The following is a 57,671-nucleotide window of genomic DNA, read 5'->3' on the forward strand; positions in this document are numbered from 1 at the left end:
GAAGAAGAAACAGAAACACAAAAAGCAACAGCAACAGCAACAGCAACAGCAACAGCAACAGCAACAGCAACAGCAACAGCAACAGCAACAGCAACAGCAACAGCAACAGCAACAGCAACAGCAACAGCAACAGCAACAGCAACAGCAACAGCAACAGCAACAGCAACAGCAACAGCAACAGCAACAGCAACAGCAACAGCAACAAAAGTCTCAAAACGGTGAGAAGGAAGAGCAAGGACAACAGTCACAAAATCAGCAAGAATCTGAAAATAAAACAGAAAAGCAAAAAACAGAGCAACATCGACCGAAACGAGGTGAAAAGCAGGCTCAGGAACAAGGTGAACCAATGCAGGCTCAAGTGCAGCCAAAAAACACGCATCGGGATGATCCTGAATTCCGTCGTCTAGAAGCAGTCGAAAGCGCTCGCGATCCAAGCTTTTTGATTCGTGCACAAATGCAGCTTCAAGCTCAACAAAAACAACCTCCACAACAATCTCAAAAGGAGTGGTAAGCCCGTGATGAACAAAGGCGTACAACTGATCTTTATTCTTGTGGCCAGCCTATTATCCAGCTTCTCGGTGATGGCACAGACGCTTCAAGCAAGCGTCAATAAAACACAAGTTGCTAAGAATGAAGTGATCAACCTCAGAATCATGGCAGATACTGAGCTCAGCTCAGATGCAATTGACTTTAATGTACTTGAGAACGACTTTTTCTTGGGTCAACCTCGTTATGGGCGCTCCAGCAATAACATTAACGGAAGAAAATCTGTACGTACTGAGTGGAGTATCTCGATTGCGCCGATGAAAGAAGGTGTTCTGACTATTCCGAGTTTTTCCGCAGATGGTATGAGAACGGAGCCAATAAAGCTTCGCGTCACCGCAAGCCAAGCTGAACCCAATCTCGATGACCTATTTAGCTTTAATATCAGTGTCGACAACAGCACGCTGTACCCTCAGCAATCTGCGACATTACGTATGCAGCTTTTGATCAAAGCAGATACCCGCCGTCTTGATAACCCACAAATTGTGCCTCCACAGATTGAAGGCATGAAGCTTGAAGCTATTGGTGGCTTACAGCAGGGACAAAAGATCTTAAATGGATTAGAAGTAGCGGTCATTGAACAGTCGTTTCGCTTAACGGCGAATCAGCCGGGTACTTACACCTTGATAGGTCCTAGACTGACAGGCTCTTACATTTATGGCGACAGCTTGACGGGCTCTACCAAGATCATGCCAATCAACACCAAAGCTGAGCAAATGCCTATCGAGGTAAAATCAATCCCAAGTGAATTTGAAGGGGAATGGCTTCCAGCTTCAGCGTTAGAAATGACGCAGAGCTGGCAAGACGATCAAGGTAATCCACTGTCGGTTAATGCGCTCAACACTGTCAAACAGGGCTCTTCACTCACTCGAACCATTCAAATTAAAGCTCGCGGAACACAAGCCGAATACCTTCCACGAGTAAGTATTGATTATCCAAGTTCACTACGGGTCTACCCAGAACAGCCTCAATTCGACAGCGCGAGAGATGGCACCGTTATCATGACAGTGAAGCAAGTCATTATCCCCACTGAGGCTGGGTCATATACCTTGCCGGGATACCATTTGAACTGGTGGGACAGCCAAAATGATGAAGCGAAAAAAGCGACGTTACCAGAGCTACAATTAGAAATAGAGCAAAGTGACACCGGGCTTATCACATTGCCGGAATCGCCTCTGCCAACACCACCTGAGTCAGCCATCAGTCCCGAACCAAACGGTGGAGTGAGCAGTCTCTGGCAAACCCTGACCTTTGTTTTCGCTGGACTTTGGGTGGCGACGTTAGGAATCGCGATTTGGGCATGGAAGAAGCGTCCTATGACGGCGAGTAAAACGGTTTCGAATACCGAGCAACCTCTTTGCGTTGATGCGTTGAAAAAAGTCATCAATGAAGGGGACGCTGCTAAAATTGAACGCTCAGTAAACGAGTATCTAAACACTCACCGAGACAGGTTAAGCTCTGGTGATGTGCAGGCAGTAAAACAAGAGCTTGACGCCATGAACCAAGCGCGTTTTAGTGCCAATCAACAACCCTGGCATCCAGACTCGCTACTGGCAAAAATTCAAAACCTTGGCAAAGCAAACGTAACAAAAACCAACCACCAGCTAGAAAAACTATAAAGCAAAATGGCAGCTCACGAGAGCTGCCATTTTTCTTGAGCGGACCAAACTCACTTTAGCAGTTTTATCTAAAAATCAACCAAACTGTCTCAGTAACTTTGATGTTATGAGCATCACTTATTCAACAAAAGCTTGATGCTCGTACTCATATCGCCTTACGCAATTTCGACCATGACTCTTCGCTTGATAGAGAGCCTTATCCGACAACTGGTAAAGATGGTCGAAATTAAAGTCTTTGCCTTTCGTTTTGTAGCAAGAATAACCGACTGACACGGTGAGCAGCTCACCTTCTGGGTTGTGTTGGTGTTTGATGCCTTCATCTTCAATGCATTGACGAATACGCTCCGCTCTCTGCTTTACCGCCTCCTGATCGGAGCCGATCATTAGTAACACAAACTCTTCTCCACCAATGCGACAGAAAACCTCGTCTTCACCTTTGGTATGATGATCCAAGATATGACCCACGCGCATTAGTGCGATATCCCCTTCGAGATGGCCATAGTGATTGTTAAATAACCCAAAGTGATCAATATCAATCAGGATAAGACCAAAGGACATCGCTTCCTCACACTCTAGCGCGCAATATTTCTGCATCACATGTTCTAACATACGGCGATTGCCAAGACGTGTCAGAGGGTCAAGTTTAGAAAGCACCTCAAGCTGTCGGTTGGCTTCTTCCAACTCTTTGGTTCGGTTCTGTACTTCTAACTCCAGGTTTTCGTTTAATCCGCGAATCGCCTCTTGCGCTTGAGTGCGCTGCAAAACCTCCGCTAGACTGGAAGCGAACATACGAATCACTTCACGTAGCTGAGAAGTCAGCGGCGCGCGCGTCAATAAGTTATCAACAGCAATAAAGGCGATGGGCCCGCTGCTGTTCGAAGTCAAAACCGTCATCGCAGCCCAGCCAAAGCCGACAATATTACAGTCATGATAAATAGGAACGGATTCCTCAAATGCCACTTCACTAGGTACGGCGCGAGCTAAATTGATCAACGAAAAGTCTTGTGTCTCACCAAAGAAATAAGACTCATCCACCACATTGCCTTGAATATCAGTCCCCCAAGTGCCTTGCATGTATGAGCAATTTTCATCGGTCAAAAACACCGCCATCCGATCAATACCAAGATTTTTGATGGCAAAAGTGACGGCCGATTTACATACATCACTGACGGTTGTACAGCGTGATAGCTCAACCATGCTTGAATGCAACATACGCACGTTCTGCTCCTGGCGCTTTCGAATGTAAATTTGTGAGAAAAGGGAGCCAAACGAGTCCAACATCTGTTTTTGATACGCTGTTATCGGCTTGCGATGAATAAAGTTATCAAGCGCGAACCAACCAAATGGCTCATTGCCATCACGTAGGATCAACATCGCGTTCCACCCCTGCCCAACCACTTTACCAGCTGTGTATATCGGCGCATCTTCCACGATCACTAGGTTGCTCTCAAGGCTTGACAGCGCAGCGATGTATTCTTCGCTCAGTTGGTGTAAATCGTATTGCGTGTGGAACTCATCAATGGTGATGCCTGATTCATCCGTGCCGTATGTTCCACTGAAACTGCGCTTTTTCATATCTAGAAGCATCAGTGTGGAGCGATCAAACCCCAACCGTTGACGTAGCGCTTCGACGGCTTTGTAATACAAATCTTTTAAGGAATCAGGGTTGGAGATCTCGAGAGCAACTTGCTGAACTAACTTCATGTTCTCGATAAAGCGCTCGCGTTGGTTAATTTCATCGACATATTGCGCTTCACGAATATCTCTGTGTCTCATCTCTTGCGACGCATTTTTCTCGGCGCGAATGCACTGCCAACGCGCCGCTGCAAGCTGCATTGCATCATAGCTTTCTTCATAGATATTGTGTGCCGTGCGAGCATGAACAGATTGAATCAGTAGGTAGGTGCGTTTGATAGGCGTGTTATCGAGCATCATTATGTAACTATCTCCACCTAGATCTTGGGTGTGGTTCCAGTTACAAGTATTGATCGCCAGAGGAATGATGCTTTCAGAAGTGTCAAACTGACTCGCCCACTCCCAGAAGCTGTCAGGATAGCTTTGGATTGGGTAAAGCTCCCCGCGAGAGAAACTCACAGAATAACGGGGATTAATTGAAGGATCTTCAAAAATGGCTAAGGCTTGAGGGGAGAGCAAACTCTCTAAATGATCAAATATCGCCTCCGCTAATAAGCGATGATCCCTCGTTGAAGACACTTTTCTTGTAAAACTTCTTAAACTCACCCTACCAACCTAATCTACTTTTTTATTCTCGATAAAAAACTACTTAGGCCATCATATGCAATCAATACAATCAAATTTGAGCTGTTAAGTCATTCGCAAAATTATCAGACTTAGTTTCACATTCGAGAGCTCTTCAGCACTTTTATAACCGCATTTCACATAAGTTACATGTTCTATAAAAAAGGGAGGGATATTTGTGCTTCCTTGCAAGAATTATTGGTATAGGTTGGTGTTATAAATCCGCAGCTTGAAAAGAAAAAGGCCCCTCACAAAGAGGGGCAAAGTTACCATCGCTTATAGTTATTTAGTTATGCTTGTAAATATGGCGAATTAACCGAAATCACCATTTACGTAGCCTTGAGTTCGGTCGTCTTGAGGGTTGCTGAAGATCACTTGAGTATCGTTATGCTCAACCAGTTCACCCATTAGGAAAAACGCAGTGCGGTCAGAGATACGACGCGCTTGTTGCATTGAGTGAGTCACGATAACGATGGTGTAGTTCTTCTTCAGCTCTTCCATCAGTTCTTCGATTTTATGTGTCGCAATTGGGTCAAGTGCCGACGTTGGTTCATCCATCAGGATTACGTCCGGCTCCATCGCGATAGTACGCGCGATACACAGACGCTGTTGCTGACCACCCGATAGACCAAATGCGTGTGACTTCAGACGATCTTTCACTTCGTCCCAAAGTGCTGCGCCGCGTAGTGAACGCTCTACCACTTCGTCAATGTGTTTCTTGTCTTTGATACCTTGAGCACGTAGGCCGTAAGCCACGTTTTCGTAGATGCTCATCGGGAATGGGTTTGGCTTCTGGAACACCATGCCAACCTTGATGCGAAGATCCGCGACATCAATGTTGCCGTAAATATCTTCGCCATCCATCGCCAATTTACCCGTAATTTTCACGCCTTCGATTAGATCGTTCATGCGGTTCAAACAACGTAGAAGCGTTGATTTACCACAACCTGACGGGCCGATAAGCGCCGTTACTTGGCGAACTGGAATTGGTAGGTTGATCGATTTCAGTGCTTGGTTTTCACCGTAGAATAAGTCTAGGTTTTCAATATCAAATTTGTTCATTTTCTTAATCTCTTAAATCTTGAATTCGTGTCTTTTAACGTGCGTTCTTAATTAGTGTTGTTAGTAAGTTGCGGTGTTAAAACGTCTAGCAATCAGTTTCGTTACCATGTTGATCAGAAGAACAACCACGATAAGCACTGTTGCGGTACCGTAAGCCTGATTCCATTCTTCAACGGTAAACAGTTCGGTAGTCAGTTTGTATAGGTGAACGGTTAATGTACGACCGGAGTCCAACAGAGAATCTGGAATACGAGCAACCATGCCTGCTGTCAGAAATACAGGAGCAGACTCACCAATGACACGACCAATACTTAGAATGACCGAGGTTAAGATACCTGGCATTGCGCTCGGAAGAATCAAACGCCAGATAGTGTAAATTTTCGAAGCGCCAAGGCCGTATGAGCCTTCACGATACGTTTGAGGCACTGCCATTAGTGCTTCTTCCGTAGTACGGATGATCACTGGCAGAATAAGAATACTTAGAGTCAGTGCACCCGACAGAATCGAGAAGCCCAGGCCAAGAATTGCCACGAAGAACGTCATACCGAATAGACCGAAGATGATCGATGGGATACCCGCCAACGACTCAGTACAGAATCGGATAATCTTTACCAATCGGCTACCGACTTTCGCGTATTCGGTTAAGTAGATTGCCGTCATGATACCCAGTGGCGCCGCTACCGCGATGGATGCGATAACCATGTAGATGGTCGAGACGATCATCGGGAAGATACCGTGCTCTTCACCAGTACGTGTGTAGTTATCAGTAATGAAGTTCCAATCTACGTGTTGTAGACCATTTGATAGGATGTACCAGATAATCCAGAACAAAAAACCTACCGTTAGTGCTGCCGAAATCCAAACCAAAGCGTTAAAGACGTTATCTTTGAACTGGCGAGCTTGTTTTAGTTTTGCGCGATCCATAATAGTCACCTTTAACGAGCGATTACTTCGCTTTTTCTCGGTTTAGGTAAAGAAGTACAGCGTTCAACGACATGATGAAGACCAGAAGTACAACACCGGTGGCGTAAAGAGCGTTGGCGTGAATACCGCTTGCGTAAGACATTTCAATCGCGATGTTTGCGGTTAGCGTACGTGCCGAATCTAGGATGCCTTCTGGCATAGCAGGTGCATTACCCATCACCATGATGATCGCCATTGTCTCACCTAGAGCACGGCCAATACCCAAAATCACACCCGTCATGATCCCTGAACGAGCCGCTGGAACGAGCAATTTGAAGATTGTGTAGATTTTCGAAGCGCCAAGTGCCAAAGAGCCTTCTTTGTATGCACGAGGCACAGCTCGAATAGACGTTTCAGATACCGTGATTACGGTCGGTAGAATCATCACACCAAGCACGATGATACCTGCCAAAATCGTGTTACCCGCAGGGACATTAAAGATGTTTTGAATCAGCGGTACGATGATGACCAAACCAAAGAAACCATAAACCACAGACGGGATACCTGCCAAAAGCTCAACTGCAGGACGAATAATATCCGCAAGACGCTTTGGTGCAATTTCGGCAATAAAGATAGCCGTCAGCACACCAATTGGCACACCGACGATTACCGCACCTGCCGTCGATACAATAGATGCAACAATCATTGTCGCAACACCGTAAAGTGCAGGCGGCAGCCAGTTTTGTCCAAGAACGATGCCCGATACACCAGCTTCTTGGAATGCCGGGATACTTTCTCGAACAATAAAGTAAGCAATAACGGCTAATGAGACGATGCCGATAACGGCACTGGTTAGGAACAAGCCGTGGAAGATACGCTCTTTCCAGTCTACGCGACGTTTCTCGCGCAGGCCGGGCTTGCTGATAGCTTTAGCGTCAGTATTCATAAGCTTTTCACTATTTGTTGCGATGGTCATTTAAAAAATCTCACGGTTCTGGGCGTTTTGCCGGTGAACACTATGGATAGAAAAGGCTCAGCCCTAAATGGTGGGCTGAGCAAACTTAAGAGTCCCGATAGAATTAGTTAACTGAGATGTAACCGTTTTGGTCAACTAGCTTTTGCGCATCTTCAGTTAGCATCCAGTCTAGGAATTTTTGCGTTTCAGCTGATGGCTTGCCTTCTTTGTAAAGCACAAGGAATGGACGAGCTACTTTGTAAGAACCGTTTTTCACGTTAGCTACCGTTGCATCAACGCCGTCGATTGCTAGAGCATTAACAGTGTTGTCTACAGTACCAAGAGAAATGTAGCCGATTGCGTATGGGTTAGATGCAACCATTGTTTTGAGTGCGCCGTTACCGTTTGCAACTTGAGCACGTTGAGAGATAGCTGATACCTTCTTACCAGAAATCTTCATTTTAAGAGACATGATGTCTTCAAATGCGCCACGAGTACCTGAAGCCGTGTCACGAGTAATTGCTACGATTGGCTTGTCTGCACCACCGACTTCTTTCCAGTTTGATACTTCGCCTTTGTAGATTGCAGTCACTTGCTCTGCTGTTAGGCCAGGCAGTTTGTTTTGTGGGTTAACAACCACTGCGATACCATCACGAGCAACCACTTCTTCTATTAGTGTTGATTCTTTTTCAGAGTCTTTTAGATTACGAGAAGACATACCAAGGTCTGCTGAACCATTTTTTGCTGCTTTAACACCAGCTGAAGAACCAGGGCCTTGAACTTCGATAAATACGTTAGGGTTCTTCTTCATGTACGTTTCAGAGAAAACTTCCATCAGTGGAGTTACGCTGCTAGAACCCACTGCAGAGATAGTTTCTTTAGCAGAAACAGGAGTCACTGCCATTGCGCCTAGAAGTGCGATTGCACCGATTACTGTCTTTTTCATCACAATTTCCTTAAGTGGCTTTATTGCCGTTGTGTTTCACTTGAACGGTGCTCACTTTAGAATTTGAATATGACAGTTGTGTTTCACTTAGTTGAACCCTCTATGACACGTTGTCATTTCTGTATATTAATTCCGCGATTAATCCCTCTACCGTTTTTAGCTTAGCGCTTTTATAAATTGCCGCGCGCTCAAAATGATAACTCCATCGATTTTGGTACATTTCATAACAATTGGATATGAGTAAGTCATTGATTTGACGAATGTGGCAATTAAAATCGAGATGCTTATTTATAAAAAAGATAATAATTAAACCGATAGAGGGTCAATCATGCGTCAATTTCTTAGTACGCTTTCTATTAAACTTCAGGTCTTTTTGCCTGTTCTATTCACCGTTGTATTACTCATCATTGGATTGAGCGTCGGAATCGGCAAGCTCGACCAAGCATTCAATAAGGTTTCCACTTCCACCAACAAGCTGATCATTCATAAAGAGGAACTCAGCGCCATCGTAGACAACACCTACGCTATGCGCATCAAAGCCATTTACAGTCTATTTAGAGCCGAAGATGTCCAATCTCTCAACCAAGAACTGTCTGAACGACAAAACAAAAACCGCGATTTTCTGAATTCCATCGATAGCCTCCCAGGCGTTCAAACCGAAGTGAATACTATGCGCAAAGCCATGGATCACTATGTTGATTTCACGCGCGTCACCATGACACCTCTGCTCACCACCAAACACTCTTCTGGCTACACCACATCCGATTTCAATCAAAAGTACGAATCTGCGATGGCAGAATATCGATTGGCTGGCGAAGCAATGATCAACGCCATCGACAACCTGTCTAAACAATTGAATCAAATCGTCACCGATGAAGTGGAAGCGAATGGCGAACAGCATTCAACCACGCTCACTTACAGTGCGGTTTCACTTGCGGTGATCTTGAGTGCTGCTTCGCTTATTAGTTGGATACTAGCCAGCTATATCGTTGCACCGATTCGTAACCTTCAAGGAACCATGCAAGAAGTCGCGAAGGGAAATCTATTGGTTAAAGCCGAAGCCATCGGAAAAAACGAAGTGTCGCAACTGGCTCAGGATGTAAACCAAACCATCGACAAACTGCGTGAAACCGTGAGTGCATTAGTTCGAATTAGTGAAGATGTGGCATCAGCATCGACCGAGTTAGCGACTGTTATGACTCAAAGCAGCGTTAACTCAGATCAAGAAAAGCAAGAAGTTGAGCAAGTGGCTTCGGCAATCAACCAACTAGAATCGACTGCAGCTGAAGTGTCGACCAATGCACAAGAAGCCGATAGCGCATCAAATCAAGCACGCATGCTTACCTCACAAAGTCTGAGCATGTTTGAGGAAAGCACTCGCGCAAGCGAAAAAATGGCAGAACAACTCAACGAAGCCGCAGCCGTCGTGACATCGCTGAAAGATCAATCAGAACACATTGGTCGCGTGATCGAAGTGATTGAAGGCATTTCTGAGCAAACCAATTTGCTTGCACTGAATGCAGCGATCGAGGCTGCACGAGCGGGCGAAAGTGGCCGAGGCTTTGCGGTAGTCGCCGATGAAGTACGTATGTTAGCGGCGCGAACTCAGGAATCGACGAAAGAGATCCAAACCATCATCGAAGAGCTTCAGCAGCAATCTGGTCACGCGAATGAAAGCATGCACTCTAGCTTAGCCATGTTGTCAGACAACCAAGCTCTGGCACAAGAAGTTAGCCAATCACTTGCTAATATCAGTAATGCTATCGCCGCTCTGAACTCAATCAACACGCAAGTGGCGACCGCATCAGAAGAGCAGAAACAGGTCACGGCCGATATCAACAACAACTTAACGAACATCTATGAACTAGTGAGCCAGAACGTGACTGGCATTACGCAGTCCGCCTCTGCCGCTCAAGAGCTTTCAGACTTAGCGGAAAACCAAAAGCACCAACTTAAGCAGTTCCAAGTTTAAACATTCTGCTCAACACGATAAGTGCCAAAGGTTAGAAAAGAAAAAAGCTCCGCACTGGCGGAGCTTTTTATAAAGGCAAAGCTATCAATCTTTATTAACGTAATAAGTATTATTCATCTGTCACTAACAAGAGAGAGCTTTTGAAACTTGAGTCTAATGGATCTCTATTGAAAACCTCACCATTAGTCGTATCAAGAGTAGCAACATGCTTACCGTCACCATTAGGTGTGTTACTCCAGATATTACGTCCTAAAATATCGTCCTTGTCTGTCAGTGTATAACCGCTCGCAAAGCCTGTACCATTCATCGCTGGGCTATAGCAAGCTTGCTCCGTTAACGATACCAACTCTTTAATGTTTGCTAGTCGCCAATTCTTTTTGCCAGCAAAGTTGTGTAGAGGGTGGTTACCGGACGGATTACGAATTTGTTGGGCCGTAGACAGCGCGAATTGCCATGACATCGTAGCTCGCGTTCCGGTGCATTCTTCGTTTGCTGCATTCCATGTCATACCGACTGGACAGCGCATCCATGTAAGACCTGTTTTTAAGTCAGTTACAGTTCCCTTATCTGAATAAGTGTAACGTGTATTAGGTGCTGTTTTAGCAAACTCAGTCGAACACTCTTGTGCTGCCATTGCTACTTGAGAAGCCAACACAAGAGATAGCGCGGTCATTAGTTTCTTCATCTTATTGTCCCTTAACTGCTACTAGACGGATTGGGAATTGGTAGGAATCATAGGCATCTTCACTTGTACTGCTTGAGCGAATCTCAACGAATGAAGTGGCCCCTCTATCTGCGCCCCGAGAGACAATTGCGGGGAAATAAATCTCACCATCCATGAGCTGTGATGATGTTTCCGTAAACCTAAAACCATCATGCCAAAACGCACCTTTTTCTAAATAAGGGCTGCCTAAAGTTTGCTGTGGGAAGTATTTGACATTAAAACCATACACATTGTTCGGTTCATATTCTGTGCTCGGCGCAAATAGTGTCTTTTCACCGAAATCTAGTAAGTCATAAGTTTCACGGTAAGTAGGCAGGCGCCAACCAGTGATTCCACATAACGATTGTTTGTTTATGTACTCAACGTATTGGCTCGTAGTACAAATTTCATCGCCCACCTCTTTACAGCCCGCAAGATCTACATCTTTGCTAAATGGCTTAAATGTTTCAGACTCAAACGCAAATAGGCGGTCTTTAAATTGAATAGAGCTCGCATCCGCACTCTTGTTTTCCCAAACAAGACCAGTACGCTCATCCAAAGTGCAAGCCCACTCAGTGGCATCTGCAGCTAAAGCAGCGCCTTGTGAATCTAGCTTAACGAACTTAAAGCCCGCGCCTGTCGACGTTTGCTTGTCCTGTTTGTCGAAGCCGTATTCCGCATCTTGACCAGGGTAAGAAGCTTGAACCTCTGCAACGTCTGCAGCGCCATCAGCAAAGTGAAGAATGGCACCCGTATCGTTACTACCAACCGTTTGTTCAGCAACCGCTGCAATTTCTTCAGCAAATGCACTCACTTCCGCTTCAGACAGAAGATCAGAGGCTAGCGATTTACCTTGGAAGCTAAGACTTTGAGCAAGCAGCGCTACGCCTTTGGTCATTTGTTGTGGTTGCATCGCAGCTAATAGTGCAACCGTGTTTTGCTCTAGCTTGTCTAGCTCGCTGGCTTCTGCGTTAGACATTACCGTACCAGATAGAGAAACGCCGGCATCCGTGAGTTGCGCTTTAACAATATCTTCAGCTTGAGCAACGGTTTTACCGTCAACCACAAGACCTGCGAGCAATGTTGTTACACCATTTACTGTGTTACCCGTGGCTAAGTTTTGGCCTGGAGCCGCAAGACGCAACGTTTGGTTTGAGCCTTGATCAACTTGAGCAAGAATCGTGCTAGTCAAAATGTTCTTGTCGCTTGACGTAAGGGAGAACTTACCAGCATTATCCGTTTTAGCACTCGGTTCAGTAGTATCACAAACGTAGTTCTGGTTTAAATCGATACATACTGGCGTATCAAGAAGTGTACCTGCAGAAACGATGGTGCCAGCTACATTATAGGTCGGTGTTGACGTGTCACCACCAGAACCACCGCCACAACCAGCTAGGGCTAGTGACATAGCAACGAAAGAATATTGAAACTTCATAAATTTTGTCTTCTTTAGATTTTAATTAACGAGAACGAATCACTCTCACCATTGAAAGCAGGAAAAGTCCTACCAAGGTCCAAAGCGAACCACTGCCACCTGAACCACCACTGCTTTCTTTAGTGGTATCAGCACTACACTGATACTGAGCAAAGTGACTAACACCCCACTCTTTCAACACCCCAGAGTTCCCTGACACGCGGTCAGATACTTCGAGACGCCAAGTACCCCAACTCGGTTGACCGACAAGTGCTTGTAACTCCTCGTCATACTGAGCGGTGAAGTAACCTTTAAATCCATTGGTATTGCTTGATTGATGGCTAAGTAGCACAACCGATTTACCTTGTGGAGACACAAGCGTCACTTGCAGATCCTGCAGTGAGTCATGTTCGATGTTCAGGTAAACCGCAAACGAATCATCAATCGTGCGTGACTTGTCCGATAGCGTCTGAGAGAACAATCTGTCACCCTGCTCCGGCAAAGCGGAGTTCACTGGTTGAGGCTGGATATCGAGCTCTGGCATACCATTAACCAGCATCACCTTTTCACTCCACTGGTGAGTCTTTAAGCCTTCAGCAAATTGGTAATCCAATGAAATAGAGGAATCGAATTGCGTGCCACATGTCAGACCGCTTGGTAACGCCACCTTCATTGAGGTCGAGTCAGAAAGCGTTTCATTAAAGTCGAAAACGGATGCGTTATTTAGCTGCCATTGCCCTTTGATGCTCGCTTCGCGGCCAGTTTGGCTCAGGCTCACTCCCACGTCTTGACCTTGTGCGATGTATCGAGCGTCATAGCGAACACGAAGAGGCGCCTTAAGTAAGTTGTGTTTTTTGAAGCTGTCCGTCAGGAACTGGGCATAGTCTTTATTTGGGAACAAAGTGCTTGCGGCAAACACGGTGGATTCCGCAAGATCATGCATTTTCACGCCACGACCAATACCGTACATGCCTTCAAGTACAATGGCGTCAAACTCGCGGAACACGTTATCGGTATCATCACCATATCGTTCAACCGACGCTTTAAGTGCTTGGAACAGTGGCGTTGACCACAGCTCATCGCCTAGTTCACCGCCCACACTAACGTGCGCTGGATACTCTGAGCTCTCGAAGTAACGCGCTCTTTGGTTCCATAAGCTACGAGTTGTTTTGCGTGTTCCGAACATACCGTCCCAGTTGAACACCGTATCTAACTCGAATTCTTGGCCACGGCGAGCTGCGTCTAAATACTGTGTTCGGTAGCTCGCGCTGCCCGCCCAGTAATCACCAACACCTTCTCCAATCGCGCCAGTATGGCCATACGCCCAATCAGGAACGATTTGATAGTGAATCCCGTGTCCTAGCTCGTGCAAAATCACATCTGCATCTGCAGCATCTGGAGATACTCCGCCAACGCCTAACATCAGCGCACGCGAACCTGTGTAGTAAGAAGAGTTGTCGAGCGCCAAACCACGCCCATCAAAACGAAGCGGTTCTTCAAATAAGTCATAGCTCAAGCTCGATAAGTACTGCAGTGAGCTGTCAAGATGGTAAAACGCCATCAACTGCAAAAAGGCATTGTCGCCAAGTTGAGCGCTTTGCATCGCTTTTACATCCGCAAAAGATTGAACCCCCTCAGGCGGCAAAATACTGCTTGTATCACGCACAGGCTCCGCACCTACCGCAGGTGAAGACAGTAATGCAAGTGCATCCACCTGTTTAACGCGCTCGTTGGCTAGGTAGAACTTGCCACCGGACTGCAAAACTTGAATCTGCTTCTCAACATATTGAAGTGGCTGCGGATAATCCTCTAACGAATTCCAAGCAGAATCAGGCGCAGCTTGTTGCTGCATTGTACGTAAATCAGGATCAAAGAGTGAGACGGGAACAGTCACTAACTCACCAGAGCTCAATGCTGGCGGCTCGGTCACTTCCAAGCGAACAGGCAGTTCCAGTTCTCCGGCTGGCATCGCCTCACCATTACGAATCACCGTATCTTCAAGGCTTTTGAAAATACGCTCAACTTGACTGTCTTGGTTAGTCGACAGCACAATGGTGCGTTGCGGTTGATACTGCCCATCGACCCACACATCAAAGTTGTAATGATCTCCGAGCTGAGAACGAGTTTGATAGCGAAACTTAAGTTCGCCAGCGCTAGCGTAATTCGCTTGTAAATAGCGCAGCGCTTCAGCTTGGTTCGTAACCGTAATGGCAGCGCTAGGGTAATCCCACTCGGCAGCGTTCGTCACTTGAACGCCTGCTAACGTAAGAGAAAGCGCCAAAAGTTTAAGTTTCATGCAGGGCTCCTACTAAAAGATGTACTTCGCGTTAACCGTAAAGTAACGACCTGGTTCCGTTGAGTAGCGTTTGCTCTCATCTGCTATGCCAGCAACGTCTTGGTAGCGAATGTATTCTTTGTCGAACAGGTTGATGATGGTCGCACTCAAACGAAAATCTTTGGTGATTTGGTAACTTGCCCCCAAATCGAGCGTGTTCCATGAATCTGTTTGTGCGCACTCGGTCTTTTGTCCAAGTGACGTTTGGCAACTCGGCACACGATCCATCGAACCAGCCCAGTTCCACGTCGCGAACGCATTAAAGTCTTGCTGCTGATAGTTCAGCCCAACATTGCCCTCGAAAGGTGTGATGCTACGAACGTACTCGCCTTCGGCGTCCTTTCCGTCAACATAACCAAGCTTGGTACTTAGCCTCCAAGAGGAAGTGAGAGCGTACGCGGCAGAAAGCTCGGCGCCGTAGGTTTCAACGCCGTGTAAGTTTTGGTATTGCTTGATGTAGTTACCGAAGTTATCTTGCCCTGTGGTAACAACATCGATGAAGTTTTGGAACTTGTTGTAAAACGCAGAAACGTAAAGTTGCGCGTGGCCATTATCGAATTTGTTACCGATTTCAAACGAGTCCGAAGTTTCAGCCTCTAGGTCCATGTTCGGTGCAATGACAAACGGCGTTAGCGGCACAAAGTCATGGCTTACGAAGCCATACGCTTTGTCGTATTCCGGAGCACGATAACCGTGGTTATAAGATACATAAGCGATGTTATTGGCAAACACTTCACGAGAAATCGATAGGCTTGGAGATACCTCTGAGCTATCCATGTCTTTTAATGGGAAGCCGCCCACTTCACCCTCACCGTCCGGTGTTAGACGGTGCGCATCAAAGCGCAGGCCGCCTGTAATGGTCCATTTATCCAGCTCCACCATATCTCGAACGTACAGACCAATGTTATAAGCACGAGCAGGAGCGAAAGGTTGTTTGGTCGAAGGCGTTACCCCGTTCCAATCAATCTTGGAATCGCTATCTGTGCGTTCATAATAGTCAGTAGAAAGCTCGATACCGTAAGCCAATTGGTGCTCAGCATTTGCAGCATAAATCGTATTGGTGAAATCACCACGGAAGCCAATTGTTTCGTCAATGAAGGTTTTGTGTTCTAGCTCGCGACGTCTAACAGTCAAACCATTGTGGTCAACTTGTCTCATTAAACGATTCGTGTCTTCCACCACTTCGGTGTGGCGCCAGTAGACCTTTGTATCTAACTCTTCGAACCAAGTTGGATTAATCGGTGTAACCTCTGCACCAATATAAGCGCTGTACTCTTTTGTCGATTCATCTTCTGCGAAGTCTTCGATATGCCATTTGCCATCCTTCTGTATAGATGGCGACCCTTCCAGGCGTTGTTGGTCTTGCCGATAAAGTTCGGCACGCGCTTTGACCATCACTTCATCATTGAAGAAATGATTGATGGCGTATGACGCGCTGTAACCATCCAAATCGCGGTTGTACAAATCTTGGCTGAAGTTACGCGTCTCTTCACCTTGCCAATACGCCGCGTTGACTAAGCTTTCCGTGTCGCCAGAACGAAACGCCAGATTGCTCGCGCCTTTGTATTTATTGCTGATCCCCGTGTAAGTGCCCGTGGCATCAACATAAAAGTCACGATCTTTTAAAAACTCGCCCGGCTGTTTGGATTTTAGAATCACAGCGCCACCGATAGCACCAGAACCTAAGACTGAGGAGCTCGCCCCTTTCACTACTTCTAATGATTCAAGATTAGATAGATCGAACGTGTCGCGGCCCACTTTGTCATTGCTGTCATTCGCACCGAAACCGTCTGCTGAGCGAATACCGTCACGAATGATCATAATGCGGTTACCCGTCATGCCTCGAATCGTGATGTTTTGTGGACGACCAGCGCCACCTGACACACTTACCCCAGGCTCGTGACGCAGCGCATCATAAAGCTCTGTTTCGCCCTTTTGTTCAATCTCTTCGCTGGTGACAACCGCAACGCTGCCTGCTACTTCAGACACAGGTTGTTCAATCCGATTCGCCGTCACCACAACCTCTTCCATAGAGAAAACGTCAGATTTGGCGTGCACTTGGCTGGCAGCTAGTACCGAAAGTACTGCCGCTGACACTGGGGTAAGCTTCATTTACTGCTCCGCTTTAGATGTATTAATCAGTGATAAAAGAAAGGCGTATTCTTTTGCTTGTTGTTCTTGCGCTTGTCGTGGGTCCATTTGATGACCCGAGTTAAAATCGGTCTGTAACAAGTAAGGCCCGGTGTGCTCACTTAGCTCAGAAACCTTGGCGAGATACTTGGCACCTTCCCAGTAAGGCACGCGCTGGTCGATCAAACCGACTTGAACCAGCATCGGTGGGTAAGCGTCTTTGTGAATGTTGAGAATTGGATCGTACGCCTTCATTAGTGCCAGTTGCTCAGATTTGGTTGGGTTACCCCATTCGCCATACTGCTGTGTGGTCAGCGGAAGTGAGGTATCCGACATGCTGGCTACCACATCAACAAAAGGCACTTTAAGCACGACACCTGAAAACAACTTAGGATCTCGATTAACCGCTCCCGCGACCAACGTGCCACCAGCACTAGAACCAATGGCGAAAACCTCTCTATTACCGCGTTCAAACGTTTTCATCGTCTTAGCGGCTGCGACAAAGTCGCCAATAGAATTGGCTTTGCGCACACCACGGCCTTGCTCATGCCACTCATCGCCAAAGTACCCACCGCCACGAACATGGGCGATAGCGTAAATCACGCCTTGGTCGAGCAAGCTTATGACTTGAGGCATAAAGTACGGTTTCATCGTAAAACCGTATGCGCCATAACCGTAAATCATCACGGGTGATTTCGCGTGTAATTTGTCTTTGCGATACGCCAAAGAGACCGGGACAGAAACACCATCGTGCTTGATAAAAATGCGTTGGGAGACATAACGTTGACTATCAAAATCTTGGTAAGCATCTTGAGAATACAAGGTTTTAGTCAGCGTTTTTACATCGAACTCTTCCCACTGAGGAGGCGTAGTCATCGACATGCTTCGTATACGAATCTTGTTTGATTCAAAATCGCCCAACGTGCTCAACCAAGCGACATTGCCATCCTGTTCCAATGGCAGTATCACTTTTTCCTGACCTTGGTATGAATACACCGTCAATGTCGCTACGTTGTTCGGCTTACTGAGTGCCACAACTCCTGCATCATAAAGGTAGAACTGGTCAAGCGGTTCACGAGGGGTCGTAAAGCGTTGCCATGTTGCGCTAACAGGTGCTAGATCGGTTTGATAAAGTGCAAATGTACCTTCAAGGTTGCTGTTGATATAAACGCGCCCTTTCGCCACATCCGCGTAATATTCCACGCCCGCTTCCGACACTCTCAGTGAATCGCTTACGGTGCCCGTTTCTAGATCAACAAGCTTCTGCTCTGTGGTTGACTCGTTGTTACTTTGCAGCACCACGTAACGGCTATCTGCCGCACGGTAGAAAGAAAGTAACCAATCTGATTTGTATTCGTGCCATACAACGGTTTTAGCCAAAGATTCAGTGGAGATGCGTAGGATCTGATGAGGTCGCTGTGTACGCATTTCCTTCGAAACGAGGTAAGCCATCTTACCATCAGGTGAAAGCAATACACCGCTATCGACGTGCGTTGCCAGCTCCGTAGATTGGCCAGAGAGTAAATCAACAACCACGGCGCGATATTGCTCGCTGCCATCAATATCTTCAGTGAAAAGCAACGTGTCTCCGCTTACTTGCCACTGTCCTACTTGATAATACGGATATGCAGATTGACGTTCAGAGAAATCAAATACTGTGTTCTCTTGTGCATACTGGTTCGAACGTGATAGCAACACATAACCACCGTCACGACGCGTTAACGTCCATTCGCGTCCATTTACGATCGACCATGGTTTATCACCTTTATCTGCCACCATGGCTTCCCACTGCACGAGCAGATCTTGCGTCAACGTCTGATATTTTTTTTGATGCTGTTCAGTCTTACGGTTCTGCTCTGTTAGGTAGGTAAGAACTCGCTCATCTTTACGAGCGTCATCTCGCAACCAATTAAAATCATTAACGGCAAAGCAAGAACTAGAGGTAATTATGAGCCCTAAAAAAACATGAGTAAATTTCATATAGAGAGCAAATTCATTTATAAGATTAATACAATGGCGCGTATTCTGCCCTCAAATAAAAATGAGATCAATTATCATTTTCATAATCATGTGAAATTTTTATCTAGTATGTGAGGAAAAACGTTTGCTTGGACCGAGGTGATAAAACTTAATATCTCTCTAAATTAGCGATCTATGCTGTTTATATAAAACCAGACAAATATAAAAGCCTAGCAAACACGTTAGTATAGAAAGACATCATTTCGTCTGGAGATAAGCATAAAAAAACCCGAGTGCGAACACTCGGGTTTTGAAAAACTAAAATCAGTTGAAAACTGGAGCGACTTTTACTCTTCAGAGTTTGGTGCCGCTGGCTTTTTCTTCGGGATGAACACATCATCACCCACTGATACGTTTTTGTAGAAACTCTTGTCACGTTTAACAGGTTTCTTAGCCAACTTCTTCGCTTGAGGGCGTGATTTCTTCGCTGTCGTTTTCTTGTTACGGAAATCTGGCTTAGATGGCTTCAGGCCTTTGAACTTACCTTTCAGATCTTCGAATACTGAAAACTCAAGATCTTGTTGTAGGTAAGCTTCTACACGTTTAAAGCTATCCCAGTCTTTTGGACCAACAAGAGAAATCGCATCACCCTTGTTACCAGCACGGCCCGTACGGCCAACACGGTGTACATATTCTTCAGTATACTTTGGCATATCGAAGTTAATGACGTGTGTCACTGTCGCAATATCCAAGCCACGAGAAGCAACATCTGTTGTCACTAGGATCTTGAATACCGCTCGCTCAAACTGGCTCATGATCGTATTGCGTTGAGTCTGGTTCAAGTTACCACTCAATGCAACGGCCTTCAGTTTCTTCTCGTTTAGCTTCGCTGTTAGGCGCTCAGTATCATCGCGCGTCGCCGTAAAGATGATAACTTGGCGATATTCTGCTTCTGAAAGTACGCGATCTAGAATCGCCTCTTTATGATCAAGATGATCACACAGGTAGAATTTTTGCGTGATATCTTTGTGTTCTTCGTTAGAAACACCGATAGCAATACGTTTCGGAGCATTAAGCATTTCAGCCGCAATGTCATTTACGTCGGCGTGATCCAACGTTGCAGAGAACATTAATGTTTGACGGCGACGATGCTTAGCTGCTTTATGGATACGACGAAGCTCAGGTGCAAAGCCCAAATCCAGCATACGGTCTGCTTCATCAAGGATCAGCGTTTCCAAACCTTCAAGGTAAAGCGAGCGGTGCTCTAAGTGGTCAGCCAGACGTCCTGGTGTCGCCACGATGAATTTCGGGTAACGGCGCAGTGCTTTCACTTGATCATTAAAGTTCTCACCACCCAAAATCAATGCAGCTTCATAAGATAGGCCAGCAAGCATAGAGCGAAGCTCACCATACACTTGTTTCGCTAGCTCACGAGTGGGAGCAAGAATAACTGCGCGAGGGTCTTTGGCAGAAAACGATTTTGTCTTTAAAGACTTGTGAAGCATTGGTAATACAAACGCCAAAGTCTTGCCCGAACCCGTTTTCGAAGATGCCAATAAATCCTTGCCTGCAATCGCAACAGGAATAGCCTGCTTTTGAATGTCAGTTGGTTTTTTAAAATCGTAGTGTTTTAGGTTCTTCAACAATCGGTTGTCTAGGCCTAGATCTTTAAATTGCAAAGTATTCTCCAATAAATCAGTCAGCGTCTGAGCGCTCTGTAATGTCGTTTCCGCTCTAACGCAGCAAAAAAATAAAGCTCGGTATAATACCGCAAATCATAGGAGTATAGATAGAGATCACACAAACTAATTCCCACGGATGAAAACAAAACATCCTTTGCGGCTCAATTAAGAACATACCCTGGCTTTGTTGGTCAGCTGCTTTGCTTAAGATTTAGAGAAAAGCAAGCTCAAGGTGCGCCTCTCGTTCTCCAATAAAACTGCGTAAATGGCAGTTATTTGCGCCGAGAAACTTTCATTTGTGTCAATATCGTCTAAATTATTGATATCAGGAACGTGGCAAAAACACCTGCTATGAGAACTGTTGTGGGAATAAGGGAGATGATAATTCACTCACCTTTGTTAAGCTCAGGTAAAAGTTGACGTCAGGTACTCCATGAAATTCTTGGGTTTTTTTGACTTTTGCTACATCATGTACTGATAAAATGTATCCACATTTAACCTCGCTACTGTATAAAATAATAGTTGGTGGCGAGACTTTCACTATAAGCAAGGAGTTCTTATATGAACAAAACGTTGATCGCAGCTGCAGCAACTTCAGTACTTCTACTAGCAGGTTGTGCTTCTTCTGATGACGCAGCAACAGCAAATGCAGCAAAACTAGACGAACTAAGCAACCAAGTTAGCCAACTAAGCCAAGACGTACAAGCTCTTCAATCTGACGTTCAAAAATCAGGTGCAGCAGCAATGGCTGCTCAAGAAGAAGCTGAGCGTGCTAACGAGCGTATCGATAACATCGCTCAGTCTTACACTAAGTAAGACAAACAAGATAAAAATGTCATTAACTATCAGTTAGTTGCCATTAAAAACAAAAATGGCGACATGTACTATGTCGCCATTTTGTTTTATTGTTGCTATCACTTATGTGACCAGGCTATGTGAAGCACTAAATGGTGAGTCACGCTAAAACCGTTGATTAGTAGCCGAATATATCCAATAGATCTAAATCGAATTCAACACCACGCAAGTCATGTTCATTACACAAGTTCTTTAGCTTGTCATCGCAATACAACAACTCACACCCTTCCATCAATGACTTAAAAACGTACTTATCTGCAACGCTAGACTCAACAAACTTAAGCGACTCCAAGCCAACCGGATGCTTATCAATGTATTCGTGTTTCGTGTGTTCCTTGTCTTCTTCGCCAAAACTCATGACATTGAAAACTTGAAACTTCTCGCCATCAATCACGATAGGTAAAAACTCACCATCTGATTCAATGTATGGCTTTAACACTTCGACCGCTCGAGGCGTTAGCACCAAGCTCGCACCCCAAACGGATATGTCCGGGATTTTTACCGACGTCTTGTAGTGAGCGGTAAATTCAACACTCTCTTCTACCCAAACATCAGCCAACCCTTGTGCTCTTACTGGCTCATTGAAAATCCTATCCAACAGGGCATCATCGCCCGCATCAATGGCCCTTTGAAACGGATCATGCTCAAGAACTTTAAAGTAACGATTGAGGTTTCTTACCTGATATATACTCATTAAGCTGGCTTCCAAGATGGAACTTTCTTCATAAGAATTTGGGGGAGGATGAGAACCATACTTTAGCTGAGATTTGATACTCACAAGTCTCGCTCTAAATGCGCTTTAATTTTTGCGAATGACAGCTAACCTACTACAATTCATCTCTGATAGTTGTCGCCATGTATGCACGAATGCGTCGGTTTTTTGGGCGTGGTGTAATGCCCCTTGCAGGCTTTCTAACGTAGCTGCCAAATAACATAAATTAAATCATTAATGCCAGTACCTTGCAAACAGGCGTTATTCATAACCCTAACACGATCATTGCCCATGATGATATGTTACTCTGCATGGTTCGGCTACGGATCTGCAACAGCATACAAGTTGCTTACCAAGCGTAATAGTAGGATAATTCTTTTCCTGTATCAGTTCGTAACGAGACTTGTCTTTGCTATCGTCTTAATACGCTTCCAAATCTGCAAACAACTGACTCAAGTGGTGTTTTCTATGGGTATATTATCAACACTACGGTGGTATGAGGCTTGGATATCCCGGTTGAGGGAGCAAATGAAATGGAAAAGCATTACTTCAAAGAGTATCGTTAAACTTACTTAGGGAATCCTCCGAAGTCGAAGGTAAGCTAATCACTGATAGTCTTTTGGTCAGATATTGCACTTGATTTTAATTTTTATGTCTCGTGTTTAAGGGGATATTGGTTTACGGAGATACTGGAGTCGCTCACACCTTAAAGCTGCAGGAGTTATGCAGATAAAAGAAATTTATGTAGACTTCTAGGTTTATAAAAAGGTACTTAAAATGTATAAAAACTAATCATTCTTAGCTCACCTGTTCTTTTGGCAGCGTGCGCTGCTCCGAAATATACAGCAGAAGCAATCTCTGAACAATTCCAAAGCACAGAAATTACTATTATAAGAGACGACGCAACGCGAGACATTTTCTTAGATTCAATGCAAGAATGGTGTTTGGATACAGCTCATAAATGCACTGTTGTGAGCACTGGAACTCCTCCTAAAAGCTCTGAACTGACACTTACTTATGTATCTCGCTGGAGCTGGGACTTTAGAACGTTTATTGCAGATGCCCAAGTTAATGCATATAAAAATAACGATAAAGTTGGTCAAGTCGAGTTCAAAGCACCAAACAGTGCCAATACCAACAAATGGGGAAATGACAATAAACGAATAATCACTATGATGGATTTGTTATTTGGGAAAAAAACGGTCAGTGAAGCTCAGTTCAAAATTAAATCAGGCGAAATGTAGCTTTACACCAAACTAGTCGAGCGTCGTATACACTAGAGCACGCGTTGATTTCTCATTGGTACGCATGTGTAAGGATAGAATATGAGACCTTCAAGCAAGGGACACTAGATGGGTTGTGCGGAGTCTATAGCATTAGAAATTCAGTCCCAATCATTAACAAGTTAAGTATGGAAAACTCTCAAGTATGTTTGATGACATTATTTCCTATTTAGATAGCACTAAAAATTTATCTAGAATGATCCACTGAAGGATTGAATATCAATGTCATAGGGGAGGTGATGAGTAATGTCAAATCTCTAAATATAGAACGTGAAATGCCTTTCAAAGGGCGTGGAGAAGTAAGTCTCGATGAGTTTGGGACATCAATGCAAGTTTCTTATCCGTCCCTAAAAATACTATATTAGTAGCTTTAAATGGCGTATATAATTACAGAGGTATCAGACAAGAGAATTACCTTCTTTGACTCTGGTGAAATCAGGTATATAAACCGTATTAATTGCACCACACATGCCCCTACGACAAGAAGACACCCAATATTACCGACGCACTCGTATTTCTTATCTTAGCAATAATTATGTGTGAGCAGTGTCGTCAATCAATTGTTAAAGTAGAAAATGAAAAATCGGCTTCTCAGTCCTGTTTTAATCTTAGTAAGTATTTATTCCGCAGGAAGCGCGGCAAACGAAGGTCTAAATATTCAATTTTTTGACGCAGATGAACAAGGTTGTGCTAGTGTAGCTTGTAAAAATATTATTGAGCCTGAAAGTCTTAACCAAGCGAACGACTTCCCTGAAAGAAAAGGAAATGAAACTTTAGACGAAATAGGCAATGCTTTGTTTACGCTCGGTCAAATGGGCTTAGCTGAAAACTTACAAGAAGGACCAATAGCACAGACAGATCGAGATTAAACAAACCTTGGACCCATTTGACGATTCTTGAAGTTATATATGCGCCTGTACCCTCTTACTGTGATTTTGTATACTCCTATAAAACTACCTGAGGTCACGATCACTTCGGCATATCTGGTTAACACTAAATTCATCGCCGTAGCCAGCACCAAACCACAGCCTTTTAATGAAGCACTCGCTGCTCAGCTCCACGGCTTTAGTCCACTCTTTTGAATCAGTGGTGTAAGCTTGAGAGTGAATCAAAGACAATTGCTTTACATTTACATGCTTTGCGCCACCGACACGTTCTGCCATAATGGTGCACTAAATGACTAAGCAGTGGCAAATTCCTTCTTATCCTACTAATTTACCAGTCTCGGCCTGGTAATCGCTCATTTTGTGCAAGAGCTTTAACGTCGAACCGCTCAAAGGTCTTGGTAAAACCTTGCTGACAGCCAGCATCTTTCGCATTCTAAAAGGCTTACTTTACACGCTTGCGAAACATCGCTTCAGTTCCCCAGAGAACTGAATAATATTCGCGTCCCACTCCATCAAGTTTAACACTTTTTCGCTACAGCTCATCGGGTCGACTTGCTTGACGGGAAACTACAACAAATCACGAATTTTGGTCATACCCCAAAAATGTATCATTACTCCAAAAGTAAGACCCTTTGAGTATTTCTGATGTCGTGCTGCCGTCTTGCTACCAACGCGCTGAGAGTTCTCCCAACTCTAGAGGATGCTCACTTCGCTCAGCTATTCGTAATTCCCCGAGCAGCTGACTCAACTCACTGACGATGTTTTTCTGAACCGTATCATTGACCGTGAAGCGAACCGATTCCACCTCTAATACATGGTTGTGCAGCTCGGTCGACGGTGAGACATACTAAAGGGATTGTTTTTAAGGTATTGAAATTAGTTATTAAGTGTTAATTTTACTGGATTGTAGAGTGCTCTACGCATTAAACTAAGTAAGATTTGATACCGCGTCTTAACGCCTGTTAAGGCGCGGTTATTTCGACAGGAACCCCATTCTGTGCGGCAATAGCTGCTTTAGCCTTCACATTTTTCAGTCCGAACTCATCCAGCCACCACTTTAACTCTTTTGGCACCTGTAGGTGATCTTTCTCACCATTGCTGCGGGTCAATGGCTCATGTGCCTCTAAAAATACACTTCTGTCCGGCTCTAGTGATACTTTCACTGGTTGGTTAATGATATTCACTTCTTCACCGTTACGAACTTTTTCAAACAACCATTCAATGTCGCTCGGGTCCATACGAATGCAACCCGCGCTGACGCGCATACCGATGCCAAAGTCTTTGTTGGTACCGTGAATAAGGTATTCACCATTTCCGTAGGCTAAACGCAATGCAAACATGCCAAGCGGGTTGTCTGGACCGGCAGGTACAACGGTTGGCAAGTCAATGCCCTTCGCTTTGTACTCGGCACGAATCGAGGCTGGCGGCGTCCACGTAGGGTTTGGACGCTTTTGGCTAATACGCGTTGTCATCACCGGGGTGTCTCGCCCAATTCGCCCGATTCCCACGGGGAATACATGCACAATATCTTCCCCTTTCGGGAAGTAGTATAAGCGCAATTCCGCTAAATTGATGACGATGCCTTTGTGGGGTACATCTGGGAGGATCAGTTGTGTTGGAATAGTAAGAACGTGTCCCTCTTCTGGCAAGAAGGGATCCACGCCTTTATTTGCCGCCATTAAACCTAGCATCCCGACATCGTAGTGCTTGGCAATATTTGCCATGGTTTCGCCTTCTTGCACGACGTGGTTTTCAAGGCGACCAATTAAACGACTGCCATCCTCTGGTAGCTCGTACATTTTTGCGAATGACAAACCACTCGCTAAAGATAACGATACAGATAACAGCGTACGTTTTGCGAAACTCATTGATCGCTTTTTGCTAAGCATTTCACTTTATTCCTTGGCACTTTTAAAGAGCCGTAAGGTTATCTCTCTTTCTGTCTTGTGATCAACCATCGGCTTGTGATATTCCAGTAAAGAAAATCCCTCCCAAGTCCAAGGTTTATGGATGTATTTGTTTGGCACACTTTTGATTTCAGGCACCCAGTGGCGCACGAATTGGCCATCAGAGTCAAATTTCTCACCTTGGCTTATCGGGTTGAAAATACGGAAGTACGGCTGCCCATCACAACCCGTCGATGCAGACCACTGCCAACCACCATTGTTTGCTGCGAAATCACCGTCCACCAGCTTACTCATGAAGTACGCTTCGCCCCAACGCCAGTCAATGTGTAAATCTTTGGTGAGAAAGCTCGCGACAACCATGCGAAGCCTGTTATGCATCCAGCCTGTTTGGTTGAGCTGACGCATTGCTGCATCGACGATCGGGTACCCTGTCGCTCCAGCCTTCCATCGCTCAAAAGCTTGCTCATCATAAGACCACTGAATTTTATCCTCCCAGTCGATAAAGCCTTTGCCTTTAACGAGCTTTGGTTCGAAAACCAACAGATGCTGATAAAACTCACGCCAAATGATCTCACTCAACCAAGTTGCTTTTCCTTCTGTTAGGTCATTTTGTTGGTTTTCAGCATACAAGCGAGCAATACATTGCCTTGGTGACAATGCACCAATCGCAAGATAGGGAGACAGTTGACTGGTGCCATCAATAGCCGGAAAGTCTCGATCTTCCTTGTAAGCATCACTGCGCTCACGAGCAAATTCCCTAAGCTGCTTTAAAACATCATTGGTCGAAGCAAACCAATTCTCGCTGGACTCTCGAGGATAGCTAAACGTGAAGTCTGAACTAAATCGAATCGGCTCTAATTGTTCCAATAGTTTGCTGCTTAGCGGCACTTGTTCGTGAGGCTTTGTTACCGTTGGCATTTGAAACTGCGTCAACCAAGCACGTTTGAATGGTGTAAATACCTTAAAATACTCACCTTGCTTATTGAGAACCGTCGTTGGTGGGTGCACACATTTGTCGTGAAACAGTTCAAAATCGATATCATGGGAAGCTAGCGCCTCACTCACTTGTGCATCGAGCTCTCGTTCATTCACTTCATATTGAATATTCGCCATAATAGACGTTGCTTCAAGTGTTTTCGCCCATTCACTAATCACTTCGGTACAATCAGAAAACGACGGCACCTCTTTATATAAAAAAGGCACATTCAGGCTTTCCAACTCGTCGTTGAGATACTCTAAACGACGAGCAATGAGATCCGCCTGCATCGGCGCCATGTGGTGTTCTCGCCACTGCTCTGGCGTCGCGATAAAACAAGCGACAACAGGCTGACCTGAATCTAACGCCGCTTTAAGTGCGGTGTGGTCTAACGTTCGTAAATCACGTCGAAACCATACTAAGATCATGGTGTCTCCTTCGTTTCGTCTACTCTGTTAGGTGCAGTTTCTCAATCACTTCAGAACATCCAATACGTTCGCCAAAACGTGTTTGAAGCATTTTGATGGACTCCACTTGCTTAGCTGCCAGCGCTTTATTGGAAAACAGGTAAATGAGCGAGTAGCTATCAACAACTTCGTGCTCCAGTAAACCAGAGACATCATCAACTTTGTCGATCAACGTCGTGTGATACCCTTGCTCACACAACTTCGCTGCTTGAATCCAGCTCTCTGCTTCCCTATGTTGTTCAAAGCTGATAAGCAAGCACTTCCCTTTGGAAGCGGCTTTGTTTTCAGAGTCGATAACAAGGGCAAGACGAGTGATCAAACAAGTTTGAAATAACCCCATCTGCAACGATCTCAGCGATCCTTTAACCATCTCCAGCGCGTCAAATACAGGGTCGATAAATTGTTCAATAACCAAGTTCAATGGATACTCTTTGAGAACAGAGGCAAGTAAGCTCTCCGCTTTGCCTCGATTCAGTTTCGAAAGTGCTGATAACATGGTCTCTACTTCTTCGAGAGTACGAACTTCATTGTTGACTTCTACGTCAGCACTTTTTCCCAAAAGTCCCTTTACTTTACCGATTGCAATCCCCTTCGCGAGCCAACTCTGGACTTCACGAATCGTATCGAGATCTTGCTGTCGATAAAGTCTGTGCCCTTTTTCTGTTCGCTGAGGCTGGATCAAATTGTATCTTCTCTGCCAAGCTCTCAGCGTAACTGGCTTCACACCCGTGATTTCTGCGACATCTCGGATCGCGTATAGTTTTTCTTCTGAACTACAAACCATAGCGTAATCTCATCTCCTGCGGATACGGTTCTAAAAACTTCTGTTTTGCTAAATACTCATCTGGGTAAGTGTTTAAGTAGTGCTTAATCAATGTCAACGGTGCTAATAATGGCAATGTACCAGTGCGGTAGTCATGAATTACTGTTGCTAATTCTTCTTTTTCGTCTTTAGTTAAAGCGCGCTTAAAATACCCTTGTAAATGCATTAGTACGTTAGTGTTGTTTTTTCGGCTAGCACGATTCGCAAGTGCCTTCATAAGACCTAAGCGATACTCTCGATAGAATTCTTCGATTTCATAGCTAGCGACATCGGCAACTAAACGACCAAGAGAGCGGTATGACTCAGGGTGATGCGCCATCAAGGTCAACTTATAGCGCGAATGAAAATCGATAATTTTGCCTCGAGTTGGCTCTCCGTCCATCGAGTCATAAAAGTCGTTCAGGCAAAATACTCGGGTAATAAAGTTTTCTTTTAATACAGGATCGTTGAGTCGACCATCCTCCTCGACGGGCAACCAAGGCATTTTTTTCATCAGCGTTTGTGTGTACAAGCCGACGCCCTCTTTCGCTGCGTTATTTTTGCTATAAACCTTGACGCGCTCCATACCGCAAGTTGGAGACTTGGCGCAGACGATGTAACCGCAAAGTTGCTCGCTTTGTAGTTCCTCCACTTTGTTAGCAGAGTAAGCAAGCATATTATCGGTATGGTCATTTTCTGGATTTTTAGTTTCTACCAGCGCCACACGCTCTTCTTCGGAAATCAAACGAATTGTTGGTCGCGGCACTGGCATTCCGACGCCCACTTCGGGACATACCGAAACAAAGTCAAAATATGGGCTGAGCTCTTTAGTCACAAAGTTACTTACTTTATGACCAGAGTCAAAACGAACTCGTTCACCCAAAACACAAGAACTGATACCTACTTTGATTGAAGATTCCATGATGACGCATCCCTATACAAAATGTTTTGTTGTATAACTTATAGCAAGGCTTTTCAGATTGTACAAGAAAATAAATTGTACAATTTAATCGTTTTACTCTTCTCAAGAGCATTTCGATCAGCGCTTTCTCAAAAGTTTTTGATGTTCTCAGAGTCCATTTTGTGCGCGCAATCGACAAATCGCTCAAAAGCGAATCGATTGCTCTTTTGCTTTCAACAGATTTAGTTATCAATGATGTTCATGGTTTCTAAAAGCGTGGTTTTTGTGACTAAGCTCTCAAGGGGCTACTGTACGTCCCGATATTATTGCTTCAACGAAAACGAACAAGTTCAACAGAATTGGTAATAGCGTTCTATACTAGAGGCGTTTTATCAAAACAAAACTTTGGAGAGCACTTATGGCAACCCCACACATCAATGCACAACCAGGTGATTTCGCTGAAACGGTTCTAATGCCAGGCGACCCTTTACGTGCTAAATACATCGCAGAAACGTTTCTTGAAGATGTGAAGCAAGTTTGTGACGTTCGTAACATGTTCGGCTTTACTGGCACTTACAAAGGCAAAAAAGTGTCTGTTATGGGTCACGGCATGGGTATCCCTTCTTGCTGTATCTACGTACACGAGCTAATCGCAGAATACGGCGTGAAAAACGTAATCCGTGTAGGTAGCTGTGGTGCGGTACGTGACGACGTTAACCTAATGGACGTTGTTATCGGTATGGGTGCTTCTACAGACTCTAAAGTAAACCGTATCCGTTTCAACAACCACGACTTCGCTGCAATCGCTGACTACGGCCTTCTAGAAGAAGCGGTAAACCAAGCGCGTGCTCAACAAGTACCAGTGAAAGTTGGTAACGTATTCTCTGCAGACCTGTTCTACACACCAGAAGCTGACATCTTCGAGAAGATGGAAAAACTAGGCATCCTAGGTGTAGACATGGAAGCGGCTGGTATCTACGGTGTTGCTGCAGACCTAGGTGCGAAGGCGTTAACTATCCTAACGGTTTCTGACCACATCATCCGTGGCGAAAAACTAAGCTCAGAAGAGCGTCAAAAGTCGTTCAACGACATGATGAAAGTTGCGCTAGAAACCGCAATCAACATCTAAGAACAAGTAGTAAGTAATAATTTGCAGCCAGAGTTATTGCTGGCTGCCCGAATTATCCCGAGGGGGCGATTGTGTCTAACGGCGAACTGCCAAAAGACGCAGATGGGTTACAACTCAACTTTTGTAAAACATTGGCGTGTGACAACTTTGGATTGAGTGATGCAAAGCGTTACGTTCTGCAACATGCTAACCCTAAACGTCCGGCGATGGTATGCCGTGAATGTGGAGCTTTCCCCCCCTTACTTAACAATCGCGATGTAGTTAACGAACTTCATCGCCTGCGACACGTCCACAGTGACGGGTTGCCTGCGTGCCGCAATGATGATTGCGAGAACTTTGGACTATCCGTCCACACACATAAACACCTCTACCACGCTTTCGGTTACAGCGGCGATCGTCAACGTTACCGTTGTAAAGCGTGTCAAAGTACCTTTGTTGATAAATGGTCAGGCGCGAACAAGAAGCTACAATTCCAAGAGAATTTAATGGGCTTATTGTTTACTGGTTACTCTGTGCGCGAGATCTGCCGAAAACTCAGTATCAACCCGAAAACCTTTTACGATCATGTTGATCATATTGCGAGTCGCTGTCGCCGTAAATTAGCCACTATTGATGCTCGTTGGGTAAACCACGCAACGCACTATGAATTGGCCTCAAATTATGTTGCGTTGCAGCCAAACAGCAATAATGGTGTCTACTGGATTGTTTCTGGTGAAGCCCACTCTGGCTATATTCTTTGTCAACATGTGAACTATTCTGCTGATGAAGAGCCAATCGCCACGCTAGACCATAACCCGTACGACGAGGTCTCTCGTTTTGTTTCCCAAGAGTACACAGCGGAAGCAAGTGAACCGCCAGCGGAACCTTCGAACCTCCTGCGTGAGCGTATTGACCAAAAATACCAAACCATTTTGGCTCGCGGTAACGTGGAAGATCCTCTTGGTAATCTTTCCGTATTCCATTACCCATCTAAAGGTGCATTAGTTCGTCCGCCTTACACATCATACGCTCATTACCTGCATGTACTTGATATGTGTTGCCCCAACAAACGTGTATCTCTATATATGCCTCAAGATCCCCTACTACGTTCGGCAGCACTGAGCGTTTGTTTGTCTCGAATTAAAGAGAAAAATGTCGACTTGATGTACGTAGAAGAAGATGCAAATTGGGACATGAGCACACCTTTTGGCAAGGTCGATATCGCCTATATGAGCTGGTGGCGAGATCGCTGGGCGATCTCCACTCAAGACGAAAGCCACAAAGGCATTTGCTACCTTGCAGGTGATAGAAATGAGCCCGAGAAATGGTTTAACGTTGCAACAACTCGCCATGTGCAGTTCTATCAAAATCGCTTCCAGATCCTTTTCGAAAGCTTCATTAACGAGCCACGTCGCAAATTACGACCTGCTGGAATTTTACCTCTTTTAGATATATTCAGAGCTTGGCATAATTTGTGCTATCAGGATAAGCAGGGCCTTACCGCCGCACAAAGGCTAGAAGTCACTGATGCTCCTTTGACCATCAAACAGCTCCTATCGTAACTATTGGTATTTAGATGTAGTAATTAGGGGCTGTGACAGTATACATTACGGCACCTAATCGTTTACCAAAGCGTTATCCGCATCGTTTTGGTAATAAAACATGCATCTAACCACTTAATATTAGGTGTGAATTCCAGTTCGATAGTCATGGATGTGAACGTTGGATAAAAACCAAATTCAGCTAGAAGATGAGCTCAAAAAGCTTAAAGGCCAAATAAAAACGGCCCCTGAACACACCTTCAGTATTGCGCAGCAATACCGTATCCGCGCGGAGCAAATTTTATTTGTGGATGGTGAAATCAGAGCATTGTTGATAATGGCGCAGTGCTGTTGGTGCCTAATGGATTACCGACAAGGCTTAAAGCTAGTCAAAGACGCCTATAGCAAGCAAACTCAACTTGAAACCGACGACCACCTGCCCGAAATTCTTCATTTATTTGCTCTTCAATATTGGGGACAAGCAAAGTATTACTCAGCCCAACAATATTGGATTAATGCACTCGAACAATCCGCCCTCGTTGATGATATTGAAATTCAAATCGAATCTCTAATTGGGCTTGGCAACGTATGGCGCATCACAAATGAGCATCAACTTGCCGCTTCCACTCATGAGTTGGCCGTTAAAGTGGCAAACAACGTCCGTATTGCTTGGTTGGAAGGCAAAGCTCGTATCCTGTTGGCTTGGGACTATTACTTACTGAATAAGTTTGTCGAAATGCTAACTGTGCTGGATGGTGCAACCGAAGTACTAAAAGATCATGATGACAGCACATGGCAAGCCGAGATCTGGGACTTTAAAGGCCTAGCGCTACTTGGGCTAGAACGCCTTGATGCCGCAGAAGAAGCCACACAAAAGGCCCATAAACTCGCTATTGAACATGATCTCATTTGGATGAAGGCACACTCGTTTATTAGCCGCGCAAGGCTCGAACTCTTGCGCAAAAATACGGATAGTGCAGCAAAGTTACTACTCGCAGCAGAAGAGTCCGCGCTTAGTTTTGACAACGGCGAGCTACTAAGTCAGATCTGCTTTCAGCAATCTCGAGTCGCTGAAGAGCAAGGTGATTTTGAATCGGCGTTTAACGCGTTTAAAAAATACCGTAAACATGCACTTAAAATGCTCAAAGAACAGACTCATCGAGTCAGTATGGATAAAGCACGCGGCTCCAAACGCCAGCTAGAGCAACGAGCGCGTAAGCTGATTAATCGAATCCGTTCTCAACATGAGTATGACCCTGAAAAACAGTTTTCTAATGTTGTGTCCGAGACCTACTGGTGGGAACAGTTAGTTCTGTTTAAAACAGAGCTCAAACGCTCCAACCACGCGATCATTATGATTCAGCATGCAAACCCCGAATTTCTCGATGTTTGTACTGAGCTAGTTCATGCATTGACGACCTCAAGTGATCTCATCTCACGAATTTCCAGTGACAGACTAGCTATGTTAATTGCAGAGAAAGGTCAAGCAGCAGAAGATGTCTATCGTACGGTTCAGGCAATGTTAGACATCTATCCATGGAAACGTCGCGGGCTAAAAGGTCCCAAACCGATACTGTATTTGCAAGATATCCTGACCTTCCCATTCACTTTAGAGCAACTCGAAGAAAGCTATATTGAGGTAATGAAGCATGGAACAACTGCTTAGCAAGGTTACTGACGCAGGCATCGATCCTTCTTCCGTCTCTGGTGAAGAAGCGATTACGCTGTGGGAGCACATCGGGTTACATATTGCATCCACGAACCGAGAAAAAGCACATTGCTATATCATTAGTGCCGAGTATCGACGAGAAATTAAACAGCTCAACGACAGCATCGAAGAACTACGACAAGCCCTTGAGTTGCTCGTTTTACCCGACGATGTAGAAGATATTCTGTCTGTAAAAGCAAGCTTGAGTGATCGTTTAGTAGAAGTAGGTGACTACAACGCAGCATTAACCGAGTATGTCGCTGCAACGAATATCGCCGTCGAATATGGCTATATTGATGAGTACGTACTGGCTATTATTGGAATGGGCAATTTGTGCGATGCCTATGGGGATCACCATCGCGCCTTGCGTTATTACCAAAAAATCGATGCGATCGATCACGCCATTAGCAGTCGCTCCCTACGTCTGCGCTACAAACTTTACATGCTTGCCTGTTACATCAGTTTGAACCGTACCGCAGACGCACAAGAATTATTGAGTGAGTGTGAAGAGCTAAGTATCCTCGTCAGTGATAAAAACCTTGCTGCGCAAATTCATCTCTACCGAGCCAAACTGCATCGTTTGCAAGAGGATTACCCTAACGCATTGCTTGCTATCTCTAATGTTCAGTATACGACGGGCAGTGCTACCACGTACTGGTTATCCACGATGGTCAAAATCGAGACCGCATATTGTCTAAACGGTGTCGGACACATCTCTTTAGCCAACTTAGTGCTGGACTCTATCGGTAAACGAATTCAGAAGCACTCGTCTCCTCTTGTCGCTCAGCATTTTTACAACGCAATGAGTCAAGTTTACGCTTCTCAAGGGTTATTTCAGAAAGCATTAAACTGTGAAAAAAAGGCGTTTCGCATTGAATCTGACCTAGTCAAACACATTCCCATTGGTGAATTGGGTTCTACTCAATTACGTCGACTTTCTCGTTTTGAGCTACAGCTCAAACTCATTTTGTCAGAACTTGAAAACAAAGAACTCAAGGAAACCACCAAACAACATAAGAATACGGTCGCTCAACTACAGCAAGATGTCTTTACTGACCCGCTAACCTCTTTGCACAACCGACGTTGGTTAGAAGTCAAACTCAAAGACCTGCTTTTGCACGATACTGAATTTGCGTTGATGGTCATCGATATTGACCACTTTAAGTCCATCAATGACGAGCTCAGTCACCTTGTTGGAGACAAAGCGATTAAACGTGTGTCTCAAGAATTAGCAGGATACTTCAAATTTAAAGGCGCTTCTTGCGTTCGCTTTGGCGGTGAAGAGTTTCTTGTCATTCTAGAGAATAGCAATCTAGAACGGGCAGAAATGCATGCCGAGAATTACCGCGAACGCATTTATCAATATGGTTGGGACGATATTCTTGGCGAGCGGGGGTTGACCGTATCGATCGGGATTACCTTACATCGAGAAGGAGAGAATACCCAACGTACCTTCTACCGCGCCGACAAAGCCTTGTACCGCGCCAAAGCCAATGGCCGAAACCAAGTCTGTACCGAACTTTAAACCATGCCCCAACCTTCACTTGGGGCATAACCGTGGCTTTTATTCTCTATTCCTTCCTTTAGTACTACTTAGTTTGAATATAGTCGCCTTCACTTCTTATTGTCCCCGAATAGCAATCGATACGGATATCGCATAAACATAATTCAAGTACAAAATAACTTGATTGAACGATAGTTAAGACAAATACTTAAACTGTTCATTTACGTAAGATTTTCCATTAGGTAACAAGCACAGGCAGGTAAGATGTTTCTAGACTATTTTGCACTTGGGTTACTCATCTTCGTTGCTTTAGTGATCTTCTACGGGATTATCGTTATTCATGATATTCCGTATGAAATTGCTAAAGAACGCGAACACCCTCATCAAGACGCAATTCATTACGCAGGCTGGGTTAGCCTTTTCACTTTACATGCACTGTGGCCATTTTTATGGATATGGGCAACATTGTGGCGCAAGGAGCGAGGCTGGGGCTTCAAACAACTTGAGCAAGAAACGCACGACATTCATCACCGTCTTGAAGAGCTCATCGACGAAGTCAACGAACTCAAAAACGAAGTATCGATGTTGAAACAACAAAAGATTCAGCAAAGGCCTTTGACTGAACAAAGTAAAGAGGACGAATAATGGATTTATTGCTGATTCTGACTTACACAGCCCTTTGTATCGCCATTTTTAAAGTCTTTAATATTCCTTTGAACAAATGGACCGTACCTACAGCCGTACTTGGCGGCGTAGTGTTGGTGGGCACACTCGTCCTTCTTATGAACTACAACCACCCATTTACTCAGTTAGGTAACCAAGTGTTCCCAACTACGCCTATCGTCTCTGGTGTACGTGGCCGCGTTGTGGAAGTGCCCGTTCAAGCGAACCAACCGCTCAAAACCGGCGATATTCTTTTCAAAATCGACCCTGTGCCTTTTGAAGCGGAAGTCGCACGCCTTGAAGCGAAAGTGAAAGAAGCAAACCAAGGCGCGTTGGGTTTAGAGTCTGACTTGAGAGAAGCAGAAGCGGCGGTTTTGAAAGCGCAAGCCGATAGAGATAAAGCACAAAGAGAATTTAGCCGATATCAAAGGGGCTTTGATCGCGGCGCGTTTACGGAACAAGATTTAGATACTCGACGCCAAGCGTACAAAGCGGCAGAAGCCATGCTAGACGTCGCCATTTTGCAGCAAGAGCAAGCACAGATCGCATTAGAGTCGGAAATCGGCGGTGAGAATACCCAAGTCGCGCAACTACTCGCTGAGCTACGTAAAGCAGAGTTCAACCTTGAGCAAACCGTCGTTCGTGCGCCAACCGATGGTTACGTTACGCAATTGGCTTTGCGCCCTGGTGTGATGGCTGTGCCGTTGCCGCTTGCCCCTGCAATGACCTTCGTGCATACCGAAGACATTACGTACACCGCGGCGTTCAGACAAAACTCGCTACAACGTTTGAAGGCAGGCTTTGAAGCGGAGTTTATGTTCCGTGCGATACCGGGCAAGGTATTCCGTGGCGAAGTCATCGACGTGATTCCAGCTATTGGTGAAAGCCAAATTCAAGCCAGAGGTGCTCTGCTTGGTACCGATGCCCTGCGCACAAGCGGACGTGTATTTACGAAGCTGAAAATCACGGACGATTTGAGCGAATACCACCTGCCAATGGGTACCGCGGTTGAAGTCGCCGTTTATTCAGACAGCTTTACTCACGTGTCAGTGATGCGCAAAGTGCTGATTCGCATGAAGAGCTGGCAGAACTATTTGTACCTAGACCATTAATGAACTGCTAGCTCATTCATTTATCGGCAAAAATAGCATCATAAAGTGTAATCGGGGGCTGACAATCAGCCTCCGATTTCATTCTAGCCATCCAGACAGATAGCATTCCCACTTTTATCAATATTCTGTATAATGCGCGCCTTATTTTTAATGCTTGCTAAAAAACAAAGCCAGTCAAAGGGATACGTGAATCAAATCACACATTTCCTGAAGAAAAATAGAGCAAACAATAAGCAACTTGGTTGTTTTGTATATATGTTACACAATCAAATAACCAGTGCTTTCCAACAATATAAATGAACGTTCTTTAAAATCGACCATTGAACTGAGGTTATCTATGAATCTTTCTGCTAAAACCGTTGTGGTTATTGCAATCGGTGCTGCTCTTTACGGCATCGGTGGCCTACCTATGTTTGGCATCCCTGTGTTTGCAAACACAACGCTAAAACCAGTCATGGCAGTATTAGCATTGTTCTCAGTACTATTTGGCCCACTTGTTGGCTTTTTGGTTGGTTTTATTGGCCACTGGGTCACTGACCTATTCGCAGGTTGGGGCGTATGGCTCACTTGGGTACTTGGTTCAGGTATTGTTGGTTTGATTATTGGTCTATTCCCTTCTCTAACGCGCTACCGTTTAGAGAAAGGCGATTTCAATATGAAAGACTTCGCGTTATTCGTAGTACTTGCGCTATTAGGCAACGTATTTGGTTACGGTTGCTCTGCATTCCTCGACACGATTTTATACGCAGAACCGTTCACTAAAGTGTTTACCCAGCTTTCTATTATCGCGATCGGTAACACCATTCTTATTGCTATTGTTGGCTTCTTCATTCTTAAGTCTGTCGCTAAACGTAACAAGCAAAGCCGTAACTTAACAGAGGCTTAATGTCGAATGACAATCGAATTTTCTAACTTCTCTTTTAGATATGAGTCGCTGGACAAACCGACGCTAAAAAATATCAATCTAAGGATAGAGAAAGGAGAGAAAATCGTCATTATCGGTCCAAGTGGTAGTGGTAAATCTACCCTTGGGCAATGTCTTAACGGACTGATCCCACACGCAATCAAAGGGGAAACCAGTGGAACATTGACCATCAATGGTCAAGACACCGCCCCTTTCGACATGCACCAATACACTGAACAAGTTGGCACCGTACTGCAAGATACGGACAGCCAATTTGTCGGCTTGAGCATTGGCGAAGACATCGCATTTGCGCTGGAAAACCAGCTAACTTCTAACATCGACATGTACCCATTGGTCAAAGCCACGGCCAAAATGGTCGACTTGGAACAGATGTTAGATCGCTCTCCCCACGATTTATCTGGCGGACAGAAACAGCGTGTTTCTTTGGCGGGCATTCTCGTCGATGACGTCGATATCCTTTTGTTTGATGAACCACTAGCTGCGCTTGACCCTAAAACGGGTAAAAAAACCATCGAGATCATCGATGATCTACACCGCGAAACGGGCAAAACCATCGTAATCATTGAGCATCGTCTTGAGGACGTTCTGCATCGCTCAGTTGACCGTATTATCTTGATGGAAAGCGGCGAAATCATTGCCGATACAACACCAGATGCAATTTTAGCGTCGCCTCTGCTAGAAGATTACGGCATCCGCGAACCGCTTTATATTTCAGCTCTGAAAGAAGCAGGCTGCGCGATTGAGGGCGATGCAAAACCTTCTAGCTTAACCACATTACCGTTAGAGCAATATAAACCAGCAGTACAAGCATGGTTTGATGGTTCAACAGCACAACGACCTAAAACACCAGCCGAGACTTTACTTGAAGTCTGTGGCCTCACCTATTCTTACGACGGTGAGAAAAACGCGTTAGAAGACGTGAGTTTTGACATCAAGCGTGGCGAGTTTGTCTCTGTACTTGGTAAAAATGGCTCGGGTAAATCGACCATCACCAAACTGATTATGGGCGTTATTGAAGCGGATAGCGGCTCAATGAGCATGAATGGTCAAGATCTTAACGAACTGACCATCTTCGAGCGCAGCCAGAAAGTGAGCGTGGTGATGCAAAACCCGAATCACATGATTTCCCATCACATGATTTTCGACGAAGTGGCCTTCGGCCTCCGTAATCGTGGCATTGAGGAGAAACAAATCGAAGCTAAAGTACTTGAAGTCCTTGAGCTGTGCGGTTTGAGCAAATACCGTCACTGGCCAATCGAAGCATTGAGCTACGGCCAGAAAAAGCGCGTAACCATTGCGTCAATTTTGGTCTTGGAACCAGAGCTTCTGATCCTTGATGAACCGACGGCAGGTCAGGACTACCGGAACTACACGTCTATGCTGAGTTTCATCGAAAAGCTCAATCGCGAGTTGGGCGTAACCGTGATGATCATCTCCCACGACATGCATTTAGTGCTGGAATACACCACACGCTCTATCGTGATTGCAGACAGTAAATTAGTCGCGGATGCACCAATGACGCAGGTATTCAGCAGTCCAGAGCTACTAGACCAAGCAAACCTCACCACAACAAGTCTGTTTGAGTTGGCTACGAAAGTTGGCATCGAAGACACCAATGGCTTTATGCAGCATTTTATCAATGTAGAAAAAGCGCACCGCCAACAAAAAAGCAGCGAAGTAAACCAACCAGAGAAAGCGGTGGCATGAAAGACAATAAGATGAAGTTTGGTATCAACTACATCGATACCCAATCGCCACTTCATAAGTTGAATGGCATTACTAAGTTCTTGCTTTTCATTGCTTGGGTAACGGTGGTGTTGACCACGTTTGACTTGCGAATCATTGCACTGTTGATCGTGCTTGGTTTGGGCTTATTGAAAATGACCAAAGTGCCATTTCATGTCTACAAACCGCTATTATTCGGTACTGGCACGGTATTACTGATCAATGCCCTGTTTATGTTCGCGTTAGCACCGCAACAAGGTACTGAGTTCATGGGCTCATCAACGGTTTTACTCTCATTAGCCGGTAATTACTCGCTCACTCAAGAGACGTTGTTTTATCTAGTAACAGTGACGTTGAAATACTTCAGCATGTTCCCAATCGCGTTAGTGTTTGTATTTACCACTCACCCGACGGAGTTTTCAGCCAGCTTGAACCGCTTGGGTGTGCCTTACAAAATCGCCTATGCCGTGAGCTTAACGCTGCGCTACTTGCCGGAAGTGAAAAAGGACTTTGTTAACATCATGCACGCGCAACAAGCACGCGGAGTAGAACTGAGTAAGAAGGCTCCGTTGTTCACTCGTATGAAGAACGTGGCGAAGGTTCTTGGCCCTCTTATTTTCTCTAGTTTGGACAGAGCCGACCAAATCTCAAACGCGATGACACTGCGTGGTTTTGGCCGTCACTCATCTCGCACTTGGTACAGCTTAAAACCACTGACCAAAGCCGATATGATCTGTATGGCGGTGATTGCGGTGATAGTGATTGCTGCGATCAGCAAGCGTGTTATGGACACACAACTGTTCTGGTATCCGTTTTAAATTCTGAAGCTTCAAACTGAACATAACGTGGTTAGTGTTGTGACCACGTTATGTTTCCCTCTTTCCCCTCGATAACCCGCTCATTAGCCTCTTGCTTGCAGGTTCAAAATAGGCGTGTAATCTCAGCGGCTCGTTGATGTGCCAGAAAGTTGCTTATTTAAGCGACCAACATGAACTAAACTCATCAGTTTTATCAGGGGCTTAATGATCAACTGCGCGCTGCCTACGATGAACAGCCAAGTCCCGCTTTCAATCAACGAATCATTCAAAAAGAAAAAGCTACCAATTAAAAACCAAATAGCTATGAGCAGATCGTTGGCAGCACCTAACGCCTCATAGCGACGTTGAATAACGACGTGACGGTTTCCTAGATCTAAATCCAACTCCCTGCCATGTACCTGCACTGTAAAACCCTCCTTAGCGTTTCGACTCATGTTGTACCCGAGCAATTTCAACATACTTAGGTATAAAACCCTAACGGACCCAATAGATATGTACAACCATAGAAGAAACAACATGAGGATAAAGAAAGGGGTGCCTAAGCACCCAATTCAATGAAGCTATTAACAGTAATTAAATTCTATTACTAGATAGTAAGTACCAACTTAGCTCCACTTTAATAAGCGGGTCTCATTGCCCTCTTCTGGCTTCGCTGGAATATTGAGTGACAGCAGTAAGCTCACAGCCGCCATACCTGCACCGATGTAAAATACGCTAGCAGGAGAAACCAGCCAAATCACACCAAACGTAACGGGTATCACAACCGCCGCAATATGGTTAATAGTAAACGCAACCCCAGCGGTCGACGCCATATCGGCAGGATCGGCAATTTTTTGGAAGTAGGTTTTGATAGCAAGCGCTAGCGCGAAGAACAAATGGTCGACAACATACAATGCAGCAGCCCACTCCGCGGTTTGCACCAAACCATAACCGACGAATACGAAGATCAAACCGACGTACTCAAACATCAGCGCTTTACGCTCACCAACAACGCCGATGAAGCGGCCGATTCGCTTCGCAAACAAGAAGTTAAAGACATAGTTGATCAAAAACAGCAAGGTAATGTCTGCGGCAGAGTAGCCAAACTTCTCTACCATCAAGAAGCCAGCGAAAACAGTGAAAATCTGACGGCGAGCACCACTCATAAACGTGAGCGCATAGTACAACCAGTAACGTTTACGCAGAATGAGTTTCTTGTTTTGAGGCACTTTTGTTTTAAATTGAGGGAAAGCGAATGCCATCACCAAAATAAGCACAAAACCTAGGCCACCAGCCATTAAGTAGACCGTTTTAAAATCAAGTTTGAGCTGTTCGAGCGAAACCCAAATCACACCGTAGGTAAACAGAGAAGCCAAAGCCCCAACAGAAATAAATTTACCCAACATTTCCGGGGCTTCTTCTTTCGATAGCCATTGTAAAGACAAAGACTGCTTTAGTGTTTCAAAGTAGTGGAAACCGGTGGACATTAACAAGGTGGTAAAAAGTAGACCGTATAAAGTGGGAAAATAACCTGTTAATGCCGTACCAAGCGTAAGCATCGCCAAAGAGACGAGCATAAAGCGTTGTTCACGGATAAAAAGTAAAACGAATACCGCAGTGAAAGCTAGAAAGCCAGGTACTTCCCTAACACTTTGAAGTAAACCGATATCAGCGCCATCAAAGTTCGCTTTCTCGATAACAAAGTTGTTCAACAACGCCATCCAGGTAGAAAAAGCAATGGGCACGATAATGGAAATTAATAGGAGGAAATTTTGCGGCGTTCTCCAGCCTTGCGATGAGGTAGTCATGATGTTTCCTTTAAATATGAAGGCATCATCATAGCTTCAAATGTAACAAATTCGCAATATCATTATTATTTTCAACCCAAACCAAGCAGATATTGCATAGGGATATTGTTATGAAGATAAACATCGCACTCAATTCCTTGGCTAAGCGCGATGTTGTAATATCGAGAGAAATAGGTAAAACGCCAGTGATGAGGCTCGTAACTTAATCGATATTCTTTACTGTTAGACGATTCTTAAATTCAAACACATGTTCTGGACACACATCCAAACAGCGGCCACAACTAATGCAGTTTTGATCCATAACTCGACGATCTCCCTCTTTCAATGGTTGTCGAAGCACCTCAGGTTCTGGGCAGACGTAAAAGCAATCCATGCATTTGGTGCAATCTTCGCGGCGTACAGCGGTAACGCGCAACAAGCTTTTTCGGCCTATCACGCCATAGGTAGCACCCAGTGGACATAAGTGCCCACACCACCCATGCTCAACCAAAAGTAAATCCAGTACGAACACCAGGGCGATCAACACCCAACCTGCGCCCATACCAAACATCAATCCGCGATGCAGTGCCGCCACTGGATCTAACCATGTCCAAAGAATCGCGCCTGACAGAGCACTACCCAACATCAAAACAGGGATCAGCCAATAACGAATAGTAGGAGACCAACGGTAGCTCGCTTTAATGTTGAGCTTTCTGCGCAGCCAAGCCGCCAAATCTGTCACGATATTTAACGGGCACACCCACGCACAAAATGCGCGCGGCGCTAAAATCGCGTAGAACACCACGACAATCACTACGCCTAACAGCGCATTAAACTCCGGAACATGGCCTGTCGCCAAAGCTTGAAGCACTATCAACGGGTCACTTAAAGGCACGGTGTCGAACAACATACTCGATGAGAGATTACCAGTTAGAGCCCCTAATGTCGGCCCAGCCATAAACAGCGCAATGATGGTGAGCTGGCATAGTCTGCGTAAAATCAAAAACCGATGCGCGCGCCACCAGCCAAGCTTTTCAACCGCTTCTTTTCCAGCATTTTGAGCTAAGTTCTTTGCCATTACTTACCTCCTTTTAGCGATTCAAGCGCACCTTCCGGTACAGGCGTCTCACTAGGGAGGATATTTTCGAGTGGTTTGTCGATCTCTTTCCAACCAAAATTGTAGTGACTGCCCACTTTGCCTTTCGCCAAATCCGTCGGGACGACTTTAATAGCAGCGACATCCAACACGCACGCTTGTTCGCACTTGCCACATCCGGTACACACTTCGGAATTCACTGTTGGGATAAGTTTGGCGTGATAACCGGTTCGATCGTTGTGAACCATCTCTAATGTGATGGCTTCATCAATCAGCGGACAAACGCGATAACAAACGTCGCATCGTAGCCCTTGCCAGTTCAGGCAAGTTTCATGGTCAATAAGAACCGCTGTACCCATTCGAGCATCATCAATATCGGTTAGCTTCGGATCCAGCGCCCCACTCGGACAAGCGACCACACAAGGGATGTCTTCACACATTTCGCAGGGAATATCGCGTGCAGTAAAGTAAGGTGAACCAGTGGCTACAGGAGAAAGTAATGTCGCGAGTTTCAATGTGTCGTAAGGGCATGCTTGAACACACAAGCCACATCGAATACAGGCTGATTCGAAATCGCCTTCTGGCAAAGCACCGGGTGGGCGAATAGGCACACCTTTAGTTTCTCGAGCTTGGCTTTGCAGCGATTGTAAGCCCAACACACACGCCGCTGCGCCAACGCCTGCCGCAGTTCGGACAGTATCACGCAAAAATCGACGCCGACTTTGCGATGTTTTAGACTGAGAGGATTTCATGCTATTTCCTCAACGAAACTCCTTTATCAAGTTAAGCATAAATAGCGCTAAACGTACCTCTTCCCCATACCTCATAAGAGGTAACTCCATCCTCAATTGATTCAAGTCAACTGATGTACAGTGCCGTCGTCACAGTTTGAATCATTCCATTTATTTCCTCCAACATGAAATTCACCACGATACTCTGCCGTGCACGCCATTTTCAGTACAATAATTCAACACCTTTGCAATCTATTCGCTAAATTCAAAGATAAATGACTACTAAAATTTAGAAAAACATCGCTATAACAACCTAATTTAAAAGGTGTTTACCTCTCAAACTTCAAAAAATACTATCCAAAATAAGGAACTGTGGTTAGATTGAAAATTAATACTAAAAAGCGAAGGAGAGAAGCATGGAAATTATCGTACGTCCAACAACCGTTGAAGACGCAGCGGCACTCGTAGAAATCTATTCACAACCAAAAGCACAACGTGAAACCCTGCAACTCCCAAAACCTTCGCTCGCAATGTGGGTAGAACGATTGTCAAATATGCCCGCTGGCGTTTACAGCTACGTCGCTGAAATCGATGGTAAAGTAGTGGGTAACATTGGCTTTCATCACTCACAGCGTCCAAGAACGGCGCACACGGCCGCGTTTGGTATTGGCGTTCACGACCAGTTTCACGGCCTAGGCGTGGGAAGTAAGTTAATTGAAACCATCATCGAGTTGGCGGATAACTGGTTGAATGTAAGACGCATCCAGTTAGAAGTGAATGCCGACAACGAGGCCGCGATTGGCCTGTACAAAAAGCATGGTTTTGAAATTGAAGGAGAGGCGATTGATGGCTCCTTCCGAGATGGCGAGTTCATCAATACCTATTACATGGCACGTATCAGGCCAAGTAAAAAATAAATCAAAGCCTCCTAATTGGAGGTTTTTCTTTTTAAACTTCTACTCACTTTCCTAAGTGAGCCAGCGCTCTGCTAGTCAATGCTTCTGTGTAAGGATTGATCTTCCAGTGATCAGGGCTCCAGCCTTTCACAAAGCGTTGAAAGTCAGCCCACGCAACCGCAAACAAAGGACGCCATTCGCGCTCGACTTCATTGGGGTCAAGATTCGGCTGATAAACCATTAACGCCTGTTGCAACTGAGCAAAATACGTATCCAAGACCCAAACTTCCATCTCTGCACAACGTTCTGGCTTGACGGCGCTGCTCATGAACAGTGCTACATCTTTCATCGCACAGCCATGTCCGATGTATTGAAAGTCGACCGCAGCAACGCTTGATTCTTCTCGATCAAAACAGAAGTTCGCCAATTTGGCATCACCGTGTACAAGCGTCTTGAACTTGGCTTGCGAAAGCGTTTGATCAATTAATTGAGCGGCATCTTTTAGCTCGGTGTCTTGCAGCACCTCAAGCTCATCGGGTCTGGTTGCCAAGTGCCAATACGTGCCGCTATGCCACAGCTTATCCGAGCGAACACCGATGTAGCGCGCATGAAAGTTCGCCAACCAAGCAAGGCAGGCTCGTAGATGCTCTAGCTTTGCATCGGTGATGACTTTTGGAAAGCCCGCCTCGGCGAGATCTTCCATCACGATGAGCCATTCATTCTCCGATTGGAACGTTTTTAGACCTTGTGGTACTCGGCAGCGAGTGCTCACCTCTCTGGAAAAATGCGTATACCAATTCACTTCCACCTGATAAGAGTGCAGCTTTCTTTGGTGAGAGCGGTCCGTATTCCAACCTCTTGGGTGCTCTGAAGGCTTAGGGAGTTTTACATGCTTAATGATCACCGAACAAGTTGAATAATTAACTCGGACTAACTCACCATAGCCTCCCCATAGCGATTGTATGACTTCTACCGATTGATAATTCCCAAGCTTTAGCTCCTGGCCAATGCTTTGGTAACGTTGGTGGTTGTCGTTCATCATCATGCAAGCAGATGTGACCACGCTTGGTTTTTCTCCATATAATGAATGACATATGGACAGACTGGTTTGATTTGGTAACCGAGTGCCTCAATTTCTGGCAATACCGCTTCCATCATCACTTTTCCGTACCCTTTACCTCGTAATGCTTCAGGAACTACGGTTGATGTGATGTGCATGACATTGTTCTCAAGCTGATAAACCACCTTGGCTTTATAACCTTGTTCTAAATCAACCCAAAATGTGTTGTTTTCAACTTCATGAGTTACTTTATGCATATCTTGCTCTCTAATTTTTGTTACGGATTGATTGAATCAAACTATATCACTGAATAGAATCAACACCATGCGGAAGTGCTCTGTCACTTCACGCCATTACCTTCTCAAATCAGGTACGACAATAATAATGAGAAATATGAGCCCTATTGCCAGAGACGGCAAACTACCTCTGCAAAGCAAGAAGGCACCCGAACGTCAGGCAAGTACACTAAATAGCACCGATGCAATGGCAATGGTCGAACATGGCAGTGAAGTAAGTTTAAACGTCACGACACCTGTTGGTACCAAGTTTATTACAACCAGCACATTTGTCGGCTGTCACTCAAATAATACCGCATTGATAGAGGTTCCGAACATCTCCGATGAGGACTTGAAATTCTATTTTCAAGAAGGCTTTTGGATCAATGTAAAAGCGTACTCTCATCGAGGGGAAGGTGCTGTCATTCCATTTCGGGCGCAATTGCAGCACCGACTCGGCGACCCGTATCCAATTTTAGTGCTAAGTCTACCTAACACCATGCAGGTCTTTCAGCTTCGTAAAGAAGTACGTTACGAAGTGAATTTGAGGGCGCGCGTTTGTTTAGAAGCCTATCGAACTGAATGCGAGATAAGAGATTTATCTCGTAGTGGGTGCCGCTTTGTGACATCACCAATGAGCCGACCACTTCAGGTTGGTGATCGCGTTTCATTGGACCTAACCATGCCCGGTGAAAGCCACATGCTCGCGCCATTGCGAGGTCGTATTTGTAACTTACAAAAATCGACACACCATGCTCGCTATGGAATGGAGTTTGATGAAGTTGGTAAAACCAACGCTAAAAGTCTCCTGAGTCACCTAAAATTTGATGGGACTAAACTCACACTAAAAAGGTAGCTTTGATAACGAGCACCAAGCATCGGCCAGTTTTGATACCCGGAAAACAAGAAACCCCTTACTGTAAAGTAAGGGGTTTTGTTTACTAAGAATAAGGCAGAGTCTTAGATAACAGTTTCGACTTAGAAGTCGTAACGTAGACCTAGCGCTAGCTCATCTTTTTCATCAGCGCCTTCGTTATCCATTAGATCGAAGTTGTATGATGCGTAGCCACGGAAGTTAGGCTTGAAGTAGTAAGTAACATCAACAGCTAGGTTTTCTACAGTATCTGCGTCTTCTAGCTCACCTTTGTTGAACGTAGAAGTAAATACAGTTTGACCCATAGTGTATGATGCAGCTAGTTCGTAGCCTTTGTAATCCGCAGACTCACCTGCAACATCCACGTCTGCGCCTGTGTAGTTACCAGCGAAGTAGAAATCACCTACAGAGTATGCAGCAGCAAGCATGAACTCATCACTATCGTTTTGGTCTGCATAACCAGCACCTAGTTCAATACCAGTATTAGCAAATGCGTAGATACCAGATAGAGAGAAGCCATCTTCCTCGTTGTCTGTAAAACCTTTTGCATCTGTTGTGCGATCAGCAAAGCGGTAGCTAGCACGTACAGCTAGTTGCTCGAATTGGCCTTTGTAAGAAAGCATGTTGTCTGTACGGTCAGATACAGGCAGTTTAAGTGCTGCAGTGTTACCGTGGTAAGCCATAATATCGGTAAAGTCAGTAAGAACGAATAATGCACCGTCGTTTTTACCGTAAGTTAATTCACCGTATTTACCGCCTAGGCCTGCGTAAGCGTAACGAGTTTCAAGATCACTGTTGTTATCTACGGCACCTTCTTCTTTTGTTTCGAACTCACCTTCCCAAAAACCAACACCGTATAGATTTTCATTGATTTCCTGTTTGCCTAGGAAGTTAAGACGGATGCGAGTACGGTCTTTTGCCTTACCATCCATCATAGAAAGACGCGCTTCAGCGCGGCCGCCCATCTCAAGAGAAGTGCCATCTTGGTTGTATAGTTCTGAAGCGACAACTTGAGATCCTGATGCCATTAGCGCCACTGCTACAGCTAAAGTTTTTAATTTCATTGTTATTTTCCATATCATTGTTTTATATGTGTTTTCTCACCAGAAAAACAGGACTTTTCTGTACCAACGAGAAAACTGGCGGCATAGTAGCAGCTGTTATTTTTCACGCAACGCGTTGAATAAACAGCACTTATAGAAGAAAACACCAAGTAAAATGACGATATGAATACCTCTCAACCATCAAGTTATCGGTTGAGGTAAAAAAATCGTTCGCGTCAAAAAAATTTTGACGCAAAAAATGTAAAAACAATCTCATTATATGTGATTTTACTCGCAAAATATTTTCACTAAATGACTGTTTTAGATAGACTTCCTGATTTTAAATCAGTTTCTCACAAACAAAAAAATCCCCAAGCAATAGCTCAGGGATTTATACATTTTGTTAGGCGAATAGCGAATTAAAGCTTAAAGAAGCTCAATTGCTCTTTCTGCTTCTCTGCGAGTAATGAAAGTTCCGTACTCGCGCTTGCGCTTTGACTAATACCCGCCACATTCTGGTTAACCAGTTCAGACATGTTAACCACGTTGCGGTTGATGTCTTGAGTGACTTGAGACTGCTCTTCGGCTGCGGTTGCCACTTGCGTGTTTGAATCGTTAATGTTGGCTACCGACTCGGTAATACCAACCAATGCCTCATTCGCTTGTTGCGTCAGTTCGTTGTTACGACTGAGCATATCAAGGCTGACTTGCATGCTGTCATTCGCAAGCCCAGACTGCGCTTGAAGTTCTTCAATAATCGTTTGGATCTCTTGAGTCGAGTCTTGCGTGCGTGCCGCGAGCATACGTACTTCATCCGCAACAACCGCAAAACCACGACCAGACTCACCAGCACGCGCTGCTTCAATCGCAGCGTTCAATGCGAGTAAGTTGGTCTGCTCAGAGACACCGCGAATCACTTCAATAACGTCGTTGATCTGAACCGACTGCTCTTTTAAACGCAGTACCACTTGCGCTGCATCGTTCAATGCCTGAGACATCTGTGCGCTTGCTTCTGCGCTCTCTTGGAAGATAGCCAGACCTGATTGTGCAAGGCCATCAGCTTCGCGAGCTGTCGAATCCGCAGACGTTGCGTTATCGCTCACGTTGTTTGCCGTGCTAGCAAGTTCATTAACAGCCGATGCGACTTGTTCGATCTCGGCTAGCTCTAGCTGAGCATTCGCTTCTGCTTGCGTCATTACTGCGGCAAGCTCAGTCGATGCCGATGCAACCTCTTCACTGATGCGAGTAAGCTGGTCGACCGTGTTATAAAGCTGTTCTGCTGTTTGGTTAACATCTTTGCTCAGCTTCGCAATTTCGTTATCACCATCTACATCTGCGCGAACTGATAAGTTGCCCATTGCCAACTGACGCATCACTTCTTGAAGTTTTTGAATAGGCGTAACAATCATGCCTGATAAGATCCACGCCCCGACCAATGAGAACGCAAATACCGCAAGAACTGTCAGCATAGCGTTGTTTTGTACACGCTCATTCTGTTGATGGCTTCTTATGGTTGACTGCTCTGCTTGGTCATTCACATGCTTCGACAGAGTATTGATTTGTTGAACCATTTCTCGGCCAACATTACGGTACTCTTTAATGAATGCACGGTACTCACTGTCCGATTTCAAGCCTTGATCGTACTGGTTAAAGAAAGCCACTGAGCGCTCTGAATATCGAACATAGGCTTCGATCGCTTGGCGAACTTTAATCGCATCTTCACGAAACAGATTACGAGATTCAATCGCACTTAAATCAGCCTCAACCTGCTTTAAGCCTTCTTTCAATTCATTAAGAAAATTTTCACGACGGGAAGCGTCGTAGATAGCGTAAACCGCTGTAATACGAAGTGGATAAATTTCATCGTCAATACGCGCCAAAGTGTCTTTATGGAAAACCAAAGACTCTTGGTTGGAAGCAATAACATCTTGCTCATCTTGAAGATTGTTTTTAGTAATCCACAAAGCAATAAACAAAACAATCGCGGTAAATAATACCGGAACCAAAATTTGCGTTCGTACTGACAAATTTTTCAGTGATAACTGCATGACTGGACCTCAGTTGTATGCGTGATGCCTATATCCAAACGAACTCAAGTAACTCTCAATACTGAAGCTGCATTTCGGTTATTTGAATATCTATGCTTCCTTGCGACGGGAAAGTTCCCAGACGAATAAACAAGTGGCGAATATTAGAGGTCGATCACACTTTTGTCTAGTACAAAAAGTCCCCATTTTCAATCTGTTATTGACAATATCCCGACAGTAGTGTCGGGATATTGTCGTTATGATAAATTGTGATCACTTATGATGAGATACATTCACATTTAGGGCTGTTTTAGGCTATTTTCTCAACGAATTGAGCTTAGCTTGAGCAAGGCCAAAAATCGTATCTATTGGATAAGAACCTTCATCGGTTGGCTCACCGGCGACTTTCCCCGTGAACAGCTCGATGGCTTCAGTGACATGATCAATCGCCCAAATATTAAACTCACCTTTTTCTACTGCTTTCACGACGTCGGAACGGAGCATCAAGTTGTGAACGTTAGATTGCGGGATAATGACCCCCTGCCCTTCATGACGACCTTTAATCACACACACATCGTAAAAGCCTTCAATTTTTTCGTTCACACCACCAATCGGCTGAGCTTCACCAAACTGATTCATCGAGCCTGTAATCGCAATGTCTTGTCGGTTTGGTTGCTTTGAAAAAGCAGACACTACAGCACATAGCTCTGCCATGCTGGCACTATCACCGTCGACACCACCATAAGATTGCTCAAACGTAATCGTTGTGGTTAATGGTACTCGCGCCGTTTTACCAAATACGGAAGACAAGTAGGCCGATAGAATCATCACACCTTTAGAGTGAATACTGCCGCCCAAATCCACACTGCGTTCGATATCGATAACATCTCCATCGCCGTAACACGTCGTCGCGGTGATGCGATTCGGCGCACCAAACATGTAGTCACTGGTACTTAATACCGAGAGGGCATTCACTTGACCGATAGCCTTCCCTTCAGTGCGAATCAAGGTTGTACCGTTAACAAACGTTTCCATCACGCTGTCGCGTAATCGGCTCACTCGCATTTCTTGGTTCTTGAGCGCCTCTTCCACATGACCGATACGGATCATGTTGGAGTTGGCTTGACGAGCAACGTAGTTTGACTCACGTAATAAATTCGCAATATTGGCAGAGTGGAGTGATAGCTTGGTTTGATCACCAGACAAGCGTGAACTGTATTCGATAATCCGTCCCATGGACTTTCTATCACAGTGCAGCATATTGTTATCGTTCACGACGCTAGAAATAAAGCGCGCATAGTGCAGTTCCGACTCTGGCGTTCGCTTCATCTCATCTTCAAAATCCGCTGTCACTCGGAACAACTCACTGAACTCTGGATCGTAATGCTGCAGCAATTGATAAGTTCGGTAGTCACCAAACAGAATGATTTTAATATCGAGCGGGATAGGCTCGGGATCGAGTGATACCGCCCCTGTCAATGTCACTTCTTTTTCTAGGGAGGTAAAGCTCAATTGACGAGCACGCAGTGCGCGCTTCAAACCATCCCAAACGTAAGGCTGTTCAAGCACTTTCTGTGCATCCATTAACAGAACGCCACCATTCGCCTTATGCAAACTCCCCGCACGAATCAGCGAAAAGTCGGTAAACACGGTTCCCTTGAAAGTGGCAGTCTCAATCGAACCGAAGAGCGAATGGTAATTGGGGTTTTCTTCAACAACGATAGGAAAGTCACTGCTGTTGCGGCTTACCAAGACGTTCACTTTATAACGACGTGGCAATTTTTTATCCAACGACGCCGTTGCAATTTCGCCTTGCTCACCACTTTGATCAAGGAAGATATCTGCGTTTTCAACAATATCTTTTTGCAGCTCAGTTAAGTACGTTTTGATTTCAGAATATTCCGCGTAATCCACTTTGAGTTTTTTGATGAAGTGAGTAATCACATCGAGCGTCACTTCATCATTAAGCTTTTTGATTTTATCGCTGTACGTCTCTTCCCACTCCGTGAGCTCACGGACCATCGAGCGTAATCGCACTTCGAGTTCATCAATAGCATCGCTGAACTGCTCTTGCTCTTTCTTACTTAGTGCATCAAAAGACTCTTCCGTATGAAGCTCGTCACCATTCATGGCGACAAACTGATAATCGCCTTGTGTGGTAAGCGTCAAGCTAATGCCTTTCTCTTTTGCCTCTCGGCTAATGCGGTCCAGCTCGTTTTGTTGTTTCGCTGCCAATTGATTTTTTAATCGCTCAGCGCGGCTAAAGTACATTTCATTGTCGAACGCTAGGGGTAAAGCATTCAGTAGTTTGCCCATTAAGGCTTCAATATCAACACGTAACTTATTCCCGATACCACAAGGCAGCTTCAATACCTTGGGTGTGCGGGTATCTTCAAAGTTCGCAACGTAACACCAATCAAACAAGGCTGCTGCATCGTGCTGGTGACGATTCAGATAGCGCAGGATCATGGTGCGTTTACCTAGCCCATTCTGACCAATGGCGTAGATGTTATACCCTTTCTCTTTGATGGACATCGCAAACTCGACCGCTTTTTGCGCGCGCTCTTGGCCCACAATCTCATCAATTGGAGGTAACTCCTTGGTCGACTTACATGGCATATTCTCTAGATCTGCTACAGAATATAGCTGCTTAGCTTCCAATCTTAGTATTGCCATATCCACTTCCTTTTTCTTATTTTCGTCATTTGAGTGTAGAGATTATTTGCTTAATTTTAAGTGATTTACCTTCCACCCTAGTTTGATTGGACATTTTATGAGCATAAAAGTGATATCAATACGCACTTGCAATTGATAATCAATTTCATTTAATATCAAAGCAAATCAACTCTTGTGGAGATGGACATGAATATTGAGCAATGCTGGATGCGCTACTTAAAAGCAGAGCAATTGATGGAACAAGGCCACTGGCCCGAGGCACATCGTTTATACGACGATGTACTCAGCAATCTACCGAACCACATTCATTCGGCGCTCGAAAATGCTCAAACCAAACCTTGTCAGTTTGTCTGTCTCATCACCGGGCTGAGAGATGCGTGCGTCGCACAATCGGAGATTCTCAACAAACTCGGATTGCAGCACGATGCTTTTTCAACACTCAATCAAACGTACGCACTGTTCCAATTCTTGCAACTAGAGAATCATGAACTTATTGAGCGTGTGGGTCATTTACTTGGTCAACAAAGTGAAGACTTGTTAGCTCATATGGCGGCATTTTGCTCTGCTCAACGCAATGCTCAATGGATGATTGAGCTAGACCATGTGACGCGCGCACATGAGCAGTTTTTGCATTTGCAAGCGATGAGTTCGGCAAAGCCTTCGCCTTCTCACCTTTATAATTAATCTAAAGCCCAAGCATTGAGGCCAGCTAGGTTTGTGCTGTCCATTGCTTGAGTATCATTTGCTTTACCAACCACAAGGATCTGTGATGTCTTCTAAAACCATTCTTTCGGTGAATAACCTATCGGTCAGCTTTACGACAAACGATGGGATCGTCGATGCAGTAAAGAATGTTAGCTTCGATTTAAAAGAAGGCGAGACGCTTTCCATCGTTGGCGAGTCTGGGTCTGGCAAGTCAGTATCAACCAATGCATTGATGAAACTATTGACAGACAACGCTATTTTGCATACGAACTCATCCATCATGTTTGAGGGTAGCTCCATCTTGGATAAAACGGAGCGTGAAATGCAAAGCATTCGCGGTGATCGTATCGGTATGATTTTTCAAGAGCCGATGACCTCACTGAACCCATACATGCGGGTGGGGATCCAAGTTGCTGAGGCCATCATGTGCCACCGTCCAGTGGATAGACGGAAAGCCAAAGCGAGAGTGTTAGAGCTGTTTGAACTGGTTCACATGCCAGAGCCAGAGAAAGCGTACAGCAAATATCCGCACGAGTTTTCTGGCGGTCAGTTGCAACGCATCATGATTGCAATGGCATTGATTAACGAACCCGATATTTTAATTGCCGACGAACCAACCACCGCGTTAGATGTCACGGTTCAAGCAGAAGTGCTGCACCTGATTAAAGAAATTCAGGCTCAGATGGGCATGGCAATCCTATTTATTACTCATGATTTAGGCGTCGTAAAACACTTTGCCGACCGTGTCATTGTGATGTGTAAAGGGGAAGTCGTCGAAGAAGGCGAAACGCAAACACTCTTCGAAGACCCAAAGCACGAATACACACGTATGCTGATCAACTCGATTCCAAAAGGCAGTAAGGACCCTATTAGCGAGAGTGCTACACAACTATTAAAAGCTGACGATATACGAGTCAAATTCTTGATAAAGTCGCATTTTATTGCCAGTAAAAATGAGTACTTCGAAGCCGTAAAAGGCATTTCTCTTGAGCTCAAACAAGGGGAAACACTCGGGATTGTTGGGGAATCCGGTTCAGGCAAGTCTACCCTCGGCCGCGCACTGATAGGCCTCCTGCCATCCACAGGTAAAATCGAATACAAAGGCCAAGATATGGCTTTGCTGACAAACAAAGAACGTTTTGAGCTGAAAAAAGACGTTCAGATGGTGTTCCAAGACCCTTATGGTTCGCTTTCTCCTCGTATGACTATCGGCGAGATCATCACTGAAGGATTAACTGTCCACCAGCCAACGTTGAGTAAAAAAGAACGTATGCAGAAAGCACGCGACGTGCTTCGAGAGGTTCGCTTAGATCCCGCGTCCATCAACCGCTATCCGCACGAGTTTTCAGGAGGCCAGCGTCAGCGTATTGCTATCGCGCGAGCACTGATCCTTGAACCTTCGTTTATTTTGCTTGATGAGCCGACCTCTGCATTGGACCGCTCGGTTCAACTGACTGTGATTGATCTCCTGAAAGATTTGCAGAAAAAGCATAACATTGGCTACTTGTTTATTAGCCACGATCTATCAGTCGTCAAAGCCCTTTCTGATCGTGTTCTTGTCATGCAAAAAGGCGAGGTCATGGAACAAGGTACAGCCGAAAATATTTTCCAAAACCCTAAAAATGACTACACGAAAAAACTGATAGATGCCTCATTTGATCTTGAAAACAGTGAAAATCAGCACAATGCGGCTTAGGTTCATCACAGTTTCATATTCATAAACTAGGATTAAGAAAAGGTGATGATTTCATCTTGTCTTAAGAATGGCATAGCTGCCTTTCGGTTTGGCCGCCGAGACTGGTTGGTTCAAGAGTCAGACTTAGTCAACCTGACTCAAATACTGGTAAACAGTATGAATTGAGTTCCCCCAACCATGAAAAATGCCGCGACAGAGTCGCGGCATTTTTTATTCTCAGAAGCTTCGAGTAACTAAGGCATTAAATCGACTCAATACCCATATTGTATAACGTAAATGCATACACGTCTGTGGTGAGGTCAATTTGCTTACTCAACGGCATCCCTGCACCATGTCCAGCATTGACATCAATGCGTATTAATACTGGATTAGCGCCTTGCTGCTTGTCTTGCAGCTCCGCAATAAACTTGTACGAATGTGCTGGAACCACACGATCGTCGTGATCGGCAGTTGTCACCAATGTCGCAGGATACTGCACGTTTTCTTTTACATTGTGAACAGGAGAGTAGCCAAGCAAGTATTGGAACATCGCTTCGCTTTGTTCAGACGTGCCATAGTCATACTTCCAGCCTTCTCCAGACGTAAACGTGTGGTAACGGAGCATATCAAGCACACCTACAGCTGGCAGCGCCACCTTAAATAACTCAGGACGTTGCGTCATACACGCACCAACCAACAAGCCGCCATTTGAACCACCACGAATCGCTAGACGCTCGGAGCTAGTGTAGTCGTTTTCAATCAGGTATTCCGCCGCCGCAATAAAGTCATCAAACACGTTTTGCTTTTGCTGCTGAGTGCCTGCGTTGTGCCAGGCTTTACCGTATTCACCGCCGCCTCGCAAGTTGGCGACAGCGTAAATACCACCCAACTCTAGCCAGTTGGCCACATTGCCAGAAAACATTGGAGTGAGGCTGATGTTAAAACCGCCGTAACCATACAGCATGGTTGGCGCACTGCCATCAAGCGCGATGCCCTTCTTGTATGAGATGATCATCGGAACTTGCGTGCCATCTTTTGAGGTGTAGAACACCTGTTTTGATTCATACTCACTGCGATCGAATGGCGCTTTTGATTCTTGAAACAGCGTCGATTCACCAGACTCAACATCAAATGAGAAGATCGTCGGTGGCGTCACGTAGTTAGTAAAGGTGTAATACAGCGTTGTTTCTTCTTTTTTACCCGCTAGACCATAAGCCGTGCCCTCTCCCGGCAGTTCAACATCTCGAATCCACTCACCTTGATAGTTAAACTGCTGCACTTTAGAAAGCACATCCACCATATAAGTCGCAAACAGATAACCGCCACCTTTGCTGATTTCTAACGGCTGTTCTAGTTCAGCAATCACATCCATCCATTGCGCTGTTCGGGTGTTGTAGCTGACAACTTTGCCATTCGGCGCATCTAGGTTGGTGTAAAGCAGCAAGGTTTCGTCTTGACTATCAATCAAGTAGGTGTCGCCTTGCGTTGTATCACGAAGCGTCACAATCGCTTGGGACTCAGACTGTAAATCGATATAAAACAGACGATTACCCGATGTGGATTCTGCGCCAGAAATAATGAGGAAGCGATCGTCCGTCGTCGTGGTACCAGACACATAACGGTGAACCTGCGTATCCAACTCACCGAAAATCACTTTATCTTCAGACTGAGGTGTACCAAGTTCATGATAATAAAGCTTGTGATGTTCAGTTCGCGCAGATAACTCACTGCCTTGCGGCTTATCATAGCTTGAGTAATAGAAGCCTTTGCTGCCCAGCCAAGAAATCGACGTAAACTTCGCATCCACAATCTCAGGCTCTAACTGTTCTTTGGTTTCCGCATCAATAACAAAGATCTTGCGCCAGTCACTGCCCCCTTCCGAGATGGAATACGCGACCAAACGATAATCTTTCGAGAAGCTGACTTCGCCAAGAGAGGTCGTGCCCTCTTCAGAGAACGTATTTGGGTCAAGGAAGACTTCGGCTTCTCCCTCGCCTTTACGGCGATACAATACGCTTTGGTTTTGCAAACCGTCGTTTTTGTAGAAATAGGTGTAGTCACCACGTACAAATGGCTGGGAATATTTTTCGTAGTTTTGGCTGTTCGCGACCAAGTCACGGATTTGTTGGCGATACGGGATCTGACCAAGAAAATCGAAGGTCACTGAGTTTTGACCCGAAACCCATTGTGCGGTTTCTTCGCTGCGATCATTTTCTAACCAGCGATAAGGGTCGGCAATGTCGTGACCAAAGTAAGTGTCCACGACAGAATCTTTACGTGTTTTTGGGTAATGCATAACGTCCGTGTTACTCCGTTGTTTTTATTAAGTTGTTTATTTTCATATCGTTTTATTGCGGTGATTACCTTAGAGCACCCAATATTGATTTCAACGACATTGTTTTAAATCTATGAAGAACCTAGAAATAATGAGATATCGTTAAGTAACGATCACGAATGTGCTCAATAAGCAG

The 57,671-nt window shown here is 45.1% G+C and carries 46 protein-coding genes and 1 pseudogene (1 of these 47 running past the window's edge); 19 read left to right on the forward strand and 28 right to left on the reverse strand.

The window, feature by feature from the left end; all coding sequences use genetic code 11:
* Positions 1 to 511 (forward strand): annotated as a pseudogene (locus F7Y48_RS14420) (hypothetical protein); the annotation flags it as partial.
* A gap of 4 nt (positions 512 to 515) precedes the next feature.
* Positions 516 to 2,162: a BatD family protein gene (locus F7Y48_RS14425; protein WP_258506114.1), complete on the forward strand. Its 1,647-nt coding sequence runs from the start codon at positions 516 to 518 to the stop codon at positions 2,160 to 2,162.
* A gap of 117 nt (positions 2,163 to 2,279) precedes the next feature.
* Here the strand turns inward: F7Y48_RS14425 and F7Y48_RS14430 are convergent, their stop codons facing one another.
* The 5 genes from F7Y48_RS14430 to F7Y48_RS14450 form a co-directional block, all read right to left on the reverse strand.
* Positions 2,280 to 4,403 carry a GGDEF domain-containing protein gene (locus F7Y48_RS14430; RefSeq protein ID WP_048625364.1) on the reverse strand — a complete coding sequence of 708 codons (2,124 nt, stop codon included), beginning with the start codon at positions 4,401 to 4,403 and terminating at the stop codon, positions 2,280 to 2,282.
* A 330-nt stretch (positions 4,404 to 4,733) separates the two neighbouring features.
* Positions 4,734 to 5,483, reverse strand: a complete 750-nt coding sequence (gene pstB / locus F7Y48_RS14435) for a phosphate ABC transporter ATP-binding protein PstB (RefSeq protein ID WP_005397884.1) — start codon at positions 5,481 to 5,483, stop codon at positions 4,734 to 4,736.
* 60 nt (positions 5,484 to 5,543) lie between these two features.
* Positions 5,544 to 6,407 carry a phosphate ABC transporter permease PstA gene (gene pstA / locus F7Y48_RS14440; protein WP_005397882.1) on the reverse strand — a complete coding sequence of 288 codons (864 nt, stop codon included), beginning with the start codon at positions 6,405 to 6,407 and terminating at the stop codon, positions 5,544 to 5,546.
* Between the two features lie 22 nt (positions 6,408 to 6,429).
* The gene (gene pstC / locus F7Y48_RS14445; protein WP_006741921.1) at positions 6,430 to 7,362 is read right to left on the reverse strand and encodes a phosphate ABC transporter permease subunit PstC; all 933 of its coding nucleotides are present in this window, start codon (positions 7,360 to 7,362) and stop codon (positions 6,430 to 6,432) included.
* A 103-nt stretch (positions 7,363 to 7,465) separates the two neighbouring features.
* Complete coding sequence (locus F7Y48_RS14450; RefSeq protein ID WP_006741922.1) at positions 7,466 to 8,287, reverse strand: phosphate ABC transporter substrate-binding protein; 822 nt, start codon at positions 8,285 to 8,287, stop codon at positions 7,466 to 7,468.
* 328 nt (positions 8,288 to 8,615) lie between these two features.
* Between F7Y48_RS14450 and F7Y48_RS14455 the strand changes: the two genes are divergently transcribed.
* On the forward strand, positions 8,616 to 10,259 hold the full coding sequence (locus F7Y48_RS14455) for a methyl-accepting chemotaxis protein (RefSeq protein ID WP_226421345.1): 1,644 nt from the start codon (positions 8,616 to 8,618) through the stop codon (positions 10,257 to 10,259).
* A 109-nt stretch (positions 10,260 to 10,368) separates the two neighbouring features.
* Here F7Y48_RS14455 and F7Y48_RS14460 read toward each other — a convergent pair whose 3' ends face one another.
* The 6 genes from F7Y48_RS14460 to F7Y48_RS14485 all read right to left on the reverse strand — a co-directional run bounded on the left by F7Y48_RS14460 (position 10,369) and on the right by F7Y48_RS14485 (position 20,491).
* Complete coding sequence (locus F7Y48_RS14460; protein ID WP_053808314.1) at positions 10,369 to 10,944, reverse strand: DUF1566 domain-containing protein; 576 nt, start codon at positions 10,942 to 10,944, stop codon at positions 10,369 to 10,371.
* A gap of 1 nt (position 10,945) precedes the next feature.
* Positions 10,946 to 12,397 carry a DUF1566 domain-containing protein gene (locus F7Y48_RS14465; RefSeq protein ID WP_182036017.1) on the reverse strand — a complete coding sequence of 484 codons (1,452 nt, stop codon included), beginning with the start codon at positions 12,395 to 12,397 and terminating at the stop codon, positions 10,946 to 10,948.
* 25 nt (positions 12,398 to 12,422) lie between these two features.
* Complete coding sequence (locus F7Y48_RS14470; RefSeq protein ID WP_256953027.1) at positions 12,423 to 14,672, reverse strand: proprotein convertase P-domain-containing protein; 2,250 nt, start codon at positions 14,670 to 14,672, stop codon at positions 12,423 to 12,425.
* 12 nt (positions 14,673 to 14,684) lie between these two features.
* Positions 14,685 to 16,823: a TonB-dependent hemoglobin/transferrin/lactoferrin family receptor gene (locus F7Y48_RS14475; protein ID WP_316684877.1), complete on the reverse strand. Its 2,139-nt coding sequence runs from the start codon at positions 16,821 to 16,823 to the stop codon at positions 14,685 to 14,687.
* Positions 16,824 to 18,821, reverse strand: coding sequence for a prolyl oligopeptidase family serine peptidase (locus F7Y48_RS14480; protein ID WP_316684879.1), 1,998 nt, complete (start codon positions 18,819 to 18,821; stop codon positions 16,824 to 16,826). It abuts the gene before it with no gap.
* A 326-nt stretch (positions 18,822 to 19,147) separates the two neighbouring features.
* Positions 19,148 to 20,491 carry a DEAD/DEAH box helicase gene (locus F7Y48_RS14485; RefSeq protein WP_316684880.1) on the reverse strand — a complete coding sequence of 448 codons (1,344 nt, stop codon included), beginning with the start codon at positions 20,489 to 20,491 and terminating at the stop codon, positions 19,148 to 19,150.
* A gap of 552 nt (positions 20,492 to 21,043) precedes the next feature.
* On the opposite strand from F7Y48_RS14485, the gene F7Y48_RS14490 reads away from it, so the two are divergent.
* Entirely contained in the window at positions 21,044 to 21,298 is a 255-nt protein-coding gene (locus F7Y48_RS14490; RefSeq protein ID WP_005375145.1) for an Lpp/OprI family alanine-zipper lipoprotein, read from the forward strand.
* A gap of 157 nt (positions 21,299 to 21,455) precedes the next feature.
* On the opposite strand, the gene F7Y48_RS14495 is transcribed toward F7Y48_RS14490, so the two are convergent.
* Positions 21,456 to 22,031: a hypothetical protein gene (locus F7Y48_RS14495; protein WP_316684898.1), complete on the reverse strand. Its 576-nt coding sequence runs from the start codon at positions 22,029 to 22,031 to the stop codon at positions 21,456 to 21,458.
* 809 nt (positions 22,032 to 22,840) lie between these two features.
* Between F7Y48_RS14495 and F7Y48_RS14500 the strand changes: the two genes are divergently transcribed.
* Positions 22,841 to 23,293 (forward strand): Sbal_3080 family lipoprotein, encoded by a 453-nt coding sequence (locus F7Y48_RS14500; RefSeq protein ID WP_256899310.1) that lies wholly within the window; start codon positions 22,841 to 22,843, stop codon positions 23,291 to 23,293.
* Positions 23,294 to 23,907: 614 nt separating this feature from the next.
* Positions 23,908 to 24,201, forward strand: a complete 294-nt coding sequence (locus tag F7Y48_RS14505; protein WP_316684900.1) for a hypothetical protein — start codon at positions 23,908 to 23,910, stop codon at positions 24,199 to 24,201.
* A gap of 84 nt (positions 24,202 to 24,285) precedes the next feature.
* Here the strand turns inward: F7Y48_RS14505 and F7Y48_RS14510 are convergent, their stop codons facing one another.
* The 5 genes from F7Y48_RS14510 to F7Y48_RS14530 all read right to left on the reverse strand — a co-directional run bounded on the left by F7Y48_RS14510 (position 24,286) and on the right by F7Y48_RS14530 (position 29,293).
* Positions 24,286 to 24,495 carry a hypothetical protein gene (locus F7Y48_RS14510; RefSeq protein ID WP_256894828.1) on the reverse strand — a complete coding sequence of 70 codons (210 nt, stop codon included), beginning with the start codon at positions 24,493 to 24,495 and terminating at the stop codon, positions 24,286 to 24,288.
* 686 nt (positions 24,496 to 25,181) lie between these two features.
* Positions 25,182 to 26,108 carry a L,D-transpeptidase family protein gene (locus F7Y48_RS14515; protein ID WP_005394922.1) on the reverse strand — a complete coding sequence of 309 codons (927 nt, stop codon included), beginning with the start codon at positions 26,106 to 26,108 and terminating at the stop codon, positions 25,182 to 25,184.
* A 6-nt stretch (positions 26,109 to 26,114) separates the two neighbouring features.
* Positions 26,115 to 27,530, reverse strand: coding sequence for a deoxyribodipyrimidine photo-lyase (gene phrB / locus F7Y48_RS14520; RefSeq protein WP_316684903.1), 1,416 nt, complete (start codon positions 27,528 to 27,530; stop codon positions 26,115 to 26,117).
* A gap of 19 nt (positions 27,531 to 27,549) precedes the next feature.
* A complete protein-coding gene (locus tag F7Y48_RS14525) occupies positions 27,550 to 28,353 on the reverse strand; it encodes a MerR family transcriptional regulator (RefSeq protein ID WP_047009571.1) in 804 nt (267 codons plus the stop codon).
* Positions 28,343 to 29,293, reverse strand: a complete 951-nt coding sequence (locus F7Y48_RS14530; RefSeq protein WP_065646347.1) for a YbgA family protein — start codon at positions 29,291 to 29,293, stop codon at positions 28,343 to 28,345. The genes F7Y48_RS14525 and F7Y48_RS14530 overlap by 11 nt, the downstream gene beginning before the upstream one ends.
* Positions 29,294 to 29,690: 397 nt before the next feature.
* Between F7Y48_RS14530 and deoD the strand changes: the two genes are divergently transcribed.
* The 9 genes from deoD (at position 29,691) to F7Y48_RS14575 (ending at position 40,376) form a co-directional block, all read left to right on the forward strand.
* Entirely contained in the window at positions 29,691 to 30,401 is a 711-nt protein-coding gene (gene deoD / locus F7Y48_RS14535) for a purine-nucleoside phosphorylase (RefSeq protein ID WP_005394915.1), read from the forward strand.
* Between the two features lie 71 nt (positions 30,402 to 30,472).
* Complete coding sequence (locus F7Y48_RS14540) at positions 30,473 to 31,942, forward strand: hypothetical protein (protein ID WP_005394913.1); 1,470 nt, start codon at positions 30,473 to 30,475, stop codon at positions 31,940 to 31,942.
* A 160-nt stretch (positions 31,943 to 32,102) separates the two neighbouring features.
* Positions 32,103 to 33,587 (forward strand): tetratricopeptide repeat protein, encoded by a 1,485-nt coding sequence (locus F7Y48_RS14545; RefSeq protein WP_047009573.1) that lies wholly within the window; start codon positions 32,103 to 32,105, stop codon positions 33,585 to 33,587.
* Positions 33,571 to 35,154 (forward strand): diguanylate cyclase, encoded by a 1,584-nt coding sequence (locus F7Y48_RS14550; RefSeq protein ID WP_006741935.1) that lies wholly within the window; start codon positions 33,571 to 33,573, stop codon positions 35,152 to 35,154. Before F7Y48_RS14545 ends, F7Y48_RS14550 begins: the two co-directional genes overlap by 17 nt.
* Positions 35,155 to 35,397: 243 nt before the next feature.
* Entirely contained in the window at positions 35,398 to 35,778 is a 381-nt protein-coding gene (locus tag F7Y48_RS14555) for a DUF3302 domain-containing protein (protein WP_006741936.1), read from the forward strand.
* A complete protein-coding gene (locus F7Y48_RS14560; protein WP_316684912.1) occupies positions 35,778 to 36,908 on the forward strand; it encodes an HlyD family secretion protein in 1,131 nt (376 codons plus the stop codon). The genes F7Y48_RS14555 and F7Y48_RS14560 overlap by 1 nt, the downstream gene beginning before the upstream one ends.
* Before the next feature lie 337 nt (positions 36,909 to 37,245).
* Positions 37,246 to 37,794 carry an ECF-type riboflavin transporter substrate-binding protein gene (locus F7Y48_RS14565; protein ID WP_258506173.1) on the forward strand — a complete coding sequence of 183 codons (549 nt, stop codon included), beginning with the start codon at positions 37,246 to 37,248 and terminating at the stop codon, positions 37,792 to 37,794.
* 6 nt (positions 37,795 to 37,800) lie between these two features.
* Positions 37,801 to 39,540, forward strand: a complete 1,740-nt coding sequence (locus tag F7Y48_RS14570) for an ABC transporter ATP-binding protein (protein ID WP_316684914.1) — start codon at positions 37,801 to 37,803, stop codon at positions 39,538 to 39,540.
* On the forward strand, positions 39,537 to 40,376 hold the full coding sequence (locus tag F7Y48_RS14575; RefSeq protein ID WP_316684916.1) for an energy-coupling factor transporter transmembrane component T: 840 nt from the start codon (positions 39,537 to 39,539) through the stop codon (positions 40,374 to 40,376). The genes F7Y48_RS14570 and F7Y48_RS14575 overlap by 4 nt, the downstream gene beginning before the upstream one ends.
* Before the next feature lie 122 nt (positions 40,377 to 40,498).
* Here the strand turns inward: F7Y48_RS14575 and F7Y48_RS14580 are convergent, their stop codons facing one another.
* The 4 genes from F7Y48_RS14580 to napG all read right to left on the reverse strand — a co-directional run bounded on the left by F7Y48_RS14580 (position 40,499) and on the right by napG (position 43,990).
* Positions 40,499 to 40,780: a YrhK family protein gene (locus tag F7Y48_RS14580; protein ID WP_005394897.1), complete on the reverse strand. Its 282-nt coding sequence runs from the start codon at positions 40,778 to 40,780 to the stop codon at positions 40,499 to 40,501.
* A 201-nt stretch (positions 40,781 to 40,981) separates the two neighbouring features.
* The gene (locus F7Y48_RS14585; protein WP_048625376.1) at positions 40,982 to 42,163 is read right to left on the reverse strand and encodes an MFS transporter; all 1,182 of its coding nucleotides are present in this window, start codon (positions 42,161 to 42,163) and stop codon (positions 40,982 to 40,984) included.
* 202 nt (positions 42,164 to 42,365) lie between these two features.
* On the reverse strand, positions 42,366 to 43,220 hold the full coding sequence (napH, locus tag F7Y48_RS14590) for a quinol dehydrogenase ferredoxin subunit NapH (RefSeq protein WP_258506192.1): 855 nt from the start codon (positions 43,218 to 43,220) through the stop codon (positions 42,366 to 42,368).
* Positions 43,220 to 43,990: a ferredoxin-type protein NapG gene (napG, locus tag F7Y48_RS14595; RefSeq protein WP_015313573.1), complete on the reverse strand. Its 771-nt coding sequence runs from the start codon at positions 43,988 to 43,990 to the stop codon at positions 43,220 to 43,222. Before napG ends, napH begins: the two co-directional genes overlap by 1 nt.
* Before the next feature lie 395 nt (positions 43,991 to 44,385).
* Here napG and F7Y48_RS14600 point away from each other — a divergent pair, with 395 nt between their 5' ends.
* On the forward strand, positions 44,386 to 44,886 hold the full coding sequence (locus F7Y48_RS14600; RefSeq protein ID WP_046875775.1) for a GNAT family N-acetyltransferase: 501 nt from the start codon (positions 44,386 to 44,388) through the stop codon (positions 44,884 to 44,886).
* 43 nt (positions 44,887 to 44,929) lie between these two features.
* On the opposite strand, the gene F7Y48_RS14605 is transcribed toward F7Y48_RS14600, so the two are convergent.
* Positions 44,930 to 45,904 carry a phosphotransferase gene (locus F7Y48_RS14605; protein WP_373925373.1) on the reverse strand — a complete coding sequence of 325 codons (975 nt, stop codon included), beginning with the start codon at positions 45,902 to 45,904 and terminating at the stop codon, positions 44,930 to 44,932.
* Positions 45,905 to 45,906: 2 nt separating this feature from the next.
* Positions 45,907 to 46,182, reverse strand: a complete 276-nt coding sequence (locus F7Y48_RS14610) for a GNAT family N-acetyltransferase (protein WP_006741945.1) — start codon at positions 46,180 to 46,182, stop codon at positions 45,907 to 45,909.
* A 127-nt stretch (positions 46,183 to 46,309) separates the two neighbouring features.
* Between F7Y48_RS14610 and F7Y48_RS14615 the strand changes: the two genes are divergently transcribed.
* Positions 46,310 to 47,056 carry a flagellar brake protein gene (locus tag F7Y48_RS14615; protein ID WP_043884593.1) on the forward strand — a complete coding sequence of 249 codons (747 nt, stop codon included), beginning with the start codon at positions 46,310 to 46,312 and terminating at the stop codon, positions 47,054 to 47,056.
* 122 nt (positions 47,057 to 47,178) lie between these two features.
* On the opposite strand, the gene F7Y48_RS14620 is transcribed toward F7Y48_RS14615, so the two are convergent.
* The 3 genes from F7Y48_RS14620 to F7Y48_RS14630 all read right to left on the reverse strand — a co-directional run bounded on the left by F7Y48_RS14620 (position 47,179) and on the right by F7Y48_RS14630 (position 52,820).
* On the reverse strand, positions 47,179 to 48,138 hold the full coding sequence (locus F7Y48_RS14620) for a porin (protein WP_085342566.1): 960 nt from the start codon (positions 48,136 to 48,138) through the stop codon (positions 47,179 to 47,181).
* 398 nt (positions 48,139 to 48,536) lie between these two features.
* Complete coding sequence (locus F7Y48_RS14625) at positions 48,537 to 50,165, reverse strand: methyl-accepting chemotaxis protein (RefSeq protein ID WP_316684945.1); 1,629 nt, start codon at positions 50,163 to 50,165, stop codon at positions 48,537 to 48,539.
* Positions 50,166 to 50,459: 294 nt separating this feature from the next.
* Positions 50,460 to 52,820 carry an ATP-binding protein gene (locus F7Y48_RS14630; RefSeq protein ID WP_316684947.1) on the reverse strand — a complete coding sequence of 787 codons (2,361 nt, stop codon included), beginning with the start codon at positions 52,818 to 52,820 and terminating at the stop codon, positions 50,460 to 50,462.
* Positions 52,821 to 53,006: 186 nt separating this feature from the next.
* On the opposite strand from F7Y48_RS14630, the gene F7Y48_RS14635 reads away from it, so the two are divergent.
* Positions 53,007 to 53,504 carry a hypothetical protein gene (locus F7Y48_RS14635; RefSeq protein ID WP_006741947.1) on the forward strand — a complete coding sequence of 166 codons (498 nt, stop codon included), beginning with the start codon at positions 53,007 to 53,009 and terminating at the stop codon, positions 53,502 to 53,504.
* Between the two features lie 85 nt (positions 53,505 to 53,589).
* Positions 53,590 to 55,221, forward strand: coding sequence for an ABC transporter ATP-binding protein (locus F7Y48_RS14640; RefSeq protein ID WP_316684949.1), 1,632 nt, complete (start codon positions 53,590 to 53,592; stop codon positions 55,219 to 55,221).
* A gap of 241 nt (positions 55,222 to 55,462) precedes the next feature.
* Here F7Y48_RS14640 and F7Y48_RS14645 read toward each other — a convergent pair whose 3' ends face one another.
* Together F7Y48_RS14645 and F7Y48_RS14650 are read right to left on the reverse strand one after the other, a co-directional pair.
* Positions 55,463 to 57,496: a prolyl oligopeptidase family serine peptidase gene (locus F7Y48_RS14645; RefSeq protein ID WP_316684950.1), complete on the reverse strand. Its 2,034-nt coding sequence runs from the start codon at positions 57,494 to 57,496 to the stop codon at positions 55,463 to 55,465.
* Positions 57,497 to 57,617: 121 nt separating this feature from the next.
* Positions 57,618 to 57,671 carry the 3' portion of a LysR family transcriptional regulator gene (locus F7Y48_RS14650; RefSeq protein ID WP_005375112.1) on the reverse strand. 846 nt of this gene lie beyond the right edge of the window, so 54 of the gene's 900 nt are visible here — the last part of the coding sequence; its start codon lies beyond the right edge, outside the window; the stop codon is at positions 57,618 to 57,620.

Source organism: Vibrio sp. 2-1-2a (assembly GCF_032648565.1).
Lineage (GTDB): Bacteria > Pseudomonadota > Gammaproteobacteria > Enterobacterales > Vibrionaceae > Vibrio > Vibrio diabolicus.

Excerpts from the sequence above, each read along its gene's own strand:
- F7Y48_RS14490 (WP_005375145.1), top strand. The coding sequence starts at position 21,044 with ATGAACAAAACGTTGATCGCAGCTGCAGCAACTTCAGTACTTCTACTA.
- F7Y48_RS14645 (WP_316684950.1), bottom strand. The coding sequence starts at position 57,496 with ATGCATTACCCAAAAACACGTAAAGATTCTGTCGTGGACACTTACTTT.
- F7Y48_RS14635 (WP_006741947.1), top strand. The coding sequence starts at position 53,007 with ATGAATATTGAGCAATGCTGGATGCGCTACTTAAAAGCAGAGCAATTG.
- F7Y48_RS14495 (WP_316684898.1), bottom strand. The coding sequence starts at position 22,031 with ATGAGTATATATCAGGTAAGAAACCTCAATCGTTACTTTAAAGTTCTT.
- F7Y48_RS14460 (WP_053808314.1), bottom strand. The coding sequence starts at position 10,944 with ATGAAGAAACTAATGACCGCGCTATCTCTTGTGTTGGCTTCTCAAGTA.
- napH (WP_258506192.1), bottom strand. The coding sequence starts at position 43,220 with ATGGCAAAGAACTTAGCTCAAAATGCTGGAAAAGAAGCGGTTGAAAAG.
- F7Y48_RS14550 (WP_006741935.1), top strand. The coding sequence starts at position 33,571 with ATGGAACAACTGCTTAGCAAGGTTACTGACGCAGGCATCGATCCTTCT.
- F7Y48_RS14620 (WP_085342566.1), bottom strand. The coding sequence starts at position 48,138 with ATGAAATTAAAAACTTTAGCTGTAGCAGTGGCGCTAATGGCATCAGGA.
- F7Y48_RS14570 (WP_316684914.1), top strand. The coding sequence starts at position 37,801 with ATGACAATCGAATTTTCTAACTTCTCTTTTAGATATGAGTCGCTGGAC.
- F7Y48_RS14610 (WP_006741945.1), bottom strand. The coding sequence starts at position 46,182 with ATGCATAAAGTAACTCATGAAGTTGAAAACAACACATTTTGGGTTGAT.
- F7Y48_RS14600 (WP_046875775.1), top strand. The coding sequence starts at position 44,386 with ATGGAAATTATCGTACGTCCAACAACCGTTGAAGACGCAGCGGCACTC.
- deoD (WP_005394915.1), top strand. The coding sequence starts at position 29,691 with ATGGCAACCCCACACATCAATGCACAACCAGGTGATTTCGCTGAAACG.
- pstA (WP_005397882.1), bottom strand. The coding sequence starts at position 6,407 with ATGGATCGCGCAAAACTAAAACAAGCTCGCCAGTTCAAAGATAACGTC.
- pstC (WP_006741921.1), bottom strand. The coding sequence starts at position 7,362 with ATGACCATCGCAACAAATAGTGAAAAGCTTATGAATACTGACGCTAAA.
- F7Y48_RS14605 (WP_373925373.1), bottom strand. The coding sequence starts at position 45,904 with ATGAACGACAACCACCAACGTTACCAAAGCATTGGCCAGGAGCTAAAG.
- F7Y48_RS14530 (WP_065646347.1), bottom strand. The coding sequence starts at position 29,293 with ATGGAATCTTCAATCAAAGTAGGTATCAGTTCTTGTGTTTTGGGTGAA.
- phrB (WP_316684903.1), bottom strand. The coding sequence starts at position 27,530 with ATGATCTTAGTATGGTTTCGACGTGATTTACGAACGTTAGACCACACC.
- F7Y48_RS14565 (WP_258506173.1), top strand. The coding sequence starts at position 37,246 with ATGAATCTTTCTGCTAAAACCGTTGTGGTTATTGCAATCGGTGCTGCT.
- F7Y48_RS14505 (WP_316684900.1), top strand. The coding sequence starts at position 23,908 with ATGAAAAATCGGCTTCTCAGTCCTGTTTTAATCTTAGTAAGTATTTAT.
- F7Y48_RS14480 (WP_316684879.1), bottom strand. The coding sequence starts at position 18,821 with ATGAAATTTACTCATGTTTTTTTAGGGCTCATAATTACCTCTAGTTCT.
- F7Y48_RS14615 (WP_043884593.1), top strand. The coding sequence starts at position 46,310 with ATGAGAAATATGAGCCCTATTGCCAGAGACGGCAAACTACCTCTGCAA.
- F7Y48_RS14465 (WP_182036017.1), bottom strand. The coding sequence starts at position 12,397 with ATGAAGTTTCAATATTCTTTCGTTGCTATGTCACTAGCCCTAGCTGGT.
- F7Y48_RS14640 (WP_316684949.1), top strand. The coding sequence starts at position 53,590 with ATGTCTTCTAAAACCATTCTTTCGGTGAATAACCTATCGGTCAGCTTT.
- F7Y48_RS14525 (WP_047009571.1), bottom strand. The coding sequence starts at position 28,353 with ATGGTTTGTAGTTCAGAAGAAAAACTATACGCGATCCGAGATGTCGCA.
- F7Y48_RS14575 (WP_316684916.1), top strand. The coding sequence starts at position 39,537 with ATGAAAGACAATAAGATGAAGTTTGGTATCAACTACATCGATACCCAA.
- F7Y48_RS14625 (WP_316684945.1), bottom strand. The coding sequence starts at position 50,165 with ATGCAGTTATCACTGAAAAATTTGTCAGTACGAACGCAAATTTTGGTT.
- F7Y48_RS14475 (WP_316684877.1), bottom strand. The coding sequence starts at position 16,823 with ATGAAGCTTACCCCAGTGTCAGCGGCAGTACTTTCGGTACTAGCTGCC.
- F7Y48_RS14585 (WP_048625376.1), bottom strand. The coding sequence starts at position 42,163 with ATGACTACCTCATCGCAAGGCTGGAGAACGCCGCAAAATTTCCTCCTA.
- F7Y48_RS14455 (WP_226421345.1), top strand. The coding sequence starts at position 8,616 with ATGCGTCAATTTCTTAGTACGCTTTCTATTAAACTTCAGGTCTTTTTG.
- F7Y48_RS14555 (WP_006741936.1), top strand. The coding sequence starts at position 35,398 with ATGTTTCTAGACTATTTTGCACTTGGGTTACTCATCTTCGTTGCTTTA.
- F7Y48_RS14630 (WP_316684947.1), bottom strand. The coding sequence starts at position 52,820 with ATGGCAATACTAAGATTGGAAGCTAAGCAGCTATATTCTGTAGCAGAT.
- F7Y48_RS14560 (WP_316684912.1), top strand. The coding sequence starts at position 35,778 with ATGGATTTATTGCTGATTCTGACTTACACAGCCCTTTGTATCGCCATT.
- pstB (WP_005397884.1), bottom strand. The coding sequence starts at position 5,483 with ATGAACAAATTTGATATTGAAAACCTAGACTTATTCTACGGTGAAAAC.
- F7Y48_RS14470 (WP_256953027.1), bottom strand. The coding sequence starts at position 14,672 with ATGAAACTTAAACTTTTGGCGCTTTCTCTTACGTTAGCAGGCGTTCAA.
- F7Y48_RS14450 (WP_006741922.1), bottom strand. The coding sequence starts at position 8,287 with ATGAAAAAGACAGTAATCGGTGCAATCGCACTTCTAGGCGCAATGGCA.
- napG (WP_015313573.1), bottom strand. The coding sequence starts at position 43,990 with ATGAAATCCTCTCAGTCTAAAACATCGCAAAGTCGGCGTCGATTTTTG.
- F7Y48_RS14510 (WP_256894828.1), bottom strand. The coding sequence starts at position 24,495 with ATGGCAGAACGTGTCGGTGGCGCAAAGCATGTAAATGTAAAGCAATTG.
- F7Y48_RS14515 (WP_005394922.1), bottom strand. The coding sequence starts at position 26,108 with ATGCTTAGCAAAAAGCGATCAATGAGTTTCGCAAAACGTACGCTGTTA.